Annotated in this window: 39 protein-coding genes and 1 pseudogene (1 of these 40 only partly in view); 34 read left to right on the forward strand and 6 right to left on the reverse strand. The window is 71.9% G+C overall.

From position 1 onward, the window contains the following. From rpsP to AB0O82_RS22580, 16 genes and pseudogenes are all read left to right on the forward strand, one after another. On the forward strand, window positions 1–152 hold the end of the coding sequence (gene rpsP / locus AB0O82_RS22505; protein ID WP_063347676.1) for a 30S ribosomal protein S16. The gene continues 277 nt to the left of window position 1, outside the view; only the last 152 of its 429 coding nucleotides appear in the window; the start codon falls outside the window, past its left edge; its stop codon occupies window positions 150–152. Window positions 153–154: 2 nt separating this feature from the next. After that, the gene (locus tag AB0O82_RS22510; RefSeq protein ID WP_030056773.1) at window positions 155–394 is read left to right on the forward strand and encodes an RNA-binding protein; all 240 of its coding nucleotides are present in this window, start codon (window positions 155–157) and stop codon (window positions 392–394) included. Between the two features lie 129 nt (window positions 395–523). Continuing rightward, window positions 524–1,165, forward strand: a complete 642-nt coding sequence (gene rimM / locus AB0O82_RS22515; protein ID WP_363585738.1) for a ribosome maturation factor RimM — start codon at window positions 524–526, stop codon at window positions 1,163–1,165. Between the two features lie 35 nt (window positions 1,166–1,200). After that, window positions 1,201–2,019: a tRNA (guanosine(37)-N1)-methyltransferase TrmD gene (gene trmD / locus AB0O82_RS22520; RefSeq protein ID WP_063351119.1), complete on the forward strand. Its 819-nt coding sequence runs from the start codon at window positions 1,201–1,203 to the stop codon at window positions 2,017–2,019. 154 nt (window positions 2,020–2,173) lie between these two features. After that, complete coding sequence (gene rplS / locus AB0O82_RS22525; RefSeq protein WP_063347674.1) at window positions 2,174–2,524, forward strand: 50S ribosomal protein L19; 351 nt, start codon at window positions 2,174–2,176, stop codon at window positions 2,522–2,524. A gap of 359 nt (window positions 2,525–2,883) precedes the next feature. Next, a complete protein-coding gene (gene lepB, locus AB0O82_RS22530) occupies window positions 2,884–3,600 on the forward strand; it encodes a signal peptidase I (protein ID WP_363585739.1) in 717 nt (238 codons plus the stop codon). A gap of 226 nt (window positions 3,601–3,826) precedes the next feature. Next, window positions 3,827–4,684 (forward strand): signal peptidase I, encoded by an 858-nt coding sequence (gene lepB / locus AB0O82_RS22535; RefSeq protein ID WP_363585740.1) that lies wholly within the window; start codon window positions 3,827–3,829, stop codon window positions 4,682–4,684. 240 nt (window positions 4,685–4,924) lie between these two features. Continuing rightward, window positions 4,925–5,941: a signal peptidase I gene (gene lepB / locus AB0O82_RS22540; protein WP_363585741.1), complete on the forward strand. Its 1,017-nt coding sequence runs from the start codon at window positions 4,925–4,927 to the stop codon at window positions 5,939–5,941. Window positions 5,942–6,086: 145 nt separating this feature from the next. Next, window positions 6,087–6,842: a signal peptidase I gene (lepB, locus tag AB0O82_RS22545; protein WP_363585742.1), complete on the forward strand. Its 756-nt coding sequence runs from the start codon at window positions 6,087–6,089 to the stop codon at window positions 6,840–6,842. 112 nt (window positions 6,843–6,954) lie between these two features. After that, window positions 6,955–7,428 carry an NUDIX domain-containing protein gene (locus AB0O82_RS22550; protein WP_363585743.1) on the forward strand — a complete coding sequence of 158 codons (474 nt, stop codon included), beginning with the start codon at window positions 6,955–6,957 and terminating at the stop codon, window positions 7,426–7,428. 55 nt (window positions 7,429–7,483) lie between these two features. Then, window positions 7,484–7,810, forward strand: a complete 327-nt coding sequence (locus AB0O82_RS22555; RefSeq protein ID WP_030056781.1) for a DUF2469 domain-containing protein — start codon at window positions 7,484–7,486, stop codon at window positions 7,808–7,810. A 243-nt stretch (window positions 7,811–8,053) separates the two neighbouring features. Continuing rightward, window positions 8,054–8,533 (forward strand): YraN family protein, encoded by a 480-nt coding sequence (locus tag AB0O82_RS22560; protein ID WP_363585762.1) that lies wholly within the window; start codon window positions 8,054–8,056, stop codon window positions 8,531–8,533. Between the two features lies 1 nt (window position 8,534). Beyond that, window positions 8,535–10,127 (forward strand): annotated as a pseudogene (locus AB0O82_RS22565) (YifB family Mg chelatase-like AAA ATPase); the annotation flags it as partial. A gap of 284 nt (window positions 10,128–10,411) precedes the next feature. Continuing rightward, entirely contained in the window at window positions 10,412–11,578 is a 1,167-nt protein-coding gene (gene dprA / locus AB0O82_RS22570) for a DNA-processing protein DprA (RefSeq protein ID WP_363585744.1), read from the forward strand. 338 nt (window positions 11,579–11,916) lie between these two features. Further along, on the forward strand, window positions 11,917–12,867 hold the full coding sequence (gene whiG / locus AB0O82_RS22575; RefSeq protein WP_363585745.1) for an RNA polymerase sigma factor WhiG: 951 nt from the start codon (window positions 11,917–11,919) through the stop codon (window positions 12,865–12,867). Between the two features lie 272 nt (window positions 12,868–13,139). Then, entirely contained in the window at window positions 13,140–13,724 is a 585-nt protein-coding gene (locus AB0O82_RS22580; RefSeq protein WP_363585763.1) for a helix-turn-helix domain-containing protein, read from the forward strand. Between the two features lie 48 nt (window positions 13,725–13,772). Here the strand turns inward: AB0O82_RS22580 and AB0O82_RS22585 are convergent, their stop codons facing one another. Continuing rightward, complete coding sequence (locus AB0O82_RS22585; protein ID WP_363585746.1) at window positions 13,773–14,348, reverse strand: M23 family metallopeptidase; 576 nt, start codon at window positions 14,346–14,348, stop codon at window positions 13,773–13,775. A 685-nt stretch (window positions 14,349–15,033) separates the two neighbouring features. Here AB0O82_RS22585 and rpsB point away from each other — a divergent pair. From rpsB to rlmN, 6 genes are all read left to right on the forward strand, one after another. Continuing rightward, window positions 15,034–15,951, forward strand: a complete 918-nt coding sequence (rpsB, locus tag AB0O82_RS22590) for a 30S ribosomal protein S2 (RefSeq protein WP_363585747.1) — start codon at window positions 15,034–15,036, stop codon at window positions 15,949–15,951. Between the two features lie 129 nt (window positions 15,952–16,080). Continuing rightward, a complete protein-coding gene (gene tsf / locus AB0O82_RS22595) occupies window positions 16,081–16,920 on the forward strand; it encodes a translation elongation factor Ts (RefSeq protein WP_363585748.1) in 840 nt (279 codons plus the stop codon). 261 nt (window positions 16,921–17,181) lie between these two features. Beyond that, window positions 17,182–17,946 (forward strand): UMP kinase, encoded by a 765-nt coding sequence (gene pyrH, locus AB0O82_RS22600; protein WP_030056790.1) that lies wholly within the window; start codon window positions 17,182–17,184, stop codon window positions 17,944–17,946. A gap of 98 nt (window positions 17,947–18,044) precedes the next feature. Further along, window positions 18,045–18,602, forward strand: coding sequence for a ribosome recycling factor (frr, locus tag AB0O82_RS22605; RefSeq protein WP_063347665.1), 558 nt, complete (start codon window positions 18,045–18,047; stop codon window positions 18,600–18,602). Window positions 18,603–18,895: 293 nt separating this feature from the next. Next, window positions 18,896–20,080 carry a phosphatidate cytidylyltransferase gene (locus tag AB0O82_RS22610; protein WP_363585764.1) on the forward strand — a complete coding sequence of 395 codons (1,185 nt, stop codon included), beginning with the start codon at window positions 18,896–18,898 and terminating at the stop codon, window positions 20,078–20,080. 133 nt (window positions 20,081–20,213) lie between these two features. Continuing rightward, a complete protein-coding gene (rlmN, locus tag AB0O82_RS22615) occupies window positions 20,214–21,314 on the forward strand; it encodes a 23S rRNA (adenine(2503)-C(2))-methyltransferase RlmN (protein ID WP_363585749.1) in 1,101 nt (366 codons plus the stop codon). Between the two features lie 45 nt (window positions 21,315–21,359). Here the strand turns inward: rlmN and AB0O82_RS22620 are convergent, their stop codons facing one another. The 4 genes from AB0O82_RS22620 to AB0O82_RS22635 all read right to left on the reverse strand — a co-directional run bounded on the left by AB0O82_RS22620 (window position 21,360) and on the right by AB0O82_RS22635 (window position 25,370). Further along, window positions 21,360–22,511: a hypothetical protein gene (locus AB0O82_RS22620; RefSeq protein ID WP_363585750.1), complete on the reverse strand. Its 1,152-nt coding sequence runs from the start codon at window positions 22,509–22,511 to the stop codon at window positions 21,360–21,362. A 27-nt stretch (window positions 22,512–22,538) separates the two neighbouring features. Next, complete coding sequence (locus AB0O82_RS22625) at window positions 22,539–23,294, reverse strand: ABC transporter ATP-binding protein (RefSeq protein ID WP_363585751.1); 756 nt, start codon at window positions 23,292–23,294, stop codon at window positions 22,539–22,541. Window positions 23,295–23,505: 211 nt separating this feature from the next. Next, the gene (locus AB0O82_RS22630) at window positions 23,506–24,900 is read right to left on the reverse strand and encodes an aspartate aminotransferase family protein (protein ID WP_350882875.1); all 1,395 of its coding nucleotides are present in this window, start codon (window positions 24,898–24,900) and stop codon (window positions 23,506–23,508) included. Beyond that, window positions 24,897–25,370, reverse strand: coding sequence for an Lrp/AsnC family transcriptional regulator (locus AB0O82_RS22635; RefSeq protein ID WP_030243538.1), 474 nt, complete (start codon window positions 25,368–25,370; stop codon window positions 24,897–24,899). Before AB0O82_RS22635 ends, AB0O82_RS22630 begins: the two co-directional genes overlap by 4 nt. A 301-nt stretch (window positions 25,371–25,671) precedes the next feature. Between AB0O82_RS22635 and AB0O82_RS22640 the strand changes: the two genes are divergently transcribed. The 3 genes from AB0O82_RS22640 to AB0O82_RS22650 all read left to right on the forward strand — a co-directional run bounded on the left by AB0O82_RS22640 (window position 25,672) and on the right by AB0O82_RS22650 (window position 30,003). Then, a complete protein-coding gene (locus AB0O82_RS22640) occupies window positions 25,672–27,117 on the forward strand; it encodes a gamma-aminobutyraldehyde dehydrogenase (protein ID WP_363585752.1) in 1,446 nt (481 codons plus the stop codon). A 259-nt stretch (window positions 27,118–27,376) separates the two neighbouring features. Further along, window positions 27,377–28,735 carry an aspartate aminotransferase family protein gene (locus AB0O82_RS22645; protein WP_363585753.1) on the forward strand — a complete coding sequence of 453 codons (1,359 nt, stop codon included), beginning with the start codon at window positions 27,377–27,379 and terminating at the stop codon, window positions 28,733–28,735. Between the two features lie 113 nt (window positions 28,736–28,848). After that, window positions 28,849–30,003, forward strand: a complete 1,155-nt coding sequence (locus tag AB0O82_RS22650; RefSeq protein WP_363585765.1) for a spermidine/putrescine ABC transporter substrate-binding protein — start codon at window positions 28,849–28,851, stop codon at window positions 30,001–30,003. Window positions 30,004–30,021: 18 nt separating this feature from the next. Here the strand turns inward: AB0O82_RS22650 and AB0O82_RS22655 are convergent, their stop codons facing one another. Then, on the reverse strand, window positions 30,022–31,677 hold the full coding sequence (locus tag AB0O82_RS22655) for a PucR family transcriptional regulator (RefSeq protein ID WP_063347657.1): 1,656 nt from the start codon (window positions 31,675–31,677) through the stop codon (window positions 30,022–30,024). Between the two features lie 356 nt (window positions 31,678–32,033). Between AB0O82_RS22655 and AB0O82_RS22660 the strand changes: the two genes are divergently transcribed. The 9 genes from AB0O82_RS22660 to AB0O82_RS22700 all read left to right on the forward strand — a co-directional run bounded on the left by AB0O82_RS22660 (window position 32,034) and on the right by AB0O82_RS22700 (window position 42,559). Next, window positions 32,034–33,545 carry a gamma-aminobutyraldehyde dehydrogenase gene (locus AB0O82_RS22660; protein ID WP_363585754.1) on the forward strand — a complete coding sequence of 504 codons (1,512 nt, stop codon included), beginning with the start codon at window positions 32,034–32,036 and terminating at the stop codon, window positions 33,543–33,545. Window positions 33,546–33,612: 67 nt separating this feature from the next. Then, window positions 33,613–34,863: a spermidine/putrescine ABC transporter substrate-binding protein gene (locus AB0O82_RS22665; protein WP_363585755.1), complete on the forward strand. Its 1,251-nt coding sequence runs from the start codon at window positions 33,613–33,615 to the stop codon at window positions 34,861–34,863. A 46-nt stretch (window positions 34,864–34,909) separates the two neighbouring features. After that, the gene (locus AB0O82_RS22670; protein ID WP_363585756.1) at window positions 34,910–36,052 is read left to right on the forward strand and encodes an ABC transporter ATP-binding protein; all 1,143 of its coding nucleotides are present in this window, start codon (window positions 34,910–34,912) and stop codon (window positions 36,050–36,052) included. Further along, window positions 36,049–36,978: an ABC transporter permease gene (locus tag AB0O82_RS22675; protein WP_350882859.1), complete on the forward strand. Its 930-nt coding sequence runs from the start codon at window positions 36,049–36,051 to the stop codon at window positions 36,976–36,978. The genes AB0O82_RS22670 and AB0O82_RS22675 overlap by 4 nt, the downstream gene beginning before the upstream one ends. Continuing rightward, the gene (locus tag AB0O82_RS22680; protein ID WP_363585757.1) at window positions 36,978–37,781 is read left to right on the forward strand and encodes an ABC transporter permease; all 804 of its coding nucleotides are present in this window, start codon (window positions 36,978–36,980) and stop codon (window positions 37,779–37,781) included. Before AB0O82_RS22675 ends, AB0O82_RS22680 begins: the two co-directional genes overlap by 1 nt. Before the next feature lie 63 nt (window positions 37,782–37,844). Then, window positions 37,845–39,239, forward strand: coding sequence for an FAD-dependent oxidoreductase (locus AB0O82_RS22685; RefSeq protein WP_363585758.1), 1,395 nt, complete (start codon window positions 37,845–37,847; stop codon window positions 39,237–39,239). A gap of 152 nt (window positions 39,240–39,391) precedes the next feature. Continuing rightward, the gene (locus tag AB0O82_RS22690; protein WP_363585759.1) at window positions 39,392–39,823 is read left to right on the forward strand and encodes a hypothetical protein; all 432 of its coding nucleotides are present in this window, start codon (window positions 39,392–39,394) and stop codon (window positions 39,821–39,823) included. A gap of 70 nt (window positions 39,824–39,893) precedes the next feature. Beyond that, a complete protein-coding gene (locus AB0O82_RS22695; protein WP_363585760.1) occupies window positions 39,894–40,706 on the forward strand; it encodes a nucleotidyl transferase AbiEii/AbiGii toxin family protein in 813 nt (270 codons plus the stop codon). Window positions 40,707–41,035: 329 nt separating this feature from the next. Continuing rightward, entirely contained in the window at window positions 41,036–42,559 is a 1,524-nt protein-coding gene (locus AB0O82_RS22700; RefSeq protein ID WP_363585761.1) for a CoA-acylating methylmalonate-semialdehyde dehydrogenase, read from the forward strand. Window positions 42,560–42,812 lie beyond the last annotated feature (253 nt).

Below are 42,812 nucleotides of genomic sequence, written 5' to 3' on the forward strand. Positions count from 1 at the left end.
TGGTCGCCGAGCCCAAGGTCGAGGACTTCTCGCACCTGTTCGCGAAGGCCGTCGCCGGCTTCGAGGACGCCACCACCGGTGTTGCCATCACCCCGAAGGCCAAGAAGTCGGACAAGGTCGAGGCTGAGGCCGACGCCGCCGCCGAGGCCTGAGCGTGATCGAGGACGCCCTCGACCACTTGGTGAAGGGCATCGTCGAGCACCCCGACGAGGTGCAGGTGCGCTCGCGCAACCTGCGTCGGGGCAACACCATCGAGGTGCGAGTGCACCCCGATGACCTCGGCAAGGTGATCGGCCGGGGTGGCCGCACGGCGCGCGCACTGCGCACCGTGGTCGGCGCCCTCGGCGGTCGCAACGTCCGGGTCGACCTGGTCGACGTGGACAACATTCGCTGACGCAGCTGCTCGTTCAGCCGTCAGGGCTTGTGAGGCCGGCCGGGACGCATGTCGTCCCGGTCGGCCTTTCGCGTTTCTCGCGCTTCCCGCATTCCGTCCCGCTTCAGGAACTCCAGGAGAACGATCACCGTGCAGCTCGTCGTCGGCAAGATCGGCCGCGCCCACGGCATCAGGGGGGACGTCAGCGTCGAGGTCCGCACCGACGAGCCGGAGCTCCGGCTCGGCCCCGGTGCCGTCCTGTTCACCGACCCCGCGTCGGTGGGCCCGCTGACCATCGAGTCCGGCAAGGTGCACAGCGGCCGGCTGCTGCTGCGCTTCGCCGGCGTCAAGGACCGCAACGCGGCGGAGGCGCTGCGGGGCACGCTGCTCATCTCCGAGGTCGACCCGGAGGAGAGCCCCGAGGACCCGGAGGAGTACTACGACCACCAGCTGATCGGCCTGGACGTGGTGCTGCTCGACGGCACCCTCGTCGGCGAGCTGACCGAGGTCGTCCACCTGCCGTACCAGGACCTGCTCACGGTGGAGAAGGCCGACGGGACGGAGGTGCTGGTGCCCTTCGTCCGCCAGATCGTGCCGACCATCGACCTGGAGAACCAGCGTGCCGTGATCACCCCGCCGGTCGGCCTGATCGAACCCGAGCAGGCCGAGGTCGCCCGTGGTGCCTCCGCCGAGGGCGAGGACGCCGAGGACGCTGAGGGTGTCGAGGATGCTGAGGGTGTCGAGGACACTGAGGGTGCGGCCGGCGCCAAGGGCGCGGAGGGGTCGGAGTGACGGTGGAGGAGGGCGTCGCGCAGGTCCAGGACGGGATGCGGATCGACGTCGTCTCGATCTTCCCCGAGTACCTGGAACCGCTGAACATCTCGCTGGTCGGCAAGGCCCGCTCCCGCGGCCAGCTGGACGTGCACGTCCACGACCTGCGCGAGTGGACCCACGACGTGCACCGGACCGTGGACGACAGCCCGTACGGCGGCGGCCCCGGCATGGTGATGAAGCCCGAGCCGTGGGGCGAGGCGCTGGACGCGGTGGTCGCCGGCGGGCCCGAGGGCCAGCTGCCGACGCTCGTCGTGCCCACCCCCAGCGGGCGGCCGTTCACGCAGGAACTCGCCCAGGAACTGGCGAGCCGCCCGTGGCTGGCGTTCACCCCCGCCCGGTACGAGGGCATCGACCGGCGGGTCATCGAGGAGGCGGCCACCCGGATGCCGGTGGTCGAGGCCTCGATCGGCGACTACGTGCTGGCCGGCGGCGAGGTCGCCGTGCTGGTGATGGTCGAGGCGATCGCCCGGCTGCTGCCCGGGGTGCTCGGCAACGCCGAGTCCCACCGGGACGACTCCTTCGCGCCCGGTGCGATGGCCGACCTGCTGGAGGGCCCGGTCTACACCAAGCCCGCCGAATGGCGCGGCCGGACCGTGCCGGACGTGCTGCTCAGCGGAAACCACGGCCGGATCGCCCGCTGGCGGCGGGAACAGGCCTTCGCCCGGACCCTGGCGAACCGCACCGACCTGGTCGAGCGCTGGCGCTACGGAGCCTTCGACAAGAAGGACCGGGAGGCGCTCAGCATCCTCGGCCTGGCCTGGGACGAGGAGCTCGGCCGATTTCGGTCCGTGGCCGTCGGTGTGGAAGAATAGGCCGCTGCTGTCTGTTGCTGGGCCCCCTTCGTAGGGGCCACGTGGACCGGCGCCCTCGCCACGGGGGGATCGTCGTCAGCCGATGCGGCCCGCAGCAAACCCCATTGTGACGAACTTCCGTGGGCGGCCCGTGGCGCCTGCGATGGAGAGCAACATGAGCAACAAGCTCGCTGCTGTCGACGCGGCCTCGCTGCGTAGCGACATTCCGGCCTTCCGCGCCGGTGACACCCTGAAGGTCCACGTCCGGGTCATCGAGGGCAACCGCTCCCGCGTCCAGGTCTTCCAGGGCGTCGTCATCCGCCGCCACGGCGCCGGCGTCGGTGAGACCTTCACCGTTCGCAAGGTCAGCTTCAACGTCGGCGTGGAGCGCACCTTCCCGGTGCACACCCCGGTCGTCGAGAAGATCGAGGTCGTGACCCGCGGTGCGGTTCGCCGCGCCAAGCTGTACTACCTGCGTGACCTCCGCGGCAAGGCCGCGAAGATCAAGGAGAAGCGCGACCGCTGATCCACCGTCCCCCGGCCTCGCCGGGGGATCGGATCGCTCTGAGGGGCCGGGCCGCCGCACGGTAAGCTCAGCCCCCGATGAGCACGCACGAACCACCCGCGGACCGCGACGGCAGTCCCGCACCCACCGGTGCGGACTCGCTGTCGCGGTCCGCGGTCGTTTCGGGGGCCGTCCCGGGGCCCGGTGGGGAGGGATCCGGCCCCGGTGGGGACCCGCGGGCGGACGCCGGGGGTGCGCCGGAGGGCGAGGCCGCTTCCGAGGACGAGGACGCACCAGAGGGTGAGAACGCGCCGGAAGGCGAGCGTGCACCGGAAGGTGGGGGCGTGCCGGAAGGTGAGCGTGCACCGGAAGGTGGGGGCGTGCCGGAAGGTGAGCGCGCGCCGGGGGATGAGGAGCCGGGCCACTCGCGCTCGCGGGACCTGTTGCTGCTCGTGGGGATCTGCCTGCTGGCCCTGCTGCTGGTGAACGCCTTCGTCGCGCGCCCGTTCTCGGTGCCGTCCGGTTCGATGGAGGAGACCCTGCGACCGGGCGACCGGTTGATCGCGAACCAGCTCGCTTATGCCTTCGGCGGCCACCCCCAGCGGGGCGACGTCGTGGTCTTCGACGGGACGGGCTCCTTCCTGCCGGGGTCGGGCGGGCCGACCGGCTTCTGGGACGGGCTCAGCTCGCTCGGCCGGGACCTCGGGCTGGCCCCGGCCGGGAACACGGTCTACGTCAAACGGGTGATCGGCGTCGGCGGGGACCGGGTGACCAGCACCGGCCCGGGCGGGCCGATCACCGTCAACGGGGTGCCGATCGACGAGTCCTCCTACCTGGCCCCGGGGGACCAGCCGTCGAGCGTGGCCTTCGACGTGGTGGTGCCGACCGGCAAGCTCTGGGTGATGGGGGACCACCGCAGCGCCTCCCGTGACTCCCGCGACCACCTCGGCGAGCCCGGCGGCGGCTTCGTGCCCGAGAGCAGGGTGATCGGCCGGGCGGACTGGGTGGTCTACCCGTTCTCGCGCTTGACCGGCCTGGACCGGCCCGCAGCCTTCGCCGCGACTGCGGGGACGGGCGGTCATGGGGAGCAGAGGTAGCAGGGGCAGGGGCCGGGTGGCGGACCGCCCGGCTCCGGAGCCGGGCGCCGGCGGACCGGTCGGCGCCGGATCCGCAGGTGCCGGACCTGCGGAGGCCGGACGTGTGAAGGCCAGACGTGTGGATGCCGGGCGTGTGGAGGCCGGGCGTGTGGAGGCCGACCCCGCGAGTGGCGGATCTGACGGTGCCGGACCAGGAGACGCCTCCCCCGGGGGTGCGGGCCCAGCCGTGGTGTTGCCGGTCCGGGGCCGGGCCGATCGCCGCCGCAGCGCCCGACGCGCGGCCCGGCGGCGCAAGCGGTCGCTGCTGAGGGAGTTCCCGCTGATCATCGTGGTGGCGTTGCTGGTCGCGCTGGTGATGAAGACCTTCCTGCTCCAGGTGTTCGTGATTCCCTCCGGCTCGATGGAGCAGACCATCCAGGTCGGGGACCGGGTGCTGGTGGACAAGCTGACCCCCTGGTTCGGCAGCGAGCCGCAGCGCGGCGACGTGGTGGTGTTCAAGGATCCGGGCGGTTGGTTGGAGGGCGACCACAAACCGTCCGGCGACGGTCCGGTGCTGGGGGCGGCCAAGCAGGTCCTCACCTACGTCGGGCTGCTGCCGTCGGACAGCGAGCAGGACTTGATCAAACGGGTCATCGGCGTCGGCGGGGACACCGTGGAGTGCTGCGATACGCAGGGCCGGTTGAGCGTCAACGGCACGCCGGTGGACGAGCCGTACCTCGCGCCCGCCAACCCGCCGTCCCGGCAGCCCTTCAAGGTGCGGGTGCCGCAGGGCCGGCTCTGGGTCATGGGCGACCACCGGGACGTGTCCGCCGACTCCCGCTTCCACATGGGGAACCCGGGGCAGGGGACCATCCCGCTGAGCGGTGTGGTCGGCCGGGCCTTCATGAACGCCTGGCCGCTGGACCGCCTCCATCAACTTGGCGTGCCGAGTTCACTCTCCTCGTTGGCCCGGGCTCCGCAGGCGCGCGGAACTGCGCCGGAATCCGTGGGCGTTGGGCCGGTTCCGATGGAACCTCCGCTCGTTATGGGTGTGTTGGGCATCCTTCCGGCCGTCGTTCGCCGGCCAGGGCGGCCGCCCGAGTGAGCCGGGCCGGGCGTCTCGCGGCCGGGCCGCGCGCGTGGGACCGCGAGCCGGATGCCTTGGAGTGATAGAGAAGTGCAGGTGCGGCCGGGAGGTCCCGGTCGTGCGTCGAGGCTGTGCTGGTGTCAGGGGAGCCCGCGATGGGCAGTCCCGAAGCGTCCATGGTCGTGGTGAGCGTGGTGCCCGCTGTGCGGCACTGTGAGCGCGGGCGCGCGGGCGTCCGCACAGCAGGGAGGAGACGTTGTGGGGGATGTGGTGATCGGCGCCCGCTCAGGTGCCGGCGAGCCCGAGGGCTCTGGCGGTCGAGCGGCCCGGTCCGCCGAGTCCGGTGCGTCCTCGGCCTCGGTCGAGGACGCGGCGGCCCAGACCGCCGACGAGCATGGCGACGGGACGGAGGGCCCCACCGGGGGCTCTTCGGAGTCCCACCGGCCCGACGCCGAGTCGGCGGACCAGTCGGAGTCGCAGGCCCCCGGCAAGCAGCGCAAGCAGCGTTCCTTCTGGAAGGAACTGCCGATCCTGGTCGGCATCGCGCTGGTCCTGGCGCTGGTGATCAAGACCTTCTTCGTCCAGGCCTTCTCCATTCCGTCGGAGTCGATGCAGAACACGTTGCAGGTCGGTGACCGTGTCCTGGTGGACAAGCTGACCCCCTGGTTCGGAGCGGAGCCCGAGCGCGGTGAGGTCGTGGTGTTCCACGACCCGGGCGGCTGGCTGAACGACGAGCCGACCCCGCAGAGCAGCAACTCCTTCGTCCGGGGCGTCCAGGACGTGCTCAGCTTCGTCGGTCTGATGCCGTCGGCCAACGAGAAGGACCTGATCAAGCGGGTCATCGCGGTCGGCGGGGACACCGTCGAGTGCCAGGGCACCGGGCCGGTGAAGGTCAACGGTGTCGCGCTCAACGAGCCGTACGTCTACCAGGGCAACACCCCCTGCGGTGACCACCCGTTCGACCCGGTGAAGGTGCCCAACGGCCGGATCTGGGTGATGGGCGACCACCGCGCCGACTCGCTGGACTCCCGCTTCCACATGGACCAGCCGGGTGGCGGCACCGTTCCGGTGGGCAACGTGATCGGGCGGGCCTTCGTCGTGGCCTGGCCGGTCGGCCACTGGTCGACGCTCTCGGTGCCGAACACCTTCGACCAGAAGGGTCTGGCGGCGGCCGCGCCTCTGGCGCCTCCCGTGGCCGGCGCGGTGGGTGCGGTCGCGCTGTTTCCGCTGGTGCGTCGGGTGCGGGAGCGGAGGGACGGCCGGAAGGACTCCTGAGCTCCACCGGGTTCTCCCCAGCCCTTGCGCGGGCCGTGGTACCGACGAGTAATCTGCTCGGACGTGCCACGGCCCGTCGGCTTTTCCGCCGGTGCCCCCGGCGTGCCAGTGGTGTTCTCCGGTCGGCCAGAGGTGGACGGATTCGATGAGCGGTGTCGTTGATCAGACGGCCGACCACCCGGCTTCGCCCGCCCGTCCGGGCCGCCGGCCCGCGGCGGTGCTGCAGGGCGTCGCGATCGCGCTCGGGCTGGTGCTGATGATCGGCGGCTTCGCCTTGATCGCGATCGACTACCGGCCGTACAGCATCCCGACCGCCTCGATGTCCCCCACGCTTCGGATCGGGGACACCGTGCTCGCCCGGAAGATCGACGGCGGGGCCGTCGGCCGGGGGGACGTCGTGGTCTTCCGGGACCAGGACTGGGGTGGCGAGCTCATGGTCAAGCGCGTGGTCGCGGTCGGCGGGGACACCGTCGCGGCCACCGGCAACGACCACCGGCTGACGGTCGACGGACAGACGGTGGAGGAGCCGTACCTCGCGGCGCAGGGCCCGCAGGGCTCCTCGTTCAGCGTCACGGTGCCGCCGGGGCGGCTGTTCCTGCTCGGCGACAACCGGTTGGGCTCGCTCGACTCCCGCACCCACCTGGAGGTCGACGGCGGGACCGTCCCGGCCGGCGCGGTGGAGGCCAGGGTCGAGGCCACCATGATGCCGTTCGGCCGGGTGGGCGACCTCGGCCGGACCGCGGCCTTCGACGGGCTTCCCGGACCGAAGGCCGGTGCGCCCGGGCCGCTGCAACCGGCCGCCTTCGCGACCGTTGCGGGCGCGGCGCTGATCCTCGTGACTTCGGCGGTGGGCGGGGTGGCGGGCCTGGCCCGCCGGCTCAGCCGGGGGCGCAGCTCCTGATCGCGGTCGTCGCGGCCCGGGCCGCTCTGCCGAACATCGCCCCGGACGGCGGCGCCGGGTGGCAGGATCGGTAGCGCCACCGATGCGAACGGAAGGAGCGTGGAGCGCTGCCATGACGGCACAACGGCGCAGGGCGGCGCGGATCCTGCTGCTGGACGGGCAGGACCGCATCCTTCTCTTCCTGGGCTCCGACCCGGCGACGCCGGGGGAGGCGTGGTGGTTCACGCCCGGCGGCGGCTTGGAGCCCGGGGAGGACGTGCGGGAGGCCGCCGCGCGGGAACTCGCGGAGGAGACCGGCCTGCGGGGTGTGGACCTGGGGCCCTTGGTGGCGTACGGCACGGTGTCGTTCTCCTTTCAGGGACGGCGTTACGAGCAGGATCAGTGGTTCCATCTGGCCCGGACCACGGAGACGGGGCTCGACCACTCGGGGATGGGCGAGGAGGAACACGCCCAACTGCTCGCGGCGCGCTGGTGGACGGTCGAGGAGCTGAGGGGGACCGCCGAGACGGTCTACCCGGCCGGATTGGCGGACTTCCTGGAGCGACTGCTGGCCGAGGGCCCGCCGGTCGCCCCGGTACGGCTCTGAGCGTGGGTGCGGTGGTCCACAATGGGTGGACGTGACAAGTTGAGGGGACGCCTGGATGAGTGCCGAAGATCTCGAGAAGTACGAGACCGAGATGGAGCTCAAGCTCTACCGGGAGTACCGGGACGTCGTCGGCCTGTTCAAGTACGTGATCGAGACCGAGCGACGGTTCTACCTCACCAATGACTACGAGCTGCAGGTGCACTCGGTGCAGGGCGAGGTCTTCTTCGAGGTGTCGATGGCGGATGCGTGGGTCTGGGACATGTACCGGCCGGCCCGGTTCGTCCGTAAGGTCCGGGTGCTGACCTTCAAGGACGTGAACATCGAGGAACTCGCGAAGAGCGATCTGGAGCTGCCCTCGGACGAGTCCGGCTTCGGGAACTGACGTTGGACTGCTCGGACCGGCGTTGTCCAGCGGAATTTCGCGCGATCGGGGCGTCTCACTCCTGCGGGTGACAAAAGTTATCCACAGGCTCGAGTTATCCACAGGGAACCGGAAATCCCCGGCCCCGCCGTGCGCGACGGTGCAACCTCCACGGCGGAGGTGGTCACCGTGCAGAACACGATCACGCAGGACCAGGCCGTACCGGGTGCGGCCGTACTGGACCAGGCCGCAGCGGCCGCAGCCGTGCGGGACGGCACGAAAGACGACACGAGGGACGGAACCGGACCGGGCCCGGGCCGCAGTGCCAACAACGGGCTCGGCCGCTACGGCGAGCGGGTCGCCGCCCGCCGTCTCACGGAGGCCGGGCTCCGCATCCTGGACCGCAACTGGCGCTGTGTCGAGGGTGAGTTGGACATCGTCGCCCTCGACGGCGACACCGTGGCGGTCTGCGAGGTGAAGACCCGCTCCGAGCGGGGCTTCCAACAACCCAGCGAGGCCATCGGCCAGGCCAAGGCCGCCCGGTTGCAACGCCTGGCGGAGCGCTGGATGGCCGAACGCTGGCCGGGCCACTTCGCGCGGCTGGCCGGTCCCGGGTACGACCCCGGGCCCACGGACCCGCACTGGCCGCCCGCTCCGCCCGGGGGCGTGCGGATCGACCTGGTGGCCGTGGTCAACCGGGCCCGGGGTGCGGCCCTGGTCGACCACCTGCGGGGGGTGGTCTGAGATGGCCTTCGCCCGTACCTGTTCCGTCGCGCTGGTCGGCGTCGACGGAGTGATCGTCGAGGTCCAGGCCGACCTGGAGCCCGGGGTGGCCGCGTTCACCCTGGTCGGCCTGCCCGACAAGGCGCTGTCCGAGGCCCGCGACCGGGTGCGCGCGGCCGTGGTCAACAGCGGTGAGGCCTGGCCGCAGCGCAAACTGACCGTCGGGCTCAGCCCGGCCTCGGTGCCCAAGAGCGGCAGTGGCTTCGACCTCGCGGTGGCCTGTGCCGTCCTGGCCGCGGCCGAGCGGCTCGACCCTTCCTCCATCGCCGAGCTGCTGATCATCGGCGAACTGGGGCTGGACGGCCGGGTGCGGCCGGTCCGCGGGGTGCTGCCGTCTGTGCTGGCCGCAGCCGACGCGGGATACCAGCGGGTCGTGGTCGCGGAGCAGACCGCGCCCGAGGCCTCGCTTGTCCCGGGCGTGACCGTGATCGGCGTCCGCAGCCTGCGGCAGCTGATCGCCGTCCTGACCGGCGCGCCCGCGCCGGAGGAGCCGCCCGACCCGATCGGCGGCCGGCCGGATCCGCTGATGGCCGGCCTGATGCTGCCCAGCGCCGGCGTCCGGGGACTGTCCGACGACAAGTCGGCGCGCCTCGACCTGGCCGACGTGGCCGGACAGTACGAGGCCCGGCGCGCCCTGGAGATCGCCGCCGCCGGAGGTCACCACCTGTACCTCAAGGGCCCACCGGGCGCGGGCAAGACGATGCTGGCGGAGCGGCTGCCCTCGCTGCTCCCGCCACTGACCCAGAAGGAGGCTCTGGAGGTCACCGCCGTGCACTCGGTGGCCGGGCTGCTCCCGGCAGGGCGCCCGCTCATCGACACGGCGCCGTACTGCGCCCCGCACCACTCCACGACGATGCCGGCGATCGTCGGCGGCGGCAGCGGCCTGCCGAGACCGGGGGCGGTCTCGCTGGCCCACCGGGGCGTGCTGTTCCTGGACGAGGCGCCGGAGTTTCCGGTCCGGGTGCTCGACTCACTGCGCCAGCCGCTGGAGTCGGGCGAGGTGGTGATCGCCCGCTCGGCCGGCTCACTCCGGCTCCCGGCCAGGTTCCTCCTCTGTCTGGCCGCCAACCCCTGCCCGTGCGGTCGGCATTCACGGCGGGGTGAGGGCTGCGAGTGCACTCCTACGATGGTCAGCCGCTACCAGGGGCGGCTCTCAGGGCCGCTGCTGGACCGGGTCGACCTCCAGGTCCAGGTCGCCCCGGTGACGAGGATCGAACTCATGGAACGGGACGCCACGGCGGAGAACACCGAGACCGTCGCGGCCCGGGTGCTGGCCGCGCGGGAACGGGCGGCGGCCCGGCTGGCGGCCACCCCGTGGCGGACCAACGCGGAAGTCCCGGGCCACGAACTGCGGACCCGCTGGCAGCTCGCCCCCGGCGCACTGAACGATGTCGCCCGCCAGTTGGAGCGAGGGGTGCTGACCGCCCGCGGCCTGGACCGGGTGCTCCGGGTCGCCTGGACGGTCGCCGACCTCGCCGGTCGCGACCGGCCGGACCAGCGGGACGTCCGCACCGCACTGGTCCTGCGTACCGGCGTCGAGCAGGGGCTGCCGCTGGTCGAGCGGGTCTACGGCCGACTCGGTGGCATCCCGGCCCAGCGCAGCGGGCCGGTCGACGAGCCGCCCGAAGGGCAGAGCCGGTCGGGCCGGTTCGAGAAGCCCGATCGTCCCGACTGCCCTGGCCCGGAGAGTCCTGGCCCGGAGAGTCCTGGCCCGGAGAGTCCTGGTCCGTCGGACCGCCCCGATGCCCCTGGCCGATCCATCCGGTCCGGCTCCGCCAAGCGGTCCGGGAAACGCGACCAGCATCCGGCGAACGAGGGCGGTGAGGCATGAACCCGATGATGACGCACCTTCAGCCTCCCGGCCGGGCAGAGCCCGAGTCCGGTCCCGAACCGGAGCGCCTCGCCCGCGCCGTACTCAGCCGGCTGAGCGAGCCCGGGGACGCGGTGGTCGGCCGGTGGCTCGGTCAGCTCTCCGCAGCCGACGTCGTCCGGGCGATCCGCGACGGGACGGTGCCCGCGCACCCTGGGCTGGACGGCCCCCGGCTGGCCGGCTACCAGGCGAGACTCCCCGGTCTGGACCCGGCCGAGGACCTGGAACGGGTACGAGCCGTCGGTGGACGCTTCATCATTCCGGGGGACACGGAATGGCCCAGCCAACTGGACGATCTGGGCGACGGGCGCCCGATCGGGCTCTGGACGACCGGCACGGGTTCGCTGCGGCTACTCGCGCTCCGCTCGGTGGCGATGGTCGGCTCCCGGGCCTGCACGGCCTACGGCGCCCACGTCGCTGGGGAACTGTCGGCCCAACTGGCCGAGCGAGGTTGGGTCGTGGTGTCCGGAGCCGCCTACGGGATCGACGCGGCCGCCCACCGAGGGGCGCTCTCCGTCGGCGGGATGACCATCGCGGTGCTCGCCTGCGGGGTCGACGTGGCCTACCCGAAGGGGAACGCCGAACTGATCCGGCGGATCGGCGCCCAGGGGCTGCTGGTCAGCGAACTCCCGCCCGGGGAGCACCCGAACCGCTTCCGCTTCGTGCTCCGCAACCGGGTCATCGCGGCGCTCACCCGGGGCACGGTGGTGGTCGAGGCGGCGATGCGCAGCGGCGCGCTGAGCACGGCCAGACGGGCGCGGGACCTCAACCGCCACACCATGGGCGTCGCCGGCCCGGTGACCTCGGAACTCTCGGCCGGGGTGCACGCCCTGATCCGCAGCGGCGGCGCCACGCTGGTCACCGACTCCGCCGAGATCGCCGAACTGATCGGGGCGATCGGGGACGACCTGGCGCCGCAGCGCAGCGGCCCGGTCCTGCCCAGGGATCTGCTGGAGCCGGCGGTGGCCCGGGTGCTGGAGGCCGTCCCGGCGACGGCGGAGGGCGCGCCGATCGAGCGGTTGGCCCGACAGTCCGGACTCCCTCCGGACGAAGTACTGCAGCGGCTCTACGAGTTGGGCTCGCTCGGTTACGTCGAGCGGCACGGCGCGCACTGGCGCCTGGTGCGGAGGAGGTGACGGTCGGAACGAAGCGCACATCCGTGCCGTGGGGAGGGAGTGTCGGAATCGCCTGGCTGACCTGCTGCTCCGGTTCGTCCGTTCGCGTGCCCCGATCCGGTGGCGCGAACGCCACCGGATCGGGGGACGACCGAGTGGCGGTAGCGCATTGCAGCGAGTCGGTCACGCTACGCTCCACATGCCTTCCCTATCAGCACATGACTCGGCAGAACGGCGCAGACCAACGCATGCCCACACACATTCCCGGACACAGAGTGACCGGTGGCGCCCGGTCCTCGGGAGGGCCGCGGACCGAGCGGCGCCCCGTGACTGAGTTCCCGCCCAAGGCGACGGGGACGATGGGGGGCCTGTCGCGCCAGGGCGGCCGGCCGACGGCGGTGCCGGGCCAGCCCGCCGACGCGGTCGCCGCCGCCGCCGCCACCGGCGACGGCGCAGCCCGCCCGATCGCTGCCGGTGCCCTGCCACCGGACGGCACCCCCCCGCCAGGCCCGGAGCAGGGGCCGAGCGGTCAGGGCCCCGGAGCCCAGGGGCGCACCGCGCTCGAAGAGCTCTGGCGCTCCTACAAGGAGACCGGCGACCAGCGGCTGCGCGAGCAGCTGATCCTGCACTACTCACCGCTCGTCAAGTACGTGGCGGGGCGGGTCGGGGTCGGCCTGCCCTCCAACGTCGAGCAGGCCGACTTCGTCTCCTCGGGGGTCTTCGGGCTGATCGACGCGATCGAGAAGTTCGACGTCGACCGCGCGATCAAGTTCGAGACCTACGCGATCAGCCGGATCCGCGGCGCGATCATCGACGAACTGCGTGCCCTGGACTGGATCCCGCGCTCGGTGCGACAGAAGGCGAAGGCCGTCGAGCGGACGTACGCGACGCTGGAGGCCCGGCTGCGCCGTACGCCGCACGAGCCCGAGGTCGCGGCCGAGATGGGCATCGCGATCGAGGATCTGCACGCGATCTTCAGCCAGCTGTCCCTGGCCAACGTGGTGGCCTTGGACGAACTGCTGCACCCGGTGGGGGAGGGCGGCGACCGGCTGAGCCTGATGGACACCCTGGTGGACCACGGTGCCGACAACCCGGTCGAGGTGGCCGAGGACCGCGAGCTGCGCAGGCTGCTGGCCCATGCGGTCAACACTCTCCCCGAGCGGGAGAAGACCGTGGTGACGCTCTACTACTACGAGGGCCTCACCCTCGCCGAGATCGGCCAGGTGCTGGGGGTGACGGAGAGCAGGGTGAGCCAGATCCACACCAAGTCCGTCCTCCAACTGCGCGCCAAGCTGTCGGACATCCGGTAGCGAGGGCCGGGGCCCGTCCCGGCCCGGCCGACCTCCGGGTCGCGACCCCGACCACGCCGCCGGTCCGCACCCGCCCGGCCGCGTGCCCGGTCCGCACCTGCCTGGCCGGAACCCTGGGCCGTTACTCCGGGCCGGACCCCGGGTTGCGCGCCCACTCGCACGCCTCGCCGCGCGCCTGCGCGCCCTCGCTCCCCGGCCAGATGCGCGGCGCCGTACCGGCCGAAGGTAGGGCTCCGTACAGTGGGAGCGTGCCGAAGATCCGAGCGGCCACGGTGGCCGAGCATCGCCAGCTGCAGCGCGCAGCCCTCCTTGACGCTGCCCGCACCCTGCTCACGGAGGGCGGCATGGAGGCGCTGACCTTCCCCGCGCTCGCTGCGCGCACCTCCCTGGCGCGCTCCTCGGTCTACGAGTACTTCCGCTCCCGGGCCGCCGTGGTCGAGGCGCTCTGCGAGGTGGACTTCCCGCTCTGGGCGGCCGAGATCGAGGCCGGGATGGAGAGCTGTGACAGCGCGGCCGACCGGATCGAGGCGTATGTCCGCGGCCAGCTGGCGTTGGCCGCGGACCCGCGCCACCGGGCGGTGGTGGCGATCTCCGCGCTCGAACTCGACGAGGCCGCGCGCGAGCGCATCCGGGCGGCGCACGGCAAGCTGGTCGGCCTGGTCGTCCGGGCCCTGGAGGATCTCGGTCACGCGCAGCCCCGGCTCGCTGCGGCGCTGCTCCAAGGGGTCGTGGAGGCGGCCGTGCGCCGGGCCGAGCAAGTGTCGGCGGGGGGCCGCGCCGGGTGTGCGGCCGAGCGCCCCGAGCTGATCGCGGACGCCGCGGTGGCCATGGCCCTGCACGGCCTCGACCGGGCCTGAACCGCCATTCGGCCCGGTTCGTCTGGTTCATCCGGTTCAGCTGATTCATCAGGTGCGCCCAGCGCCGCCCAGCGGCAGCAGCCGCGCCGCTCCCGCGCCGAACAGGGCCAGCGGGTCGAGGTAGCGTCCGCCGCGCAGCAGCCCCCAGTGCAGGCAGTGCCGCGCTGGGCAGTGCCGCCCGTCGGGGGCGAGCCGCCCGATCACCTGTCCGGCGGGTACCTCGGTGCCGACCGGGGCGGTGCCGGCGACGGGCAGGTAGGTGGTCCGCAAGGGGGGTGACCCCGAGCCGGGGTGGGTGACGGTCACCACCGGGCGCCCCGCCACCAGCCCGGAGAAGGTGACCACCCCGGCGGCAGCCGCCCGTACCTCCGCCCCGGGTGCGGCGGCGAGGTCCACTCCCCGGTGTCCGGCGGCCCACGGCGCGGCCGGTGGTTCGAATCGCCCGAGCACCCCGCCGGGCCCGCCCACCGGCCAGGCCCGCGCACCGCCCGAACCGGTCCGGCCGGTCTCGCCGCCCCCGCCAGCACCTCCGGCACCCCCGCCCGGACCTGAGCCGACACCCCCACTGAGAGCGGCGCCCCGCGCCGCGCCGCCCGAGACCAGCAGCACCAGTGTCACCAGCACGGCGACCACCCCCCGCAGCACACCAAACGAGCGCGGCCCCAACCGGTCCGGCCCCAAGCGGGCCGGACCGACGGCGGACAGAACCGGGTACCCAGCGCGAGCAGTCATGCCCCGAGGCTTGCTGCGCCGCCGCCCCGGTGCCACCCACTTCCGGACTCCTGTGGACAAACCGCCCTCGTGGCCGGATCCCGTCCCTCCAGCGGGTGTACGGATGCCGCCATCCGGTGTACAAGCACCGCAGCAGCGGCGCTCCCAGGGCCCGGCCGGCCCGCCTCCGGTCCGTCTCCGGCCCGCCTCCGCCCAGCTCCCGCCAGCGCTGATCCGCCCGCCCAGGGCCCCCGCCGGTCGCGGAGTCGCCCGCCCCGCAGCGCTTCCCGTACACTTCACACGCGACCCGGTCCGCCGGGTCGACTTCGCACGCCCCGCCACCGGTGGACGGACGCGGCCCGGCCGCTGCCCCCGCCAGGTGCGAGTGCCGCTCGGTCCGCCGAGCCCGCCTGGTCCCCGGACCGTGTGGGTTCAAGCGGCTCGGCACGTTCGGGGCGTCAGGCGTGGCTGTCACCTGGCTGCCACGGACAAACCGAGCCTGACCCGGCCGGACGCACCGCGCGAGCGGGGAGCGCCACCGCGCGAACCCGCCGTCCGTTGCGCGACCGCCGGGCCGTAACACCTGAGGAGCACGGCTATGGCCGTCGTCACGATGCGGGAGCTGCTGGAGAGCGGCGTCCACTTCGGTCACCAGACCCGCCGTTGGAACCCGAAGATGAAGCGCTTCATCATCACGGAGCGCAACGGCATCTACATCATCGACCTCCTGCAGTCGCTGAACTACATCGACCGCGCCTTCGAGTTCATCAAGGAGACCGTTGCCCACGGCGGCAGCGTCCTCTTCGTCGGCACGAAGAAGCAGGCCCAGGAGGCCATCGCCGAGCAGGCCACCCGCGTGGGCATGCCCTACGTGAACCAGCGCTGGCTCGGCGGCATGCTGACCAACTTCTCGACCGTCTACAAGCGCCTGCAGCGCCTGAAGGAGCTCGGCGAGCTGGACTTCTCGGACGTGGCCGGTTCCGGCCTCACCAAGAAGGAGCTCCTGGTCCTCCAGCGCGAGCACGACAAGCTGGAGAAGACCCTCGGCGGTATCCGTGACATGCAGCGCGTTCCCAGCGCCGTGTGGATCGTGGACACCAAGAAGGAGCACATCGCGGTCGGCGAGGCCCGGAAGCTCAACATCCCGGTCGTCGCCATCCTCGACACCAACTGTGACCCCGACGAGGTCGACTACAAGATCCCGGGCAACGACGACGCGATCCGCTCCGTCACCCTGCTGACCCGCGTGATCGCCGACGCCGTGGCCGAGGGTCTGAAGGCCCGCGCCGGTGTCGCCAAGGGCGACGTCAAGGCCGAGCCGGGCGCCGACCAGCCGCTGGCCGACTGGGAGAAGGACCTCATCGAGGGCGAGAAGAAGGCCGAGGAGGCCCCCGCCGCCGCCGAGGCTCCGGCCGCTGAGGCCCCCGCCGCCGAGGCTTCGGCCGTCGAGGCCCCCGCCACCGAGGCAGCGGCCACCGAGGCTGCGGCCACCGAGGCGCCGGCCGAGCAGGCCTGACGTACCAAGGGTGAGGGGCACCCGCCGGTACGACACCGGTAGGTGCCCCTCTCTCCCGCGCCGGGACCGAACCATCGGTCCCGGCGTCTCCCCACGCAGACACGCGAGACGCGAGAAGAGATTCACACCATGGCGAACTTCACCGCCGCGGACGTCAAGAAGCTCCGTGAGCTCACCGGCGCCGGCATGATGGACTGCAAGAAGGCCCTGGACGAGGCCGAGGGCAACGTCGAGAAGGCCGTCGAGTTCCTGCGCATCAAGGGCCAGAAGGGCGTTGCCAAGCGCGAGGGCCGTGACGCCTCCAACGGCGCCGTCGCCGCGCTGATCGCCGAGGACAAGAAGTCCGGCGTTCTGGTCGAGCTGAACTGCGAGACCGACTTCGTCGCCAAGGGTGACAACTTCGTCAAGGTCGCCGACGCGATCGCCGCTCACGTGGCCAAGACCGCCCCGGCCGACCTGGACGCCGCCCTGGCGTCCGAGATCGAGGCCGGCAAGACCGTCCAGCAGTTCGTCGACGAGGCCAACGCGACCCTGGGCGAGAAGATCGTCTTCCGTCGCTTCGCCCAGTTCGACGGTGACGGCTTCGTCGCGGTCTACCTGCACAAGACCAGCCCCGACCTGCCGCCGGCCGTCGGCGTCCTGGTCGAGCTGGACAAGGAGAACGCCGAGGTCGCGAAGGACGTCGCGCAGCACATCGCCGCGTTCGCGCCGAAGTTCCTGTCCCGCGCGGAGATCCCGGCCGAGGACCTCGAGAACGAGCGTCGCGTCGCCGAGGCCACCGCGCGCGAGGAGGGCAAGCCCGAGGCCGCCCTGCCGAAGATCGTCGAGGGTCGCGTCACCGGCTTCGTCAAGGAGAACTCCGTCCTGGAGCAGGCCTTCGCGAAGGACAACAAGAAGACCGTCGCCAAGGTCCTCGAGGAGAACGGCGTCGCCCTCAAGCGCTTCGCCCGCTTCCGCGTCGGCGCCTGAGCCACGTTCCACCTGGTCCCCGGCGCCCTTACGCTGGGAACCGCCCCCGCCCGTTGACCGGGGCGGGCGGAACGCCGAACGGGCTCACCCAGTGCCAACCGTCCACGGGCGGGCCGCGTCGGCACCATGAACGACGAGGAGGCCATTGCCGTGCAGGACACCGAACCGGTTCCCGCGGCAGTGGCCTCCTCTCGCGTACGCGCAGGCCGGGCATCCGCACACCCGCGCCTGTGAGCCAGTAGGTGCAAAAAGGAGAAGTCCATGCAGGAGACGCAGGAGACCGCGCAGGACCCCAAGGCCGGCTCGCGCCGCCGGGTGCTGCTCAAGCTGTCCGGTGAAGCCTTTGCCGGTGGTGGCGGACTCGGCGTCGACCCGGACGTCGTGCACGCGATCGCCCGGGAGATCGCCACCGTCGTCCGTGCCGGTACCGAGGTCGCGGTGGTCATCGGCGGCGGCAACTTCTTCCGGGGCGCCGAGCTGCAGGTCCGCGGCATGGACCGGGCGCGCTCCGACTACATGGGCATGCTCGGCACCGTGATGAACTGCCTGGCGCTGCAGGACTTCCTGGTCAAGGAAGGCATCGAGACCCGGGTCCAGACCGCGATCACCATGGGCCAGGTCGCTGAGCCGTACCTGCCGCTGCGGGCCGTCCGGCACCTGGAGAAGGGCCGTGTGGTGATCTTCGGCGCCGGTATGGGCATGCCGTACTTCTCGACCGACACCACCGCCGTCCAGCGGGCCCTGGAGATCCACGCCGACGTCCTGCTGATGGGCAAGAACGGCGTGGACGGCGTCTACGACTCGGACCCCCGGACCAACCCGGACGCGGTGAAGTTCGACGCGCTGGAGTACTCCGAGGTCATCGCGCGCGACCTCAAGGTCGCCGACCTCACCGCGATCACGCTGTGCAAGGACAACAACCTCCCGATGCTGGTCTTCGAGCTGCTGGCGGAGGGCAATATCGCGCGCGCGGTGAAGAGTGAGAAGATCGGCACACTCATCAGCCAGGATTCTGTCCGGGCCTGAGCAGCAATCAGCCGTACGGGACGGCGCCGTCGCCGTGACCGGCCTCGACGCCGACACCGGTCGGGACAATCGCAGATGAACCGGACAGGGAGATCACAGTGATCGAAGAGACCCTCCTCGAAGCCGAGGAGAAGATGGAGAAGGCCGTCGCCGTCGCCAAGGACGACTTCGCCGCCATCCGCACCGGCCGTGCCCACCCGGCGATGTTCGCCAAGATCGTCGCCGAGTACTACGGCACCGTGACGCCGATCAACCAGCTGGCCTCGTTCTCGGTGCCGGAGCCCCGGATGGCGGTCGTCTCGCCGTTCGACAAGACCGCGCTGAAGGCGATCGAGCAGGCGATCCGCGACTCCGACCTGGGCGTCAACCCGTCCAACGACGGTTCCCTCATCCGGGTGGTGCTGCCCGAGCTGACCGAGGAGCGCCGCCGGGAGTTCATCAAGGTGGCCCGGGGCAAGGGCGAGGACGCGAAGGTCTCGATCCGCGCGGTGCGCCGCAAGGCCAAGGACGCCATCGACAAGCTGGTCAAGGACGGCGAGGTCGGCGAGGACGACGGCCGCCGCGCCGAGAAGGAGCTCGACGACACCACGGCCAAGTACGTGGCCGCCGTCGACGAGCTGCTGAAGCACAAGGAAGCCGAGCTGCTCGAAGTCTGATGAACGACGCCCCTGACGCCCCTGGCTACTGGGGCCCGTCCGACCAGCAGTTCCAGCCCTACCGCCCGGCGCCGCAGCCCCGGCCGCAGGCTCCTCTGCAGCAGGCGCACCCGGCGCCGGGGTACGGCGAGTACCCGGCGCCGCCGCAGGCCCAGGGCTACCCCGGTCACCCGGGCGGCGGGGCCGCCCACCCGGGTGCGCCGGGCGGCGCGCCGGGTGACCCCGGCCACCGTTCGGATCACTCGCAGCAGCCTCCGGTGTACTGGGGCGGCGACGCGGAGGAGACTCAGGTCATGCCTCCCGTACCGGCGGGCCCCGGCCCGTTCCCCGGCGTGCCGGACCAGGGCCCGTCGGCGGGCTCCGGCCGGCCGGGTGACCCCGCCGCCGGTCAGTCCCGGGAGGCCGGTCGGCTGAGCGGCCCACTGTTCCGGGACGACCGGTCCGAGGCGGCGGCGCCGGGCGTGACGGAGACGGTCGTGCTGCGCGCGATAACCGATGACGCCACCCCCGGCCGCGGCGCCCCGCCGCGCCCCGGGGCCTCGGTGCCTCCCGCGCCGCCGTCGAGTTACCCGGCGGCCGGGCAGCCCCACTTCGTGCCGTCGTCCCATCCAGGGCAGGAGACACCCGTGGCCGCCCAGTCCGCCCCGCAGCCGCAGCCGCGCAAGCAGCGCGGTGGCCGTAACCTCCAGGCCGCGATAGGCGTGGGGGTCGGTCTCGGTGCGGTGATCATCGCCTCGCTGTTCGTGGTGAAGGCGCTGTTCCTGTTCGTCGTGATGGCCGCGGTGTCGGTCGGCGTCTGGGAGCTGACCAGTCGGCTCGCCGAGCGCAAGCAGATCAAGGCGCCGCTGGTGCCGCTGGTCGCGGGCGGCATCGCCATGATCGCCACCGGCTACTGGGCCGGGGTGCAGTGGGCCGCGGCCTCGCTCGCGCTGACCGGGCTGGCGGTGATGGTCTGGCGGATGGCCGAGCCGCCGGAGGACTACCTGCGGGACATAACGGCCGGGGTGTTCACCGCCTTCTACGTGCCGTTCCTGGCCACCTTCGTGGCGTTGATGCTGGCGGCCGACGACGGCCCGCAGCGGATCGTGCTGTTCCTGATCGTCACGATCTGCAGCGACACGGGCGCCTACGCGGTGGGCTACAAGTTCGGCAAGACCAAGCTCGCCCCGACGATCAGCCCCGGCAAGACCCGTGAGGGCCTGGCCGGCGGCATCGGCCTGTCGATGCTGGCGGGCGCCGTGCTGATGGAGCTGATCATCGACGGCGGCAGCTGGTGGCAGGGCCTGATCCTGGGCGGCTGCGCGGCGGTCACCGCGACCCTGGGCGACCTGGGCGAGTCGATGATCAAGCGCGACCTCGGCATCAAGGACATGGGCACGCTGCTGCCCGGCCACGGCGGCATCATGGACCGGCTGGACTCGCTCCTGCCGACCGCCCCGGTGGTCTGGCTGCTGCTGGCGGCCTTCGTCGGCAGTTAGGGCCTGTCCGGCCCTCGGACAGGTCCTCGCCCCGGCCTCCGGCCGCGAGCGGCGGAAGGGCCCCGGACGTCTGCGCGTCCGGGGCCCTCGCACGTCCCGGCCCGCTCCCGGCGTCTGCGACACTGGATGAACCATGCCTAAGCCCGGAGAACTCACCTTTGTCGCGCCGCGCGGCGCCAAGCCCCCGCGACACCTCGCCGACCTGAGCCCCGCCGAGCGCAAGGAGGCCGTCGCCGAGCTGGGCGAGCAGCCGTTCCGCGCCAAGCAGCTCTCCAACCACTACTTCGGCCGGATGTCGAACGACCCGGCGGGCTGGACGGACATCCCCGCCGCCAGCCGGGAGAAGCTCACCGGGAGCCTGCTGCCGGAGCTGATGTCGGTCGTGCGGCACGTGTCCTGCGACGACGACAGCACCCGCAAGACGCTCTGGAAGCTCTTCGACGGCACGCTCGTCGAGTCGGTGCTGATGCGCTACCCGGACCGGGTCACCATGTGCATCAGCTCGCAGGCGGGCTGCGGCATGAACTGCCCCTTCTGCGCGACCGGCCAGGCCGGGCTGACCCGCAACCTGTCCACCGCCGAGATCGTCGAGCAGATCGCCGCCGGGATGCGCGCGCTCAAGGCCGGCGAGATCCCCGGCGGCGAGGCGCGGCTGTCGAACGTGGTCTTCATGGGCATGGGCGAGCCGCTGGCCAACTACAACCGGGTGCTGGCCGCGATCCGCCGGCTGACCGACCCGGCGCCGGACGGTTTCGGCCTGTCCCAGCGTGGTGTCACGGTCTCCACCGTCGGCCTGGTCCCGGCGATGAACCGGCTGGCCGACGAGGGCCTCAGCTGCCGCCTGGCGCTGTCGCTGCACGCCCCGGACGACGAGCTGCGCGACGAGCTGGTGCCGGTGAACACCCGCTGGAAGGTTGCCGAGGTGCTGGACGCCGCGTGGAACTACGCGGAGAAGTCCGGCCGGCGGATCTCCATCGAGTACGCGCTGATCAAGGACATCAACGACCAGGCGTGGCGGGCGGACCTGCTCGGCCGGCTGATCAAGAACCACCGGGTGCACGTCAACCTGATCCCGCTGAACCCGACGCCGGGCTCCAAGTGGACCGCCTCCCGGCCCGAGGACGAGCGCGAGTTCGTCCGCCGGCTCCAGTCGCACGGGGTGCCGACGACCGTCCGCGACACCCGTGGCCAGGAGATCGACGGCGCCTGCGGCCAGCTCGCCGCGGCGGGCTGAGCCGGCGGGTCACCGCAGGCCGGGCAATCACCGCAGGCTGGGAAGTCAGCGCAGGCCGGCGGCTGCCAGTGCGGCGGTCGCCCCGCCGGTCACCAGCAGCGTGGTGCCCACCGCCAGGGTGCGCAGCGCGACCGCGCCGAACAGCAGCCGGGGCGAGGTGCCGAGGCGCAGCAGCACGTCGGTGACGTCCCGGCGGTCGGTGCGGACCTCGGCCAGCCGGGCGGCCACGGCGGCGGCCGCGCAGCCGAGCACCAGGCAGGCCTCGACGGCGGGCAGCACGTCGGCGCTGTCGGGCGTGCCGATCCAGTAGCGGATGGTGGTGAGCACCAGCGCGAGGGCGAGGGTGAGCACGGCCAGCGGAGGGCCGAGGCGGCGGGCCTGGGCGGTGAGTCCGCGGCCGGCCAGCAGCCGCAGCGGGGTGGGCCGGCCGAGCGCGAGCAGCCGTCCCGTCCAGGACAGCAACGGGCCGGTGAGCAGGGCGAGTCCGACCGCGCTGGCGGCCCAGCCGCCGAGTGCGGCGGTGCTGGTGCTGCCGAGCCCGGCGGGCAGGTGGATCGGCCGGCCGTCGGCGGCGGCGCCGGGCCGCAGGGCGATGAGTTCGAGGGCGAGGCCGATCACGGCGAGCCCGACCGGCAGGGCGACCCGCAGCGCGCCGAAGCCGGTGCCGCGGTGGGTGCGGCTGCCGGGCAGGTACTCGGTGGGCGGGACGGCGCAGGCGGCGGCGATCCCGGCGGTGAGCGGGACCAGGGCGAGCAGGGCGACCGGCGCGACGGCCGGCAGCGGTACGCCCATGCCGAGATCGGGGGCGAGCGCGGGCCCGGCGATGTCGTTGCGCAGGACCAGGAAGACCAGCAGGGTGAGCACGCTGCCGAGGGTGCAGGCGAGCACGACCTCACCGGCGATCAGGGTGCGGATCCGGCCGGTGCCGGCTCCGGCGGCGCGCAGGCCGGTGATCCGTTCGGGCCGCTGGGCGGGTACGGCGCGGGCGGTGACGGCCGCGAACCAGGCGACGGCGGCGAGCGGGGGCAGGCACCAGAGCAGTCGCACCAGCGCGTCCTCGCCGCCGAGCGGGTCGCTCATCGCCCGGCCGAGGGAGCGCAGCAGGAAGGCGGAGACCACGGCGGCGGCCAGCACGGTGAGCAGCCAGCGGCCGAGGTCGGGCACCCGGTAGCCCCGGGCCAGACGGAGATAGAACACGTCGACTCTTTCAGCGGCTCGGCGTCGTCAGCGGCGGGTGGCCGACACGGCGGACGCGCCGGCCGCCCCCGGGACGGCGGGGCCGCGCGGGACGGGGGCGGCGGGGGCGGTGAGCCGTCCGTCGACGAGGGCGACGGCGCGGTCCGCGAACCGGACGAGCTCGGGGTCGTGAGTGGCCAGGACGAGGGTGAGCTGGTGCGACCGGGCCGCGCTGGTCAGTATCCGCAGGACCTGGTCGGCGGCCTCGCGGTGGAGCGGGGCGGTGGGGTCGTCGGCGAAGACGACGGGCGGCAGCGGGGCGAGGGCGCGGGCGACGGCGATCCGCTGGCGCTGGCTCTGGAGCAGCTGGTCGGGGCGCTGCCGGGCGACCTCGCCGACGTCGAGGCGTTCCAGCCATTCGTCGGCGGCGGTGTAGGCGGCCTTGTTGCCGGCGCCGGCGAGCAGCAGCGGCAGGGCGACGTTCTCCCGGGCGGTCAGTTCGGGCACCAGGTGGGGTTCGGAGCCGACGAAGCCGAAGCGGTCGCGGCGCAGCCGTTCGCGCCCGGCCCGGCCGAGGGTGTGGACGGGCGCGCTGTTGAACCAGACCTCGCCCTCGTCGACGGTGAGGAGGGCGGAGAGGCAGCCGAGGAGGGTGCTCTTGCCGGAGCCGCGCGGTCCGGTGACGGCGAGCACTTCGCCCTCGCGGACGCCGATCGAGATGCCCCGCAGGGCGGGGGTGCCGTGATGGGACTTGACGATCCCCCGGGCCCACAGCACGTCGTTGTCAGGCGGTGCCGCTGACATGAGGTTCCATCCTGGGTGGCCGCAGGGATATGACAGTCGTCAGATTAGAACGACTGGGGCCTGGTGCGGTTGCGGCGCTCTGGTCCATCGCGGGCAAATCACCCGCAATCAGGCATGTTTGATCGGCTGTCCGCGCCGGAAAACGCCGAAGGGCGGTCCCGGGGGAGTGGGACCGCCCTTCGGCGGAGGGTGGGGAAGGAGGATCAGGGGGTCAGATCTTCGCCCACGCGTCGGTGAGGCTGGTCCGCAGGATCTGCTCGATCTCGTCGAAGGTCGACTGGTTGGAGATCAGCGGCGGGGCCAGCTGGATGACCGGGTCGCCACGGTCGTCGGCGCGGCAGTACAGGCCGTTGTCGAAGAGGGCCTTCGACAGGAAGCCGTAGAGGACGCGCTCGACCTCGTCGTCGTTGAACGACTCCTTGGTGACCTTGTCCTTCACGAGCTCGATGCCGTAGAAGTACCCGTTGCCGCGGACGTCGCCGACGATCGGCAGGTCGCGCAGCTTGTTCAGGGTGCCCAGGAACGCGGCCTCGTTGTCGAGGACGTTCTGGTTCAGGCCCTCGCGCTCGAAGATGTCGAGGTTGGCCAGCGCCACCGCGGAGGAGACCGGGTGGCCGCCGAAGGTGTAGCCGTGCAGGAAGGTGTTGTCGCCCTTGTAGAACGGCTCGGCGAGGCGGTCCGAGATGATCGTGGCGCCGATCGGGGAGTAGCCCGAGGTCATGCCCTTGGCGCAGGTGATCATGTCGGGCTGGTAGCCGAACTTGTCGGCGCCGAACATGGTGCCCAGGCGGCCGAAGGCGCAGATGACCTCGTCCGAGACCAGCAGCACGTCGTGGCGGTCGCAGATCTCGCGCAGGCGCTGGAAGTACCCGGGCGGCGGCGGGAAGCAGCCACCGGCGTTCTGCACCGGCTCGACGAAGACGGCGGCGACGGTCTCGGCGCCCTCGTTGAGGATGGCCACCTCGATCTCGTCGGCGCACCAGCGGCCGTAGGCCTCGGGGTCGACCGTGCCGTCCGGGCCTTCGAGGAAGGCGGGGGCGCGGTAGATGTTGGTGTTCGGGGCCTTGTGGGTGCCCGGCACCAGCGGCTCGAACGGGGCCTTCAGGCCCGGCAGGCCGGTGATCGACAGGGCGCCCTGCGGGGTGCCGTGGTAGGCGACGGCGCGCGAGATGACCTTGTACTTGGTCGGCTTGCCGGTCAGCTTGAAGTACTGCTTGGCGAGCTTCCAGGCGGTCTCGACGGCCTCGCCGCCACCGGTGGAGAAGAAGACCTTGTTCAGGTCGCCCGGGGCGTAGTTGGCCAGGCGCTCGGCCAGCTCGACGGCCTTCGGGTGGGCGTAGCTCCACACCGGGAAGAAGGCGAGCTCCTTGGCCTGCTTGGCGGCGGCCTCGGCCAGCTCCTCGCGGCCGTGGCCGGCCTGGACGACGAACAGGCCGGCGAGGCCGTCGAGGTACTTGCGTCCCTTGTCGTCCCAGACGTAGGTGCCTTCGCCCTTGACGATCGTCGGCACGGGGGAGTTCTCGTACGACGACATGCGGGTGAAGTGCATCCACAGGTGGTCGTAGGCGGTCTTGGAAAGGTCCTTCTGCGCCGGGTCGGCTGTCATCGGGTGCCCCAGGTGTAGGTCTGTTTCCGGAGCTTCAGGTAGACGAAGCTCTCGGTGCTCCGCACGCCGGGAAGCGCGCGGATGCGCTTGTTGATCAGTTCGAGCAGGTGCTCGTCGTCCTCGCAGACCAGTTCGGCCAGGAGATCGAACGAGCCTGCGGTGCAGACGACGTAGTCGACCTCGTCGAGGGCGGCCAGCGCGTCGGCGACGGGCTCGATGTCGCCCTCGACCCGGATGCCGACCATCGCCTGGCGGGTGAAGCCGACGGTGAGCGGGTCCGTGACGGCGACGATCTGCATCACGCCCTGGTCGAGCAGCTTCTGGACGCGCTGGCGCACGGCCGCTTCGGACAGGCCGACGGCCTTGCCGATGGCGGCGTACGGGCGGCGTCCGTCCTCCTGGAGCTGCTCGATGATCGCCTTGGAGGCGGCATCGAGGGGAACGCTCGCGTTCCGGTCGCGGTTGGCCACGCCGCCACTGTGCCTGATCGTTCTCCTGTTCGCAAGCGAGGAATCTGCTGATTTCGTCGTGATCTTGGAATCCGCGTACGGATTTCATCGCCTACGTGCACTGCACCTGTCGATACCAGCAGTCATGCGGCTACCCTGGCACGGTACGCGCGCAGCCCCGCAGCGCAGCGCGCGTTCCCCCAAACCAGTGGACCGCGCCGTCCAGGGCCCGGCCACCCGACACCCTTCGTGCGCCGGACCCGCCGACGTACCATGGCGCCGGAAACTGCAACGCCGCAGGCCCAGACCGAGGAGAGACCCCGTGAGCGACCTTCGCACGCTGCGCAACTACATCAACGGTGAGTTCGTCGACGCGGCGGACGGCCGCACGCTCGACATCGTCGACCCCACCACCGGTGAGGTCTACGCGACGTCCCCGCTGTCCGGTGCCTCCGATGTGGACGCCGCCATGGCCTCGGCCGCCGCCGCCTTCCCGGTCTGGCGCGACGCCACCCCGAGCACCCGCCAGAAGCTGCTGCTCAAGATCGCCGACGCGGTCGAGGCCCGGGCCGACGAACTCGTCGAGGCGGAGGTCCGCAACACGGGTAAGCCGCGCGGGTTGACCCTCTCGGAGGAGATCGGCCCGATGGTGGACCAGATCCGCTTCTTCGCCGGTGCCGCCCGCATGCTGGAGGGCAAGGCCGCCGGGGAGTACATGGACGGGATGACCTCGATCGTCCGCCGCGAGCCGGTCGGCGTTTGTGCCCAGGTCGCGCCGTGGAACTACCCGATGATGATGGCCGTCTGGAAGTTCGCCCCGGCCATCGCCGCGGGCAACACCGTCGTCCTGAAGCCCTCGGACACCACTCCGGCTTCCACCGTCCTGCTCGCCGAGATCATCGGCGGGGTCCTCAAGGACCTGGAGCTGCCGGCCGGCGTCTTCAACGTGATCTGCGGCGACCGCGAGACCGGCCGGCTGATGGTCGAGCACAAGACCCCGGCGATGGCCTCCATCACCGGTTCGGTCCGGGCCGGCATCCAGGTCGCCGAGTCCGCCTCCAAGGACGTCAAGCGCGTCCACCTGGAGCTGGGCGGCAAGGCCCCGGTCGTGGTCTTCGAGGACGCCGACATCGCCGAGGCCGTCGAGGGCATCTCGGTCGCGGGCTACTTCAACGCCGGCCAGGACTGCACCGCGGCCACCCGCGTGCTCGTGCACGAGTCGATCCACGACGCCTTCGTCGAGGCGCTGGCCAAGGCCGCGGCCGAGACCAAGACCGGCGGCGTGGACGACGAGGACGTGCTGTACGGCCCGCTGAACAACGCCAACCAGCTGAAGCAGGTGGCCGGCTTCATCGAGCGGCTGCCCGCCCACGCCAAGGTCGAGGCCGGTGGCCACCAGGTCGGCGAGAAGGGCTACTTCTACGCCCCGACCGTCGTCTCCGGCCTGCGGCAGGACGACGAGATCATCCAGAACGAGGTCTTCGGCCCGGTCATCACCGTGCAGAAGTTCACCGACGAGGACCAGGCCGTCGACTACGCCAACGGCGTCGACTTCGCGCTGGCCTCCTCGGTGTGGACCAAGGACCACGCCCGCGCCATGCGGATGTCGCGCCGGCTGGACTTCGGCTGCGTCTGGATCAACACCCACATCCCGCTGGTCGCCGAGATGCCGCACGGCGGCTTCAAGAAGTCCGGCTACGGCAAGGACCTCTCCGCGTACGGCTTCGAGGACTACACCCGGGTGAAGCACGTCATGACCGCGATCTAGCGGGTCGTGACGGTCGGGCGCTGTATGACCGCGATCTAGCGGGTCGTGACGGTCGGCGCTGTATGACCGCGATCCAGCGGGTCGTGACGATCGAGCGCTGTATGGCCGCGATCTGATCGCGCGTCCATCGTGTGAACGGACAATGGGCCCGGGTCCTTTCGACCCGGGCCCGGTGTCTTTGCATCCTGTCGGCCGTTCGCGTGACCGGCTGACAAGATGAAACTGCACTTCGGGGCCGCGACTCCCTAGCCTTACCGGCATGAGCATCCCCACCGCTGACTCAGCCGCCGGCCAGGCGGTCAAGGCCGCCGACCGCGCGCACGTCTTCCACTCGTGGTCCGCCCAGGCGCTGATCGACCCCCTCGCGGTGGCCGGCGCCGAGGGCTCGTACTTCTGGGACTACGACGGCAACCGCTACCTCGACTTCTCCTCGCAGCTGGTCAACACCAACATCGGTCACCAGCACCCGAAGGTGGTCGCCGCGATCCAGGAGCAGGCGGCGAAGCTCTGCACCATCGCCCCCGGTTTCGCGGTCGAGGCGCGCAGCGAGGCCGCCCGGCTGATCGCCGAGCGCACCCCCGGCGACCTCGACAAGATCTTCTTCACCAACGGCGGCGCCGAGGCGGTCGAGAACGCCGTCCGGCTGGCCCGGCTGCACACCGGCCGGCAGAAGGTCATGTCCGCCTACCGCTCGTACCACGGCGCCACCGCCAACGCGATCGCCCTCACCGGCGACCCGCGCCGCTGGGCCAACGAGACCGGCGTCTCCGGCGTGGTGCACTTCTGGGGCCCGTACGCCTACCGCTCCAACTTCCACGCCGAGAACGAGGCACAGGAGTGCGAGCGCGCGCTGGAGCACCTGGAGCAGGTGATCGCCTTCGAGGGCCCCGGGACGATCGCGGCGATCATCCTGGAGACCGTGGTCGGCACCGCGGGCATCCTGATCCCGCCGGCGGGCTACCTGGCCGGGGTCCGGGAGATCTGCGACCGCTTCGGCATCGTGTTCATCCTCGACGAGGTGATGGCCGGCTTCGGCCGCACCGGCGAGTGGTTCGCGGCCGACCACTGGGGTGTCACCCCGGACCTGCTGACCTTCGCCAAGGGCGTCAACTCGGGCTACGTCCCGCTGGGCGGCGTGGCGATCAGCGCCGAGATCGCCGCCACCTTCGCCGAGCGGGCGTTCCCGGGCGGGCTCACCTACTCCGGCCACCCGCTGGCCTGCGCCTCGGCCGTCGCCACCATCACCGCCATGGCGGAGGAGGGCATCGTCGAGAACGCCAAGCACATCGGCGAGACCGTGCTCGGCCCCGGCCTGCGGGAGCTGGCCGAGCGGCACCCCTCGATCGGCGAGGTCCGCGGCCTCGGCGTGTTCTGGGCGCTCGACCTGGTGAAGGACCGCGGGACCCGCGAGCCGCTGGTCCCGTACAACGCGGCCGGCGCCGCCAACGCGCCGATGGCCGAGCTGGCCGCCGCCTGCAAGCAGCGCGGGCTCTGGCCGTTCGTCAACATGAACCGCCTCCACGTCGTCCCGCCGTGCACCGTCACCGAGGAGGAGGCCAAGACCGGTCTCGCGGTGCTCGACGAGGTGCTGTCGCTCGCCGACGCGCACACCGTCTGACGTACCGACCGGACGGCCCCGGGTGTCGCGCACGCCCGGGGCCGTCCCACGCTCCGGAGGCCTTCCCCATGCCCAGCAGCACCACCCCGACCCGCCCCCACAACTCCCGTACGATCCGCCGGCGTTCGGTGCTCGGCGGGGCCGCGCTGCTCGGCGCCGGCACGCTGACCGGCTGCGGCATCCCGTCCGCGTACGTCGCCGAGGACCGCCGCTCGGTCCAGGACCGTTCGGACCGCGAGCAGCGGCTCGCCTTCTCCAACTGGACCCAGTACATCGACACCGACGACCAGGGGCACCGGCCGACCCTGGACGCCTTCACCGAGCGGACCGGCATCGCGGTCACCTACACCGAGGACATCAACGACAACGACGAGTTCTTCGGCAAGATCAGCCCGGTGCTCACCCAGGGCGCCGACCCCGGCCGGGACCTCATGGTGGTCAGCGACTGGATGGCCGGCCGGTACGTCTCGCTCGGCTGGGTGCAGGCCATGGACCGGGCCAACCTGCCCAACGTCACCGCCAACCTGGACCCGCAGCTCGCCGACCCGGCCTTCGACCCCGGGCGCCGGCGCAGCGTGCCCTGGCAGTCCGGGATCACCGGCATCGCGTACAACCGCAAGGCGCTCGGCCGGGAGCTGAAGTCGACCTCGGACCTCTGGGCGCCCGACCTCAAGGGCCGGGTCACCCTGTTCGCCGGGCTGGACGAGGCGCTCGGGCTGCTGATGCTCGCCCAGGGCGCGGACGTCTCCCGGTTCGGAGAGGACGACGCGCACCGGGCGATGGACACCGTGCAGAAGATGGTCGATACCGGCCACATCCGCCGCTTCACCGGCAACGACTACACCAGCGACCTCGCCTCCGGCGCCGCCGTCGCCTGCCAGGCCTACTCCGGCGACGCCGTCCAACTGACCGCCCAGAACCCGGACATCGAGTTCGTGGTGCCGCAGGAGGGCGGCGAGCTGTGGGCGGAGAGCCTGATGATCCCCAACCGGGCCCGGCACAAGCGCAACGCCGAGCTGCTGATCGACCACTACTACCAGCCCGAGGTGGCCGCCGAACTCGCCGCGTTCGTCCAGTACATCTGCCCGGTGCCGGCCGCCCGCGAGGTGCTGGCGGCCAGCGGTGACAAGGACAAGGCCGAACTGGCGGAGAACCCGCTGCTCTTCCCGACCGACGAGATGCGCGCCCGGCTGCACACCATGCGCGACGTCACCTCGGCGGAGCGGCCCGAACTGCACAAGGTCTGGGGGCGCATCACCGGCGTGTAGGCCACCGGCGTGCAGCGGTCAGCGGCGGACGGCGTCCAGGGCGAGCAGTGCCACGTGCAGGGAGAGGCAGGACTCCACCTGGTCGAGGTCGACGCCGAGGATCCGCTCGACCTTGTGCAGGCGGTCGTAGAAGGACGGCCGGGACAGGTGCGCGGCGTCGGCCGCCGCCGACTTGTTCCGGCCCTGCTCCAGGTAGATCCGCAGCATCTGCACCAACTGGCCGTTGTGCTCGGCGTCGTGGGCCAGCAGCGGGCCGAGCTCCCGCTCCACGTAGGTCTGCAGCCGGGCGTCGTCGCGCAGCAGGTGGAGCAGGCCGCGCAGCCGGACGTCCGGCAGCCGGTAGTACGAGGCGGCCCGGCCGCCGGGCGCGTCGTGCAGGGCCGCGTCGGCGACCTGGGTGGCCTCCAGCAGGGTGCGCCGGGCGTCCCGGACGGAGCCGACCGAGGAGCCGACCGCGACCACCGGGGCCGGTGCGGCGGCGGCGTCGTCCCGGCCGGCCTCGGCCGACATCCGGCGCAGCGTGGCCGAGAAGGCGTCCAGGGCGGCGTGCTCGTCCTGCTGGGTGCCGAGCGTGATCAGCACGCCGACGCCCTCGTCGTCCAGCGCGCCGACCAGGGCGGAGAGCCGGCAGGCCCGGACGGCTCCCGCGGCGAGCTCGGTGAAGTCGCGCAGCCGGGCCTGCGCCTCCAGGGCGGCCGGGATCGGGCCGCGCCGCTGCCGCAGCACCACCCCGACCAGCCGGCGGCCCTCCAGCGGGACGCCGAGCGCCTGGGCGCGCAGGGCCACCTCGGAGACGGTCAGCGCGTGGGTGAGGATGCCGGACAGCAGGGTGCGGTGGGTCTGCCGTTCCAGGCTCTCCCGGTCGCGCACCACCAGCCGGTTGAGTGCCAGCGCGGAGGCGCCGCGCTCCAGCAGCATGGTGTGCGGGTGGGCCTCGTTCTCGGGCAGCGGGCCCGGATCCTGCACCAGTACCAGCCGGCCCCAGTCCTGGCCGCGGGCGCCGACCGTGGTCACCAGCCAGCCGCTGCGCGGGTCGTGCCCGGTGCGGCCGGGCGGGCGGACCCCGCGGGAGCGGCGCTCCCAGTCCTCCAGCAGTTCGACCTCCGGGCGGCCGGCGGTGTCGTGGGCGAGCACCTGGTGCGCGAGGTTCTCCAGGACGACCGGCGCGCCCGCCATCCGGGCCACCTGGCGGATCACCTCGGGCGGCTCGGCGCCCTCCACCACCAGCTCGTTGAACACCTGGTGGACGGCCTCGGAGACGCGCAGCTGCTCCAGCTGGGCGTTGACCACCAGCGCGTGCACGGCCTCGGTGACGGCGACGAAGCGCAGCTCGCGGCGGAGCGTGATGAGCGGCAGGCCGCGCTGTTCGGCGGCGTGCACCAGGGCGCGGGGCAGCGAGTCGAAGTAGCGCCGGCCGTACTCGACGACCAGGCCGGCGACCCCCACCTCGTCCAGTTCGCGGACGTAGCGGGCCAGGCCCTCGCGGTCGTCGGGCAGCGCGATGCCGGTGGTGAGCACCAGTTCGCCGCCCTGGAGCATCCCGGCGACGTCGGGCAGTTCGCTCACGTGGACCCAGCGGACGGGCCGCTCCAGGTGGTCGGCGCCGGCGACGACCTGGGGCAGGCCGCGCCGCATCACCTCCAGGTCGAGCACGCGGGCGACGGTGGGGAGCATCGCGGGCCTCCAGGGCCTTGAGGGACCAGAGTGTCAGGTAAATCATCCATCGCGGCGACGACCTGTCGCCCTCGGTGAACCCTTGCACCCTGTAAGGCCCTACCCGCCGAGGTTGTCGCAGTGACCCTTGTCACGCCGGGGCGGTAGCGGGCATGGTCAGCGGGTCGGCTGTGGCGAAAAACAGACCTCACGCCGGAATCCATCGCGTTGCCGGAATGCAACAGCGGAATCCCTTGTCCGGAGTCCGCCGGACTGCCAGGATCGCGCAACCCCGGTGATCAGCCGGTCGGATTCCCCCACGGCACAACCGTGAGAATCGCCGTGGCAGTCGACCCACCGGCACTTGGAGGAACCAGATGGACCTGACCGACTTCGGCGCGGGCGCGCAGTACATCGCGGGCCGTCAGACCCGGGGGAGCGGCGAGCCCTTCCAGGTCGTCAACCCCGCGGACGGCAGCGTGGTCGAGCAGGTCGCCCTGGCCACCACCGGCGAGGTCGACGCGGCCGTGGCCGCCGCGAAGGCGGCCCTGCCCGGCTGGTCCCGCGCCACCCCCGGTGCCCGCTCCGAGGCGCTGACCGCACTGGCCGCCGTCCTGGCCTCGGCGAGTGCCGACCTCGCCCGGGTGGAGACCGCGCAGACCGGCAAGCCAGTCAAGCTGGCCACCGAGTTCGACGTCCCCGGCACCATCGACAACGTGGCGTTCTTCGCCGGCGCCGCCCGCAACCTGGAGGGCAAGGCGGCCGGCGAGTACTCCGGCGACCACACCTCCTACGTGCGCCGCGAGGCGATCGGCGTGGTCGGCTCGATCTCGCCGTGGAACTACCCGCTGCAGATGGCCGCCTGGAAGGTCCTGCCGGCGATCGCGGCGGGCAACACCATCGTGCTCAAGCCGTCCGAGCTGACCCCGCTCACCTCGCTGATGTTCGCCCGGGCCTGCACCGAGGCGGGCATCCCGGACGGCGTGGTCAACGTGGTCACCGGCGCCGGACGCACCACCGGCGAGCACCTGGTCGCGCACCCGGACGTCGCCATGGTGTCCTTCACCGGCTCCACCCCGGTCGGCCGCAGGGTCGCCGAACTCGCCACCGCGAGCGTCAAGCGCACCCACCTGGAGCTCGGCGGCAAGGCCCCGTTCGTGGTCTTCGACGACGCCGACCTCGACGCCGCCGTGCACGGCGCGGTCGCCGCCTCGCTGATCAACGGCGGCCAGGACTGCACCGCCGCCACCCGCGCGTACGTCCAGCGCCCGCTGTACGACGCGTTCGTGGCCGGCGTGGCCGAGCTGTACGCCGCGATCCGGATCGGCGACCCGCTCAACCCGCACACCGACCTCGGCCCGCTGGTCTCGTACACCCACCGGGACCGGGTGGCCGGCTTCGTCGAACGCGCCCGCTCCTACGCCACCGTGGTCACCGGCGGCCGCGCGCCGGAGAAGGGCCACGACGGCACCGACCTCACCCGCGGCGCGTACTACGCGCCCACCCTGATCACCGGCGCCGCCCAGGACAGCGAGGTGGTCCAGGGCGAGATCTTCGGCCCGGTGCTGGTCGTGCTGCCCTTCGACACCGACGACGAGGGCCTGCGGCTGGCCAACGACACCCCCTACGGCCTGGCCGCCTCCGCCTGGACGGGCAACGTGCACCGCTCGCTGCGCGCCACCCGGGAGATCGCGGCCGGGTGCGTCTGGGTCAACGACCACATCCCGATCATCAGCGAGATGCCGCACGGCGGCTACAAGGCGTCCGGCTACGGCAAGGACATGTCCCAGTACTCGCTGGACGAGTACACCCAGGTCAAGCACGTCATGTTCGACACCACCGCGGTCGCCCGCAAGGACTGGCACCGCACCGTCTTCGGAGACAGATAACCCCTGCCCAGGGGCGCCGCCCCCAGGGCGCCCCGATTCGACCTCTTACCCCCAGGAGGCCCGTTCCATGGCGTTCAACGAGTTCACCGACGGTCTGCCCGAACCGGTCCGCAAGGCCTGGGAACGCAGCCTGACCAGCGGCCGGGCCGCGATCGGCCGCCGCACCCTGCTGCGGGCCGCCGCGCTGACCGCCGGTGCGGGCACGCTGGCCGCCTGCGGGATCCCGGCGGCCAGGACCGTCGGCGGCGACTCGACCGCCAACGCCGCCAAGGACCTCTCGGACAGCGAGAAGGTGGTCAACTTCTCCAACTGGCCGCTGTACATCGACACCGACGAGAAGGACAAGCAGAAGCACGGCACCCTGGACGCCTTCACCGCGGCCACCGGCGTCAAGGTCAGGTACAACGAGGACGTCAACGACAACGTCGAGTTCTTCGGCAAGGTCAAGCCGCAGCTCGCGGCCGGCCAGGACACCGGCCGCGACCTGATGGTCCTCACCGACTGGATGGCCGCCCGGCTGATCCGGCTCGGCTGGGCGCAGAAGCTCAACCCGGCGAACGTCACCACCGCGATCACCACCATCGACTCCCGCTTCCGCGCCCCCGACTGGGACCCGGGCCGGCTGTACTCCTACCCGTGGGCCGGCATCCAGGTCGTCATCGCCTACAACAAGAAGGCGACCAAGGGGAAGGAGGTCACCAGCGTCTCCCAACTGCTGGACGACCCCGACCTCAAGGGCCGGGTCACCTTCCTCTCCGAGATGCGCGACAGCATCGGGATCACCCTGCTGGACCTGGGCAAGGACCCGGCGAAGTTCACCGCCGACGACTACGACGCCGCCGTCGCCCGGCTGCAGAAGGGCGTCGACAGCAAGCAGATCCGCCGCTTCACCGGCAACGACTACGGCCAGGAGCTGTCCTCCGGCGACATCGCGGCCTGCGTCGCCTGGGGCGGCGACCTGATCCAACTGCGCGCCGACAACCCGGACATCGAGTTCGTCATCCCGGAGAAGGGCTACGTCTCCTCGACGGACAACATGCTGATCCCGGCCCGGGCGCAGCACAAGGCGAACGCGGAAAAGCTCATCGACTTCTACTATCAGCCGAAGATCGCGGCGCAGCTGGTCGCGGGCATCGGCTTCGTCTCCGCCGTGACCGGGATGAAGGACGAACTCGCCACCCTCGCCCCGGACAGCGCGGCCAACCCGCTGGTCGTACCCACCCCCGAGATGGCGGCCAAGTCGCACGTGTTCCGCACCCTCACCGAGACCGAGGAGAGCGACTTCGAGCAGAAGTTCTCCAAGCTCATCGGCGCCTGACCCCCACGCGCGGCCCACTCCCGGCAGAGAACCCAGGAAGACACCCATGACAGACCAGCAGCGCGACGCGGCCGCCGGCGGCGACGTCCGCCTCACCGGCATCGGCAAGACCTACGGCGCCTTCACCGCCGTCCACCCGCTCGACCTCACCGTCCCGCAGGGCTCCTTCTTCGCCCTGCTCGGCGCCTCCGGCTGCGGCAAGACCACCACCCTGCGCATGATCGCGGGCCTGGAGGAGCCCACCAGCGGCACCGTCCTGATCGGCGGCCAGGACGTCACCGCCCTGCCCCCGTACAAGCGGCCGGTGAACACCGTCTTCCAGAGCTACGCGCTCTTCCCGCACCTCGACATCTTCGAGAACGTCGCCTTCGGCCTGCGCCGCCGCGGCCGCAAGGACGTCAAGAAGCAGGTCGAGGAGATGCTGGAGCTGGTCGAACTCGGCCAGTACGCCCGGCGCAAGCCGCACCAGCTCTCCGGCGGCCAGCAGCAGCGCGTCGCCGTCGCCCGCGCCCTGATCAACCACCCCCAGGTGCTGCTCCTCGACGAGCCGCTCGGCGCGCTCGACCTCAAGCTCCGCCGCCAGATGCAGCTGGAGCTCAAGCGGATCCAGACCGAGGTCGGCATCACCTTCGTGCACGTCACCCACGACCAGGAGGAGGCCATGACGATGGCCGACACCATCGCGGTGATGAACGGCGGCCGGGTCGAGCAACTGGGCGCCCCCGCCGAGCTGTACGAGAACCCCGCCACCACCTTCGTGGCCAACTTCCTCGGCCAGTCCAACCTGCTGCCCGCCGAGGTCACCGGCACCGACGGCGGCGACCTGCTGCTCAGCGCGGCCGGCGTCCGCCTCGCCGTGCCCAAGGCGCGCTGCGCCACCGAGGCCAGGCAGGTCCACCTGGGCGTGCGCCCGGAGAAGATCACCATCGCGCACGCCTCCGCCGAGGTCGCCGACGGCCGCAACCGGCTGGCCGGCACCGTCCTCGACTCCAGCTTCATCGGCGTCTCCACCCAGTACGTGGTGCGCACCGACGGCGGCCAGGAGGTCACCGTCTTCGAGCAGAACATGGAGCGCGACGCCCGGATCGTCCCCGGCGCGCCCGTCCTGCTGCACTGGAACCCGGCGCACTCCTTCGCCCTGGACGCCGCGCAGGCGATCGACGCGGGCACCGCGGAGGAGGCCGCATGACCACCACCACCCCGGCCGCCCCGTCACAGGTCATACCGCTCGCGGAACCGGCGCGGAAGCCGAAGCGCAAGCTCACCGCGTACTGGCTGCTGCTGCCCGGCATCGCCTGGCTCGTCGTCTTCTTCGCCGTCCCGATGGTCTACCAGGCGTCCACCTCGCTGCAGACCGGATCACTCGAAGCGGGCTTCAAGGTCACCTGGCACCTCGCGACCTACTGGGACGCCCTGGTCGAGTACAAGTGGCACTTCGTCCGCTCGTTCTCCTACGCGGGCATCGCCACCGTGCTCTGCCTGGCCGTCGGCTACCCGCTCGCGTACACGATCGCCTTCAAGGCCAGCAAGCGCTGGCGCAACGTCATCCTGATCCTGGTCATCGCGCCGTTCTTCACCAGCTTCCTGATCCGCACGCTGGCCTGGAAGACCATCCTGTCCGACGGCGGGCCGGTGGTCGGGGTGCTCAACACCCTGCACGTCCTGGACGTCACCAACGCGCTCGGCCTCACCTCCGGCGACCGGGTGCTCGCCACGCCGCTCGCCGTGGTCTGCGGTCTCACCTACAACTTCCTGCCGTTCATGATCCTGCCGCTGTACACCTCGCTGGAGCGGATCGACCCCCGCCTGCACGAGGCGGCCGGCGACCTGTACGCCCGGCCGTTCACCACCTTCCGCAAGGTCACCTTCCCGATCTCGCTGCCCGGGGTGGTCGCCGGCACCCTGCTCACCTTCATCCCGGCCTCCGGCGACTACATCAACGCCCAGCTGCTGGGCTCGCCGAGCGAGCAGATGGTCGGCAACGGCATCCAGAAGCAGTTCCTGAACGTGCTCGACTACCCCACGGCTGCCGCACTGAGCTTCATCCTGATGGCCCTGATCCTGGGCATGGTGACGGTCTACATGCGCAAGGCCGGGACGGAGGAACTGGTCTGATGTCCCGGATTACCAAGTGGATACGCGCCCACCTGGTGGTGCTGGCCGGCCTGCTGGCCCTCGCCTACCTGGTGCTGCCCAACCTGGTCGTGCTCGCCTTCTCGTTCAACAAGCCGGTCGGCAAGTTCAACTACGAGTGGAACGAGTTCTCCACCGACGCCTGGACCAACCCCTGCGGCGTGGCCGACATGTGCCAGTCGCTCTCGCTCAGTCTGCAGATCGCGGTGCTCGCCACCATCGGCGCCACCGTGCTCGGCACCATGGTCGCCTTCGCACTGGCCCGCTACCGCTTCCGCGGCCGCTCGGCCACCACCGCGATGATCTTCCTGCCGATGGCCATGCCTGAGGTGGTCATGGCCGCCTCGCTCGGGACGCTGTTCCTCAACATGCGCATCCCGTTCGGCTTCACCACCATCCTCATCGCGCACATCATGTTCTGCCTCAGCTTTGTGGTGACGGCCGTCAAGGCCCGCGTGATGAGCATGGACCCGAGGCTCGAACAGGCCGCCCAGGACCTCTACGCGACCCCCACCCAGACCTTCCTGCGGGTCACCCTGCCGCTGGCCTCCCCCGGCATCGCGGCGGGAGCGCTGCTCAGCTTCGCGCTCTCCTTCGACGACTTCATCATCACCCAGTTCAACTCGGGCCCGACCACGGTCACCTTCCCGATGTTCGTCTGGGGCGCGTCGCAGCGCGGCATCCCGGTGCAGGTGAACGTCATCGGCACCGCGATGTTCATCGCCGCCGTCGCGCTGACCGTCGGCGGCCAGTGGCTGGGCAACCGCCGGAAGGCCACCGCCTGACGTACGGTCGGGTGTGGTGGCCGAACAAACCATCGCCTAAGTACAGAAAGTGGCTGATAATGCATGGACTCCGCCCGCGCACTCAGTGACGCCAGGCCCACCCCCTTCTGGCTGGAGGACCCGGGCCGGCCGGCGGCGCTGCCCGCCCTGGTCGGCGACACCACCTGCGACCTGCTGGTCGTCGGCGGCGGCTACTCCGGCCTGTGGACCGCCCTCATCGCCAAGGAACGCGACCCCTCGCTGGACGTCGTGCTGGTCGAGGGCAACGAGGTCGGGTGGGCCGCGTCCGGGCGCAACGGCGGATTCTGCGCGGCCAGCCTCACCCACGGCTTCGGCAACGGCCTGCAACGCTGGCCCGCCGAACTCGCCCAGCTGGAACGCCTCGGTGCCGCCAACCTGGACGGCATCGAGGCCACCCTCAAGCGCTACGGCATCGACGCCGAGTGGGAGCGCACCGGCGAGATCGACGTCGCCACCCAGCCGCACCAGGTCGAGGAACTCCACGAGATCGCCGAGGCCGTCGCCCGGTACGGCTTCGACATCACCGTCCTGGACGCCGACGAACTGCGCGCCGAGGTCGACTCGCCGACCTTCCTCGGCGGTCTCTGGGACAAGGAGGGCGTGGCGATGGTCCACCCCGCCAAGCTCGCCTGGGGCCTGCGGGACGCCTGCCTCGGCCAGGGCGTGCGGATCTTCGAGCACACCCGGGCCACCGACCTGCGGGAGTACGGCAGCGGCATGGCCGTCCGCACCCCGTACGGACGGGTCTTCGCCCGGCGCGTCGCACTCGGCACCAACGTGTTCCCGTCGCTGGTCAAGAGGGTCCGGCCGTACGTCGTGCCGGTGTACGACTACGCGCTGATGACCGAGCCGCTCAGCGACGAACAGCTCGCCGCGATCGGCTGGCGCGGCCGGCAGGGACTCGGCGACAGCGCCAACAAGTTCCACTACTTCCGGCTCTCCGCCGACAACCGGATCCTGTGGGGCGGCTACGACGCCGTCTACCACTACGGCGGCCACGTCCGGCACGAGTACGACCAGCGGCCGGAGACCTTCCGCACGCTGGCGAACCACTTCTTCCGCTGCTTCCCGCAGCTGGAGGGCCTGCGGTTCACCCACGCCTGGGGCGGCGCCATCGACACCTGCAGCCGGTTCTCGGCGTTCTTCGACACCGCCTACAGGGGCAAGGTCGCGTACGCGGCCGGGTACACCGGGCTCGGCGTCGGCGCGACGCGCTTCGGCGCCGAGGTGATGCTCGACCTGCTGTCCGGCGAGCGCACCGAGCGCACCTCGCTGGACATGGTGCGCAGCAAGCCGCTGCCGTTCCCGCCCGAGCCGGTGCGCTGGGCCGGGATCGAGATCACCACCCGCTCGCTGGAGCGCGCGGACCGCAACGGCGGCCACCGCAACCTCTGGCTGCGCACGCTCGACCGCATGGGGCTCGGCTTCGACAGCTGACCCCGTTGTCCGCGTTATCCGTGTCATCCGTGTTATCCGTGTAAGAGAGACCCGCCGTCCGCCTCTCCTTGGTGACGGCGGGTCTCGGTCTCCCCGCCGCGTCCCGACCGGGACGACCCGACCGGAACCAGCGGCAAGAAGCGGGGACAGACATGGAGAGCACCGGACTGCACTGGCTCGCCCAGGTGGCACCGGACCCGGAGGCCTTCCGGGAGCAATGGGAGCGCACCGGACTGGGGCTGATGCTGCTACCGGCCGGCCGCCGCTGGGACGTCCTCTCCGTCCCCGGACGGCTCGGGCGCCCGGCCCTGGAGATCCTGGACACCGGCTCCTGCGGCCCCGTCCTCACCGACTTCGGGGACGAGCACGTCAGCTTCCTGGTCCCCGTCGGCACCGCCGCCCGCTGGATCGGCACGGGCGTGCGCAGCGCGGGGGAGGGCACCTGGATCGTCGTCCCGCACCCCGAGCGCCGCAGCCGCGGGGTGCGCTGGCTGGTCCCGCCCGACGGCTCCGGACGGCTCAACGACCCGGTGCTGCTGGAACTCGCCCTGCACGAGGCCGCGGCCGGGCTCAGCGGCTGGTGATCCCGCGGTCCGGGCTCCGGCCCCGGCCGGCGGTGGCGCGCGGGGCGGGCGGTCGCGTCAGACTGGAAACGTGACCACCGCCCCGGACGCCGTCGACGCGCCCCTTCGACCGGGCCCGGCCCAGCTGCGCCTCGCCGCACTGGCGGCCCCAGTCTGCGACCGGTACGGGCTCGCCCTGGCCGGCGGGCACGCGCTGCGCGCCCACGGCGTCGCGGCCTGCCCGCAGGACGGCCTCACCCTGGTGACCGGCGGGGCCGACCTGCCGGAGGTGGCCGCCGCGCTGGGCGAGGCCTACCGCGCGGCCGGCGGCGGGGTCGCCGAACGCCCGGGCACGCCGCGACTGGAGCAGCTCACCGTCCGGCTCGCGCTCGGCGGGCGGTCGCACTCGGTGGAGCTGCGGAAGGAGCCGCTGGCCCACCGGCCGGTGCGCTTCGACCTTGCCGCGCCCCCGCCCGGCGAGCCGGCGGTGGCGCTGTCGGCGGTCCCGCCGGTGGCGCTGCCAGTCGTCCTGTCGGTGGTCCTGCCGGTCGTCGCCCTGGAGGACGCCGCCGCGCTCACCACCGCGCTGCTGGTGGACCGCGGCATGCCGCGGGACCTGGTCGATGTGCACGCCCTCACCGACTGCTACCGGGAGGGCGAACTCCTCGCACTGGCAGCCGAATTGGACGCGGACTTCCAGCCCGCGGCGCTCGCCGACCGGCTGGAGACGCTGGCCGAGGCGGCGGACGGCCGGTTCCGGGCCCGGGGTGTCGCGGCACGAGCGGTCGGCGGGCTGAAGCGGTGGGCGCTCGCCTGGGCCCAGGACCTGCGGCTGGACCTGCTGGAGACCCAGGAGGCGGCCGACGGTCTGCACGACCCGTACCTGGAGGACGAGGAGTCCTGAACGCGGGGTGGCGGCGCTTCGTCCTTGCGCGCTCGTCTTGCGGGTTCGTTGCTGCGCGTCCGTCCTCGCGTGTTCGTCCTCGCGCGTTCGTCCTTGCGGGTCCGGCTTCACACGTTCGTGCTCTCTCACGCGTTCGGCCGAGCAACCGGACGACCTGTAAGGCTGAATCCGCGATCCCCGTCAGCCTGTTCGTTGAGGCCTGGCGCGGCGGCCACCAGACTGGAGACGAGCGCGGTAGCCCCGTGAATCCCGTCGCCCGGCCCACTCGCGGGCGGCGCCAGACAGGACCGGCGGCAGGACGCCGCCCGGGACTTCGGAGGCAGACGGACTTGAGCAAGCACATCACTCACTGGATCGGCGGCGAGCCCGTCGCCACCGCCGGCGCGGCGCCCCGCCGCGGTGACATCTTCGACCCGGCCACCGGCCAGGTCGCCGGCCAGGTCGACTTCGCCGGGATCGCCGAGGTCGACCAGGCCGTGGCCGCCGCCGCCTCGGCCTTCGCCGAGTGGCGCACCGCCTCGGTCGCCAAGCGCACCACCGTGCTGTTCGCCTTTCGCGAGCTGCTGAACGCCCGCCGCGACGAGCTGGCCGCGATCATCGTGTCCGAGCACGGCAAGGTCCACTCCGACGCGCTCGGCGAGATCGCCCGCGGCCTGGAGGTCGTCGAGTACGCCTGCGGCATCCCGCAGCTCGTCAAGGGCGGCTTCACCGAGCAGGCGTCCACCGGCGTCGACGTCTACTCGATCCGCCAGCCGCTCGGCCCGGTCGCGATCATCTCGCCGTTCAACTTCCCGGCCATGGTGCCGATGTGGTTCTTCCCGCTCGCCATCGCGGCCGGCAACACCGTCGTCCTGAAGCCCTCGGAGAAGGACCCGTCCGCCGCCAACTTCCTCGCCGGGCTGTGGAAGGAGGCCGGCCTGCCGGACGGCGTCTTCAACGTCGTGCACGGCGACAAGGCCGCCGTGGACCGCCTGCTGGAGCACCCGGACGTCAAGTCCGTCAGCTTCGTCGGCTCCACCCCGATCGCCCGCTACGTCTACGAGACCGGTACGCGCTACGGCAAGCGCGTGCAGGCCCTGGGCGGCGCCAAGAACCACATGCTGGTCCTGCCCGACGCCGACCTCGACCTGGCCGCCGACGCCGCCGTCAATGCGGGCTTCGGCGCGGCCGGCGAGCGCTGCATGGCCGTGTCCGTCCTGGTCGCGGTCGACCCGATCGGCGACGAGCTGGTCGACAAGATCAAGCAGCGGATCGCCATCCTGAAGGTCGGCCCCGGCTGCAACGGCGACTCCGAGATGGGCCCGCTGGTCACCGGCCAGCACCGCGACAAGGTCACCTCCTACGTCGAGTCCGGGGTCGCCGACGGCGCCGAGCTCGCCGTGGACGGCCGCAAGCACCCGGTCACCGCCGAGGACGAGAACGGCGCCCCGACCTCGGACGGCTTCTGGCTCGGCCCCACCCTGTTCGACCACGTGAAGCCGGGCATGTCCGTCTACAACGACGAGATCTTCGGCCCGATCCTCTCCGTCGTGCGCGTCGCCTCCTACGACGAGGGCCTGGCACTGATCAACGCCAACCCGTACGGCAACGGCACCGCCCTCTTCACCAACGACGGCGGCGCGGCCCGGCGCTTCCAGTTCGAGGTGGAGGTCGGCATGGTCGGCATCAACGTGCCGATCCCGGTCCCGGTCGCCTACTACTCCTTCGGCGGCTGGAAGGCCTCCCTGTTCGGCGACGCCCACGCGTACGGTCCGGACGGCGTGCAGTTCTTCACCCGCGGCAAGGCCGTGACCCAGCGCTGGCTGGACCCCTCGCACGGCGGTATCAACCTCGGCTTCCCCACCAACAGCTGATCCCCCGCCCCGCGGTCGTGCCGGCCGGACCCCTCTCCCCGGGGTCCGGCCGGCCCTTTGCACCCCGTTTGCATCCGGTCGCGATCACGCGTAGAGTTCTTCGAGCTGCCTGGCTGGGAGCACCGGACACGCATCTCCGCGCGGACGGTCCCGGGGCAGCCAATCCTTTTGAAACACCATTTCCTGGTTCGGGCCGGGTCGCGTCTTGTCGCGGCTTGGTTCCTATTCGGCGTGTTCGTTTTATTGGATTGCG

It is taken from the genome of Kitasatospora sp. NPDC088264, assembly GCF_040685715.1.
In the GTDB taxonomy this organism is placed as follows: domain Bacteria; phylum Actinomycetota; class Actinomycetes; order Streptomycetales; family Streptomycetaceae; genus Kitasatospora.

Excerpts from the sequence above, each read along its gene's own strand:
- trmD (WP_063351119.1), top strand. The coding sequence starts at position 1,201 with ATGCGGATCGACGTCGTCTCGATCTTCCCCGAGTACCTGGAACCGCTG.
- rplS (WP_063347674.1), top strand. The coding sequence starts at position 2,174 with ATGAGCAACAAGCTCGCTGCTGTCGACGCGGCCTCGCTGCGTAGCGAC.
- lepB (WP_363585742.1), top strand. The coding sequence starts at position 6,087 with ATGAGCGGTGTCGTTGATCAGACGGCCGACCACCCGGCTTCGCCCGCC.
- AB0O82_RS22550 (WP_363585743.1), top strand. The coding sequence starts at position 6,955 with ATGACGGCACAACGGCGCAGGGCGGCGCGGATCCTGCTGCTGGACGGG.
- AB0O82_RS22555 (WP_030056781.1), top strand. The coding sequence starts at position 7,484 with ATGAGTGCCGAAGATCTCGAGAAGTACGAGACCGAGATGGAGCTCAAG.
- dprA (WP_363585744.1), top strand. The coding sequence starts at position 10,412 with ATGACGCACCTTCAGCCTCCCGGCCGGGCAGAGCCCGAGTCCGGTCCC.
- whiG (WP_363585745.1), top strand. The coding sequence starts at position 11,917 with ATGGGGGGCCTGTCGCGCCAGGGCGGCCGGCCGACGGCGGTGCCGGGC.
- rpsB (WP_363585747.1), top strand. The coding sequence starts at position 15,034 with ATGGCCGTCGTCACGATGCGGGAGCTGCTGGAGAGCGGCGTCCACTTC.
- tsf (WP_363585748.1), top strand. The coding sequence starts at position 16,081 with ATGGCGAACTTCACCGCCGCGGACGTCAAGAAGCTCCGTGAGCTCACC.
- pyrH (WP_030056790.1), top strand. The coding sequence starts at position 17,182 with ATGCAGGAGACGCAGGAGACCGCGCAGGACCCCAAGGCCGGCTCGCGC.
- AB0O82_RS22610 (WP_363585764.1), top strand. The coding sequence starts at position 18,896 with ATGCCTCCCGTACCGGCGGGCCCCGGCCCGTTCCCCGGCGTGCCGGAC.
- rlmN (WP_363585749.1), top strand. The coding sequence starts at position 20,214 with ATGCCTAAGCCCGGAGAACTCACCTTTGTCGCGCCGCGCGGCGCCAAG.
- AB0O82_RS22625 (WP_363585751.1), bottom strand. The coding sequence starts at position 23,294 with ATGTCAGCGGCACCGCCTGACAACGACGTGCTGTGGGCCCGGGGGATC.
- AB0O82_RS22630 (WP_350882875.1), bottom strand. The coding sequence starts at position 24,900 with ATGACAGCCGACCCGGCGCAGAAGGACCTTTCCAAGACCGCCTACGAC.
- AB0O82_RS22645 (WP_363585753.1), top strand. The coding sequence starts at position 27,377 with ATGAGCATCCCCACCGCTGACTCAGCCGCCGGCCAGGCGGTCAAGGCC.
- AB0O82_RS22655 (WP_063347657.1), bottom strand. The coding sequence starts at position 31,677 with ATGCTCCCCACCGTCGCCCGCGTGCTCGACCTGGAGGTGATGCGGCGC.
- AB0O82_RS22660 (WP_363585754.1), top strand. The coding sequence starts at position 32,034 with ATGGACCTGACCGACTTCGGCGCGGGCGCGCAGTACATCGCGGGCCGT.
- AB0O82_RS22665 (WP_363585755.1), top strand. The coding sequence starts at position 33,613 with ATGGCGTTCAACGAGTTCACCGACGGTCTGCCCGAACCGGTCCGCAAG.
- AB0O82_RS22670 (WP_363585756.1), top strand. The coding sequence starts at position 34,910 with ATGACAGACCAGCAGCGCGACGCGGCCGCCGGCGGCGACGTCCGCCTC.
- AB0O82_RS22675 (WP_350882859.1), top strand. The coding sequence starts at position 36,049 with ATGACCACCACCACCCCGGCCGCCCCGTCACAGGTCATACCGCTCGCG.
- AB0O82_RS22680 (WP_363585757.1), top strand. The coding sequence starts at position 36,978 with ATGTCCCGGATTACCAAGTGGATACGCGCCCACCTGGTGGTGCTGGCC.
- AB0O82_RS22685 (WP_363585758.1), top strand. The coding sequence starts at position 37,845 with ATGGACTCCGCCCGCGCACTCAGTGACGCCAGGCCCACCCCCTTCTGG.
- AB0O82_RS22690 (WP_363585759.1), top strand. The coding sequence starts at position 39,392 with ATGGAGAGCACCGGACTGCACTGGCTCGCCCAGGTGGCACCGGACCCG.